This is a genomic window from Pseudomonas sp. OTU5201, assembly GCF_038440135.1.
GTDB lineage: Bacteria > Pseudomonadota > Gammaproteobacteria > Pseudomonadales > Pseudomonadaceae > Metapseudomonas > Metapseudomonas resinovorans.
In genome coordinates, this window is record NZ_JASATC010000039.1 from 1 (window position 1) to 55,042 (window position 55,042).

General features: G+C 64.6%; 56 protein-coding genes and 3 pseudogenes. 19 read left to right on the plus strand and 40 right to left on the minus strand.

The annotated features are described in order from the left end of the window. Positions 1-288 precede the first annotated feature (288 nt). Both AAHM40_RS21220 and AAHM40_RS21225 read left to right on the plus strand, forming a co-directional pair. Positions 289-885: pseudogene (locus tag AAHM40_RS21220) on the plus strand (spermidine dehydrogenase); the annotation flags it as partial. 89 nt (positions 886-974) lie between these two features. Then, positions 975-2,120, plus strand: a complete 1,146-nt coding sequence (locus AAHM40_RS21225; RefSeq protein WP_342246416.1) for a methyl-accepting chemotaxis protein — start codon at positions 975-977, stop codon at positions 2,118-2,120. A gap of 175 nt (positions 2,121-2,295) precedes the next feature. Here the strand turns inward: AAHM40_RS21225 and AAHM40_RS21230 are convergent, their stop codons facing one another. The 13 genes from AAHM40_RS21230 to AAHM40_RS21290 form a co-directional block, all read right to left on the minus strand. Then, positions 2,296-3,279, minus strand: a complete 984-nt coding sequence (locus AAHM40_RS21230) for a cysteine synthase A (RefSeq protein WP_342246417.1) — start codon at positions 3,277-3,279, stop codon at positions 2,296-2,298. A 52-nt stretch (positions 3,280-3,331) separates the two neighbouring features. Beyond that, complete coding sequence (locus AAHM40_RS21235) at positions 3,332-3,772, minus strand: ion channel (RefSeq protein WP_342246418.1); 441 nt, start codon at positions 3,770-3,772, stop codon at positions 3,332-3,334. Between the two features lie 12 nt (positions 3,773-3,784). Next, complete coding sequence (locus AAHM40_RS21240; protein WP_342246419.1) at positions 3,785-4,816, minus strand: DUF2955 domain-containing protein; 1,032 nt, start codon at positions 4,814-4,816, stop codon at positions 3,785-3,787. After that, positions 4,806-5,936, minus strand: a complete 1,131-nt coding sequence (locus AAHM40_RS21245; RefSeq protein ID WP_342246420.1) for an HlyD family secretion protein — start codon at positions 5,934-5,936, stop codon at positions 4,806-4,808. The genes AAHM40_RS21240 and AAHM40_RS21245 overlap by 11 nt, the downstream gene beginning before the upstream one ends. Next, positions 5,933-7,471, minus strand: a complete 1,539-nt coding sequence (locus tag AAHM40_RS21250) for a TolC family protein (protein WP_342246421.1) — start codon at positions 7,469-7,471, stop codon at positions 5,933-5,935. The genes AAHM40_RS21245 and AAHM40_RS21250 overlap by 4 nt, the downstream gene beginning before the upstream one ends. A 15-nt stretch (positions 7,472-7,486) precedes the next feature. After that, positions 7,487-8,593: an AI-2E family transporter gene (locus AAHM40_RS21255; RefSeq protein WP_342246422.1), complete on the minus strand. Its 1,107-nt coding sequence runs from the start codon at positions 8,591-8,593 to the stop codon at positions 7,487-7,489. A 336-nt stretch (positions 8,594-8,929) separates the two neighbouring features. Next, on the minus strand, positions 8,930-9,376 hold the full coding sequence (locus tag AAHM40_RS21260) for a nucleoside deaminase (RefSeq protein ID WP_342246423.1): 447 nt from the start codon (positions 9,374-9,376) through the stop codon (positions 8,930-8,932). A 36-nt stretch (positions 9,377-9,412) separates the two neighbouring features. Further along, entirely contained in the window at positions 9,413-11,119 is a 1,707-nt protein-coding gene (locus tag AAHM40_RS21265) for a SulP family inorganic anion transporter (protein ID WP_342246424.1), read from the minus strand. Positions 11,120-11,198: 79 nt separating this feature from the next. Then, positions 11,199-11,612 (minus strand): VOC family protein, encoded by a 414-nt coding sequence (locus AAHM40_RS21270; protein WP_342246425.1) that lies wholly within the window; start codon positions 11,610-11,612, stop codon positions 11,199-11,201. Between the two features lie 29 nt (positions 11,613-11,641). Then, positions 11,642-12,064, minus strand: a complete 423-nt coding sequence (locus AAHM40_RS21275) for a YciI family protein (protein WP_342246426.1) — start codon at positions 12,062-12,064, stop codon at positions 11,642-11,644. 400 nt (positions 12,065-12,464) lie between these two features. Beyond that, a complete protein-coding gene (gene recJ, locus AAHM40_RS21280) occupies positions 12,465-14,180 on the minus strand; it encodes a single-stranded-DNA-specific exonuclease RecJ (protein ID WP_342246427.1) in 1,716 nt (571 codons plus the stop codon). Between the two features lie 266 nt (positions 14,181-14,446). Then, positions 14,447-14,986 carry a YaeQ family protein gene (locus AAHM40_RS21285; protein ID WP_342246428.1) on the minus strand — a complete coding sequence of 180 codons (540 nt, stop codon included), beginning with the start codon at positions 14,984-14,986 and terminating at the stop codon, positions 14,447-14,449. Positions 14,987-15,058: 72 nt separating this feature from the next. After that, entirely contained in the window at positions 15,059-16,213 is a 1,155-nt protein-coding gene (locus AAHM40_RS21290) for a GGDEF domain-containing protein (RefSeq protein WP_342246429.1), read from the minus strand. Between the two features lie 200 nt (positions 16,214-16,413). On the opposite strand from AAHM40_RS21290, the gene AAHM40_RS21295 reads away from it, so the two are divergent. Beyond that, the gene (locus tag AAHM40_RS21295) at positions 16,414-17,613 is read left to right on the plus strand and encodes a CaiB/BaiF CoA transferase family protein (protein WP_342246430.1); all 1,200 of its coding nucleotides are present in this window, start codon (positions 16,414-16,416) and stop codon (positions 17,611-17,613) included. Positions 17,614-17,752: 139 nt separating this feature from the next. Here AAHM40_RS21295 and thrC read toward each other — a convergent pair whose 3' ends face one another. From thrC to xerD, 4 genes are all read right to left on the minus strand, one after another. Continuing rightward, positions 17,753-19,162 (minus strand): threonine synthase, encoded by a 1,410-nt coding sequence (thrC, locus tag AAHM40_RS21300; protein ID WP_342246431.1) that lies wholly within the window; start codon positions 19,160-19,162, stop codon positions 17,753-17,755. A gap of 88 nt (positions 19,163-19,250) precedes the next feature. Further along, positions 19,251-20,555 (minus strand): homoserine dehydrogenase, encoded by a 1,305-nt coding sequence (locus AAHM40_RS21305; RefSeq protein ID WP_028630304.1) that lies wholly within the window; start codon positions 20,553-20,555, stop codon positions 19,251-19,253. Between the two features lie 110 nt (positions 20,556-20,665). Beyond that, on the minus strand, positions 20,666-21,394 hold the full coding sequence (locus tag AAHM40_RS21310; protein WP_342246432.1) for a disulfide isomerase DsbC N-terminal domain-containing protein: 729 nt from the start codon (positions 21,392-21,394) through the stop codon (positions 20,666-20,668). A gap of 188 nt (positions 21,395-21,582) precedes the next feature. Next, positions 21,583-22,479 (minus strand): site-specific tyrosine recombinase XerD, encoded by an 897-nt coding sequence (xerD, locus tag AAHM40_RS21315; protein ID WP_342246433.1) that lies wholly within the window; start codon positions 22,477-22,479, stop codon positions 21,583-21,585. 76 nt (positions 22,480-22,555) lie between these two features. Here xerD and AAHM40_RS21320 point away from each other — a divergent pair. Next, positions 22,556-23,139: pseudogene (locus AAHM40_RS21320) on the plus strand (cation:proton antiporter domain-containing protein); the annotation flags it as partial. A gap of 239 nt (positions 23,140-23,378) precedes the next feature. Continuing rightward, entirely contained in the window at positions 23,379-24,059 is a 681-nt protein-coding gene (locus AAHM40_RS21325; protein WP_342246434.1) for a hypothetical protein, read from the plus strand. Between the two features lie 45 nt (positions 24,060-24,104). Here AAHM40_RS21325 and AAHM40_RS21330 read toward each other — a convergent pair whose 3' ends face one another. The 6 genes from AAHM40_RS21330 to ffh form a co-directional block, all read right to left on the minus strand. Beyond that, entirely contained in the window at positions 24,105-24,533 is a 429-nt protein-coding gene (locus tag AAHM40_RS21330; RefSeq protein ID WP_342246435.1) for an acyl-CoA thioesterase, read from the minus strand. 193 nt (positions 24,534-24,726) lie between these two features. Then, on the minus strand, positions 24,727-25,077 hold the full coding sequence (rplS, locus tag AAHM40_RS21335) for a 50S ribosomal protein L19 (RefSeq protein ID WP_028630298.1): 351 nt from the start codon (positions 25,075-25,077) through the stop codon (positions 24,727-24,729). A 44-nt stretch (positions 25,078-25,121) separates the two neighbouring features. Then, positions 25,122-25,874, minus strand: a complete 753-nt coding sequence (gene trmD / locus AAHM40_RS21340) for a tRNA (guanosine(37)-N1)-methyltransferase TrmD (protein ID WP_280282621.1) — start codon at positions 25,872-25,874, stop codon at positions 25,122-25,124. A gap of 10 nt (positions 25,875-25,884) precedes the next feature. Further along, positions 25,885-26,421, minus strand: coding sequence for a ribosome maturation factor RimM (gene rimM / locus AAHM40_RS21345; protein ID WP_342246436.1), 537 nt, complete (start codon positions 26,419-26,421; stop codon positions 25,885-25,887). Between the two features lie 8 nt (positions 26,422-26,429). Next, positions 26,430-26,681, minus strand: a complete 252-nt coding sequence (gene rpsP / locus AAHM40_RS21350; RefSeq protein WP_028630295.1) for a 30S ribosomal protein S16 — start codon at positions 26,679-26,681, stop codon at positions 26,430-26,432. A gap of 136 nt (positions 26,682-26,817) precedes the next feature. After that, the gene (gene ffh / locus AAHM40_RS21355; protein ID WP_342246437.1) at positions 26,818-28,191 is read right to left on the minus strand and encodes a signal recognition particle protein; all 1,374 of its coding nucleotides are present in this window, start codon (positions 28,189-28,191) and stop codon (positions 26,818-26,820) included. Between the two features lie 156 nt (positions 28,192-28,347). On the opposite strand from ffh, the gene AAHM40_RS21360 reads away from it, so the two are divergent. Both AAHM40_RS21360 and AAHM40_RS21365 read left to right on the plus strand, forming a co-directional pair. Beyond that, a complete protein-coding gene (locus AAHM40_RS21360) occupies positions 28,348-29,148 on the plus strand; it encodes a cytochrome C assembly family protein (RefSeq protein ID WP_342246438.1) in 801 nt (266 codons plus the stop codon). A 7-nt stretch (positions 29,149-29,155) separates the two neighbouring features. Continuing rightward, positions 29,156-29,980 carry a transporter associated domain-containing protein gene (locus AAHM40_RS21365; protein WP_446731600.1) on the plus strand — a complete coding sequence of 275 codons (825 nt, stop codon included), beginning with the start codon at positions 29,156-29,158 and terminating at the stop codon, positions 29,978-29,980. Here the strand turns inward: AAHM40_RS21365 and AAHM40_RS21370 are convergent. From AAHM40_RS21370 to AAHM40_RS21390, 5 genes are read right to left on the minus strand one after another with little or no spacing between them, the layout of a single operon-like run. After that, positions 29,964-30,758, minus strand: a complete 795-nt coding sequence (locus AAHM40_RS21370) for an SGNH/GDSL hydrolase family protein (protein WP_342246439.1) — start codon at positions 30,756-30,758, stop codon at positions 29,964-29,966. The genes AAHM40_RS21365 and AAHM40_RS21370 overlap by 17 nt on opposite strands. Next, positions 30,755-31,936: a formate-dependent phosphoribosylglycinamide formyltransferase gene (gene purT / locus AAHM40_RS21375; protein WP_342246440.1), complete on the minus strand. Its 1,182-nt coding sequence runs from the start codon at positions 31,934-31,936 to the stop codon at positions 30,755-30,757. Before purT ends, AAHM40_RS21370 begins: the two co-directional genes overlap by 4 nt. Before the next feature lie 17 nt (positions 31,937-31,953). Next, complete coding sequence (locus AAHM40_RS21380) at positions 31,954-32,163, minus strand: DUF1289 domain-containing protein (RefSeq protein ID WP_171016506.1); 210 nt, start codon at positions 32,161-32,163, stop codon at positions 31,954-31,956. Then, positions 32,163-32,687 (minus strand): gamma carbonic anhydrase family protein, encoded by a 525-nt coding sequence (locus AAHM40_RS21385; RefSeq protein WP_028630289.1) that lies wholly within the window; start codon positions 32,685-32,687, stop codon positions 32,163-32,165. The genes AAHM40_RS21380 and AAHM40_RS21385 overlap by 1 nt, the downstream gene beginning before the upstream one ends. Before the next feature lie 20 nt (positions 32,688-32,707). After that, positions 32,708-33,310 (minus strand): CoA pyrophosphatase, encoded by a 603-nt coding sequence (locus AAHM40_RS21390; RefSeq protein ID WP_342246441.1) that lies wholly within the window; start codon positions 33,308-33,310, stop codon positions 32,708-32,710. Positions 33,311-33,479: 169 nt separating this feature from the next. Here AAHM40_RS21390 and AAHM40_RS21395 point away from each other — a divergent pair, with 169 nt between their 5' ends. After that, positions 33,480-34,034: an NUDIX hydrolase gene (locus AAHM40_RS21395; protein ID WP_342246442.1), complete on the plus strand. Its 555-nt coding sequence runs from the start codon at positions 33,480-33,482 to the stop codon at positions 34,032-34,034. 42 nt (positions 34,035-34,076) lie between these two features. Continuing rightward, entirely contained in the window at positions 34,077-34,580 is a 504-nt protein-coding gene (locus tag AAHM40_RS21400) for a L,D-transpeptidase family protein (protein ID WP_342246443.1), read from the plus strand. Between the two features lie 155 nt (positions 34,581-34,735). Here the strand turns inward: AAHM40_RS21400 and AAHM40_RS21405 are convergent, their stop codons facing one another. Both AAHM40_RS21405 and AAHM40_RS21410 read right to left on the minus strand, forming a co-directional pair. Beyond that, positions 34,736-35,701 carry a PA2778 family cysteine peptidase gene (locus AAHM40_RS21405; protein WP_342246444.1) on the minus strand — a complete coding sequence of 322 codons (966 nt, stop codon included), beginning with the start codon at positions 35,699-35,701 and terminating at the stop codon, positions 34,736-34,738. Next, positions 35,701-36,108, minus strand: a complete 408-nt coding sequence (locus AAHM40_RS21410) for a PA2779 family protein (RefSeq protein ID WP_342246445.1) — start codon at positions 36,106-36,108, stop codon at positions 35,701-35,703. The genes AAHM40_RS21405 and AAHM40_RS21410 overlap by 1 nt, the downstream gene beginning before the upstream one ends. Before the next feature lie 166 nt (positions 36,109-36,274). On the opposite strand from AAHM40_RS21410, the gene AAHM40_RS21415 reads away from it, so the two are divergent. The 3 genes from AAHM40_RS21415 (at position 36,275) to AAHM40_RS21425 (ending at position 40,482) form a co-directional block, all read left to right on the plus strand. After that, positions 36,275-36,796 carry a sigma-70 family RNA polymerase sigma factor gene (locus tag AAHM40_RS21415; RefSeq protein WP_342246446.1) on the plus strand — a complete coding sequence of 174 codons (522 nt, stop codon included), beginning with the start codon at positions 36,275-36,277 and terminating at the stop codon, positions 36,794-36,796. A gap of 1 nt (position 36,797) precedes the next feature. Continuing rightward, a complete protein-coding gene (locus AAHM40_RS21420) occupies positions 36,798-37,760 on the plus strand; it encodes a FecR family protein (protein ID WP_342246447.1) in 963 nt (320 codons plus the stop codon). A 184-nt stretch (positions 37,761-37,944) separates the two neighbouring features. Then, a complete protein-coding gene (locus AAHM40_RS21425; RefSeq protein ID WP_342246448.1) occupies positions 37,945-40,482 on the plus strand; it encodes a TonB-dependent receptor in 2,538 nt (845 codons plus the stop codon). 437 nt (positions 40,483-40,919) lie between these two features. Here the strand turns inward: AAHM40_RS21425 and AAHM40_RS21430 are convergent, their stop codons facing one another. The 4 genes from AAHM40_RS21430 to AAHM40_RS21445 form a co-directional block, all read right to left on the minus strand. Further along, positions 40,920-41,429, minus strand: coding sequence for a DUF3016 domain-containing protein (locus tag AAHM40_RS21430; RefSeq protein WP_342246449.1), 510 nt, complete (start codon positions 41,427-41,429; stop codon positions 40,920-40,922). 87 nt (positions 41,430-41,516) lie between these two features. Next, on the minus strand, positions 41,517-41,840 hold the full coding sequence (locus AAHM40_RS21435; RefSeq protein WP_342246450.1) for a DUF3325 domain-containing protein: 324 nt from the start codon (positions 41,838-41,840) through the stop codon (positions 41,517-41,519). Further along, positions 41,840-43,363, minus strand: coding sequence for a PepSY-associated TM helix domain-containing protein (locus AAHM40_RS21440; RefSeq protein WP_342246451.1), 1,524 nt, complete (start codon positions 43,361-43,363; stop codon positions 41,840-41,842). Before AAHM40_RS21440 ends, AAHM40_RS21435 begins: the two co-directional genes overlap by 1 nt. Beyond that, complete coding sequence (locus tag AAHM40_RS21445) at positions 43,360-43,656, minus strand: DUF3649 domain-containing protein (RefSeq protein ID WP_342246452.1); 297 nt, start codon at positions 43,654-43,656, stop codon at positions 43,360-43,362. Before AAHM40_RS21445 ends, AAHM40_RS21440 begins: the two co-directional genes overlap by 4 nt. Positions 43,657-43,914: 258 nt before the next feature. Here AAHM40_RS21445 and AAHM40_RS21450 point away from each other — a divergent pair, with 258 nt between their 5' ends. Further along, a complete protein-coding gene (locus AAHM40_RS21450; RefSeq protein WP_342246453.1) occupies positions 43,915-44,226 on the plus strand; it encodes a DUF3509 domain-containing protein in 312 nt (103 codons plus the stop codon). Between the two features lie 22 nt (positions 44,227-44,248). Here the strand turns inward: AAHM40_RS21450 and AAHM40_RS21455 are convergent, their stop codons facing one another. Further along, positions 44,249-44,740: a phosphate-starvation-inducible protein PsiE gene (locus AAHM40_RS21455; protein ID WP_137821764.1), complete on the minus strand. Its 492-nt coding sequence runs from the start codon at positions 44,738-44,740 to the stop codon at positions 44,249-44,251. A gap of 294 nt (positions 44,741-45,034) precedes the next feature. Here AAHM40_RS21455 and AAHM40_RS21460 point away from each other — a divergent pair, with 294 nt between their 5' ends. Together AAHM40_RS21460 and AAHM40_RS21465 are read left to right on the plus strand one after the other, a co-directional pair. Continuing rightward, complete coding sequence (locus AAHM40_RS21460; protein WP_103103046.1) at positions 45,035-45,292, plus strand: YebG family protein; 258 nt, start codon at positions 45,035-45,037, stop codon at positions 45,290-45,292. Positions 45,293-45,661: 369 nt separating this feature from the next. Then, entirely contained in the window at positions 45,662-46,528 is an 867-nt protein-coding gene (locus AAHM40_RS21465; RefSeq protein WP_342246454.1) for a DMT family transporter, read from the plus strand. A 120-nt stretch (positions 46,529-46,648) separates the two neighbouring features. Here the strand turns inward: AAHM40_RS21465 and AAHM40_RS21470 are convergent, their stop codons facing one another. The 4 genes from AAHM40_RS21470 to AAHM40_RS21485 all read right to left on the minus strand — a co-directional run bounded on the left by AAHM40_RS21470 (position 46,649) and on the right by AAHM40_RS21485 (position 50,971). After that, positions 46,649-47,755, minus strand: coding sequence for a dihydrolipoamide acetyltransferase family protein (locus AAHM40_RS21470; RefSeq protein ID WP_342246455.1), 1,107 nt, complete (start codon positions 47,753-47,755; stop codon positions 46,649-46,651). 15 nt (positions 47,756-47,770) lie between these two features. Next, entirely contained in the window at positions 47,771-48,772 is a 1,002-nt protein-coding gene (locus AAHM40_RS21475; protein WP_342246456.1) for an alpha-ketoacid dehydrogenase subunit beta, read from the minus strand. After that, positions 48,765-49,859, minus strand: a complete 1,095-nt coding sequence (gene pdhA / locus AAHM40_RS21480; RefSeq protein ID WP_342246457.1) for a pyruvate dehydrogenase (acetyl-transferring) E1 component subunit alpha — start codon at positions 49,857-49,859, stop codon at positions 48,765-48,767. The genes AAHM40_RS21475 and pdhA overlap by 8 nt, the downstream gene beginning before the upstream one ends. A 92-nt stretch (positions 49,860-49,951) precedes the next feature. Next, a complete protein-coding gene (locus AAHM40_RS21485) occupies positions 49,952-50,971 on the minus strand; it encodes a Leu/Phe/Val dehydrogenase (RefSeq protein ID WP_342246458.1) in 1,020 nt (339 codons plus the stop codon). Between the two features lie 162 nt (positions 50,972-51,133). Between AAHM40_RS21485 and AAHM40_RS21490 the strand changes: the two genes are divergently transcribed. Further along, the gene (locus tag AAHM40_RS21490) at positions 51,134-51,937 is read left to right on the plus strand and encodes a SirB1 family protein (protein ID WP_342246459.1); all 804 of its coding nucleotides are present in this window, start codon (positions 51,134-51,136) and stop codon (positions 51,935-51,937) included. An 8-nt stretch (positions 51,938-51,945) separates the two neighbouring features. Here AAHM40_RS21490 and AAHM40_RS21495 read toward each other — a convergent pair. After that, positions 51,946-52,065, minus strand: a pseudogene (locus AAHM40_RS21495) (helix-turn-helix transcriptional regulator); the annotation flags it as partial. A gap of 128 nt (positions 52,066-52,193) precedes the next feature. On the opposite strand from AAHM40_RS21495, the gene AAHM40_RS21500 reads away from it, so the two are divergent. The 3 genes from AAHM40_RS21500 (at position 52,194) to AAHM40_RS21510 (ending at position 54,933) form a co-directional block, all read left to right on the plus strand. Then, positions 52,194-52,970 carry a helix-turn-helix domain-containing protein gene (locus tag AAHM40_RS21500; RefSeq protein WP_446731601.1) on the plus strand — a complete coding sequence of 259 codons (777 nt, stop codon included), beginning with the start codon at positions 52,194-52,196 and terminating at the stop codon, positions 52,968-52,970. A gap of 136 nt (positions 52,971-53,106) precedes the next feature. Continuing rightward, a complete protein-coding gene (locus AAHM40_RS21505) occupies positions 53,107-54,513 on the plus strand; it encodes an NAD(P)/FAD-dependent oxidoreductase (protein WP_342246461.1) in 1,407 nt (468 codons plus the stop codon). A gap of 75 nt (positions 54,514-54,588) precedes the next feature. After that, positions 54,589-54,933, plus strand: a complete 345-nt coding sequence (locus AAHM40_RS21510; RefSeq protein WP_342246462.1) for a cupin domain-containing protein — start codon at positions 54,589-54,591, stop codon at positions 54,931-54,933. Positions 54,934-55,042: the final 109 nt, after the last annotated feature.

Sequence of the window (55,042 nt, forward strand, 5' to 3'; positions counted from 1 at the left end):
CCTACCCCCCGGGTCGGCCCCCCGCGCGGCCCCCCCCGGGGCCCCCGCCCTTCCCCCGCTCGCCCCGCTCCACGAACGATAACAACTGCCGTGCAAGGATTCGCTATGACCATCACCCGCCGTGATTTCCTCAACGGTGTCGCCCTCACTATCGCCGCCGGCCTCACGCCCATGCAGCTGCTGCGCGCCGCCCCCGCCGGCCGCTACTACCCGCCGGCCCTCACTGGCCCGCGCGGCAGCCACCCTGGCGCCTTCGAGGTGGCGCACCAGATGGGTTGGGAGAAGAGGAAGTTCGACTACAGCAAGCTGGACGTCACCGGCAGACCGGTGCGCCTGCGCCTGAACAGCACGGCGGTGAGCGTGAAGAATCGTGAGGGCGGCGTAGACGTTGGCTACAGTCGTGGTGGCCAACTGGTGAAGGTGCGCAGCAAACACTGCGTGCTCGCTTGATACAACATGATGATCCCGTACCTGCTGCGCGACCTGTCCGCCGAACAGGCCCAGGCCCTGAGTCGGAACGTGAAGTTCCCGCTGGTGTACACCAAGGTGGTGATCCGCAATTGGGAGAGCTTCCAGAAGCTCGGCGTGCATGAAATCTATGCCACCACCCAGCCTTACAGCAGGATCAAGCTGGACTACCCGGTGGACCTCGGTGGCTACAACCACCAGAAGGACATCCTCGCCATCACCGTCAACCGCTGGTCCCACGGTTATGCCTACTTCGCCAACTCGCTGTTTGACGACGAGGAGGAAAGCGAAAAGACCATGCTGCTGGCGCGCAAGCCGGTGGGCAACGTCACCATCGCCAACTCCGATTCGGCCTGGAGCGCTTACGTCCACGCGGCCATAGACGAAGCCCACCGCGCGGTGGGCGAACTCGGCTGACAGACCTTCCGGGGCCCGGAGCATCGGGCCCCGGTTTCGCGCCGCCGCTTGCGGCGCTTTTCTGCCCCAACCCTTTTCGGTAACTCACCATGCAGAGCAGTCCCCGACAGAACCAGACGCCCACGCCGGAAGGCGGCGCCCAGGGCAACTCCACACTCGACCAAGTCAGGCTTCTGATTGATGGCCTGAACAACCGCTGGAATGAAATCAGCAAGGTTTCCGACGTGATCCGCCAGATCGCCAAGAACACCAACCTGGTAGCGCTCAACGCAGCCATCGAAGCCGCCCGAGCCGGCGAGATGGGGCGCGGTTTCGCCGTGGTCGCGGACGAGGTACGGCGCCTGGCCACCCAGTCTGCCAATGCCACCGCCGACATCGGCAGCGTGGTCGCCACTATCCGCCAGGAGAGCGAGAAGGCACTGGAGCAGGTGCAGCGGGCGGAGAACGCCTCCAAGGCAGAAAACGCGGAGATCCTACTGGCCCGCGAAGCGCAGCAGTTGCAGAGCCAGTTCGCGGTAATGGCTACCGCGCTGTACGGCCTCAAGCATTTCATCCTCGGCCTGCATGCCCAGGGCCTCGGCCCGCAGCGCGAGCAGATCGACGCCGTCATGCAGCAACTCCTGCTGCAGAACCCTGGCCTGCTGGCCTTTGCCTGCGCCGCCGAACCCAACGCACTGGATGGCCGCGATGCCGAGTTCGCCAACCGTACGGGTCACGACCACACCGGCCGCATCATGGCCTACTGGAACCGGGGCGCCGGCGCCATCCAGCGCGAGTGCCTGGTGGGCTATGACGGCCACTGGTACGAGCTGCCCCGACGCAAGGGGCGCGACCTGTTCATGGAGCCCTATGACTACACAGTGGCCGGCAGCACGGTGCTGATGACCTCCTTCATGACCCCGATGCTGGCCGGCGGGCGTTTCCTCGGCATCCTGGGGGCCGACTACAGCCTGCAGCAGCTTCAGGATCGCCTTAGCCCACTCAAACCCTTCGGCAATGGCCATTACGCGCTGCTGTCCAACGCGGCCCACTACGTGACCCACCCGGATGCAAAGCGGCTAGGCAGTGCGGCCAACGAGCTGCCAAGCGATGCACGCAACGCCATTCGCGATGGCAAGCCGCTGCAATTCAAGGGTGCAGGCAACTCGATCTGCCTGCTGCATCCGATCTTCGTCGGTAACTGCAATGCACCCTGGTCGTTGCTGCTGCAATTCGATCCGGGGCAGGTGGATTGAGTTTGCTGAAACGCCCCAGGTGAACGCCCAGCCCCCTCTCCCTGAGGGAGAGGGTCGGGGTGAGGGGGAAATGTTTCTGCCAAAGCTAATTCGTACATCGCATTCCGCAGCCCGGATGATATCCGGGACTCCCGACAGCTCCCGGATTGCATCCAGGCTACGACGCTGTACGGGCCTATACCCCCGCCGCCCCTGCCAAGCCCTTCTCCGCCAGCCACGCCGCGTTGAACAAGCGCCCCGCGTACAACCCGCCGCGATCACAAAGCAGGGTCACCACCCGGTGGCCCGGCCCCAGTTGGCGGGCCACCTGCACGGCGGCGGCGAGGTTAATGCCGGACGAGCCGCCTACGAACAGCCCCTCCTCCCGCAGCAGGTGATAGACCATGGCCACGCAGGCCGGGTCGTCCACTTGTACGGCGTCGTCGATGGGGGTGCCTTCGAGGTTGGCGGTGATGCGCGTGGTGCCAATACCTTCGGTGATGGAGCTGCCCTCGGCCACCAGCTCGCCGTGCTTCACCCAGTTGTAGAGCGCACTGCCCATCGGGTCGGCGAGCACGATGCGGACCTGTGGATCACGCGCCTTGAGGTAGCGCGCCACACCCGCCAGGGTGCCGCCGGTACCGGTGGCGCAGACGAAGGCATCCAGCCGGCCCTCGGTATCGGCCCAGATTTCCGGCCCGGTGGTCTCGAAGTGGGCCTGGCGATTGGCGGTGTTGTCGAACTGGTTGGCCCAGATGGCGCCGGGCAGTTCAGCAGCCAGGCGGCCGGCGATCTTCTGGTAGTTGTCCGGGTCCTTGTAGGGCTTGGGCGGCACCGGTCGCACTTCAGCCCCCAGGGTGCGCAACAGGTCGAGCTTTTCCGGGGACTGGTTGTCGGGAATCACGATGATGCAGCGGTAGCCCCGTGCCGCGCAGATATGCGCCAGGCCTATGCCGGTGTTGCCAGCGGTGCCTTCCACCACGGTACCGCCGGGGTACAGCAGGCCCTGGCGTTCGGCGTCGTCGATGATGAAGCGAGCCGCGCGATCCTTGACCGAGCCGCCGGGGTTGAGGAATTCAGCCTTGGCCAGGATGTCGCAGCCGGTCTCGGCGCAGAGGCTGTCCAGACGCAGAAGGGGCGTGTTGCCGACACTGCCGATGAAACCTTCGCGAATCGCCATGCTGCACCTCCCGCAGGCGCATGGGGACGAACAGTTTCAGTCTAGCTTCGCGCTAGTGGGGTTGGTTTCCGCCAAACTGGTGCCGGATGACGTCGGAGACGGTTGCCGTCATGACCGCCGTGGAAACCCCGAACATCAGGATGCCGTTGGCGGCTTCCAACGGGCCCAGCAGTCGCCACTGCTCGGTCATGACGATGTCGCCGTAGCCCAGCGTGGCGAAGTTCACCCCCGAGTGGTAAAGCGCCGTGGCGAAGTTGTCGAATTCCCCCAGCATCAGGAACAGCACCCCCCAGACCGCCATCTGAACGAAATTGCCCAGCAGCATCAGCAGCATCACTGCCGACAGCAGCAGCGTGATGCGCCAGACCGATGCGTGAACCCTTCCGCCTCGCACATAGCGGATGTACGGCTTCAGACTGAAGGCCACGAATACCGACTGCATGAACAGGCAGAGGACCATCACGGGAATTCCAACCAGCAGATTGATCAGCATCGAACAGTCCTCTCAAAGGGCGGCACGGCCTTGCCGGTGAAAACGCCGGCGGTCGATCAGGTAGACCGCCACACAGGCGTACAGGGTGACTGCGATGAACAGCCCCATACGTACCGCGAAGGCGGTGTAGACATCCTTGCCAGCCTCGCTGTCCTGCACCGACTGCCCCAGCAGGATGATCAGGGTCACCAGGGTGTTCACCCAGAATCCCGGAGTCTGTCGGGTCGCCACCAGCGCGTAGAGCCGGCGCGCCAACAGCAGCCCGAACAGAAGCATCCAGAGAAAGAACATCCACAGGTGCGGGAACAGGCTCAGGGCGGCCCAGAACAGCATCGCGAGCAGGCCACCGAGCAGGGTCGAGCCCAACAGTTCGCGGCCGGCATTGCGAGCGGAGGCACCGCAGACCTGCTGGCCAAGGCTGACCGCCTTCATGATCAGCGGCATGTAGCTGGAAGGGTCGATCAGCGCCAGCAGGAAAGCCGGCAGCACGACCAGCGCGGCACGTAGCGCAATCCAGGCAGATTCGCTGTCTCCCAGCACCGGGCGGCTCGGCGAGGCCGGGGCACTCGCCGGCTCCGGGAACAACCGGTGGCTGACCGCGGCGACCAGCACGGCGAGCACGATGCCCTTGGCCAGAGCCTCGATGACCATGACCGCCAAGCCGAAATCGAAGGTGCCGGCCGCGGAAATCATGGTCAGGCCTACCACCAGAAACTGTGTCACCAGGGGATTGCCTCCGCGCAGGCCGTAGCGGAAGCAAAGGAACAGGCACAGCCCCACCAGCAGGACACCACTGGGCGGCGCATGGCGCAGCAGCGGGATCAGCAGCAGACCGCTGCCGGTGGTCAGCATGATGAGCAGGGCCAGGGCCGGGGCCGCCTTCAGGGGCAGCGGGCGGTTGTTGGTGACCAGCAGCAGCAGGACGAAGATCGGCGGCAGGAAGGGTATCGGCAAGGCAAATCCGAAGCTGATCGCCAGGCACAGCGCAACACCGCTGGCCAGGCGCAGCGCCCGTCGACCGCGTGGATCGCCGTCAGTAGGCATAGGACAGCCAGCTCATCAGGTAGATGAACAGCCGGCCCAGGGGATTGAGCGGATTGCCCTCGCTCGGAAATGCCATGACCTCCGCCTGGCCACCGACGCGCAGGCCACGCAACTGCTCCAGTTCACCGGGGGCGAACTCCACGATCACCGGGAAGCGTTGCGCCGGGCGCAACCAGTCGCGGCTGTTATCCACCGTCGGCAGGGTGCCAGGGGCCGGGGCCTGCCCGACACTGACGCCATACCCGATGCTGCGAACCTTTCCTTCGAACAGCCGGCCCGGCAAGGCGTCGAGCACAATGACCACAGGCGTGCCGACCTCGACATGGCCCAGGTTGTTCTCGGTCATCTCGGCGCTCAGCCACAGGTCGTGGATGGCGATCTGGGTCATGACCGGGTTGCCAGCGCCGACGTACTGGCCGACATCGGTGCGCAGGTCGGTGATCAGGCCGGCGGAACGGGCCTTCACCCGGGTATTGGCCAAATCGAGTTCAGCCTTTTCCAACGCGGTGGCGGCACTGCGCAATTGCGCATTCTCCTCTTCGCTGCCGCCCTGCTGCTCGCGCGCCCGCTGCACTTCGGCGCGTGCCGCTGCCACCTGGCTGATGGCCTGCTCGAGGGTCGCCCGCGCCCCTTCCAGGCGACGCACGGAGATGGTGCCCGGATCATCCCGATACAGCCGCTCCAGGCGATCGTTGTCTTGCCGCGCCTTCAGTTCATTGGCCTGGGCGGCTCGCAGCGACGCCAGTGCCGAGTCGATGGCCGCAGTGCTGGCACCGATTTGTCGGCGAACGGTTTCGAGATCGGCCTGGGCGCGGTCGGCGGCGATCTGGTACTGCTCCGGGTCCACTTCGAAGAGCACCGCGCCCGCCTCGACGTCCTGGTTATTGCGCACATGCACCTTGGTGACCCGGCCGGCGACTTCGGCCGCTACCGGCACCACGAAGGCCTGCACCCGTGCCTGCTGGGTATAAGGGGTGAAACGATCCGCCAGGAGGTACCAGACCAGCGTCAGGACGATGACCAGCGCCACCCATTTCGTCCCCTTCGCGGCCGCATCGGGCGCTCCGGCTGGTTCGGGCTTTGCTGTTTCCTCGGCCGGAGCCTGCGGTTGCTCGCTCATTGTCGTTCACCTTGCTCGGTATCAGCGTCTGGCCCGGCCGCAGCCGGCGGCTCGTCCAGCAGGTCGTCCCAGTCGGTACGCCGTTGCATCTGCTCGCGGGTGGTGTCGTCGATCATGGGACCGTCCCGGTACCAACCACCCCCGAGGGCCTTGTACAAGCCGATCAGGTTGCTGACCGCATCACTGCGGCTGAGCAGGTAGCTTTCCTGCTGCTGGAACAGCTCGCGCTGGGCATCCAGCACCCGCTGGAAATCGGCGAAGCCTTCGATGTACTGGGCGTTGGCCAGGTCCAGCGAGCGCAGGGCAGACAGCGAGCTCTCGCGGCGGATGCGCTCGCTTTCCAGCGCCTTGGCCAGCCCGGTGGCGGCGTCGTCGGCCTCGCGCGCGGCTTGGCGCACCCGGTCACGGTAGGCCTCGATCAACTGCTGCAAGCGAGCGTCCTGCACGCGCACGTCGTTCTTGATCCGGCCGTGGTCGAACAGGTTCCAGGCCAGGCTGGGACCGCCGACCAGGTCCAGGGTGTCGGAGGCGCCATCAAGGGTCGAGGCACTCCAGGCGATGCTGCCCAGCAAGGCCACCGAGGGATAGAGATCGGCCTCGGAGAAACCGATCAACGCCGACTGGGCGGCGACCGCCAGTTCGGCTGAACGCACATCCGGCCGGCGCAGCAGCAGATTGGCCGGGACGTCCTGCAGCACCGCCGCATCGGGTAGCGGAATGAGCCCGGCCCGTTCGGCCAGCTCAGGCAAGGGGCCCGGTGGCCGACCGATCAGCACGGCGAGTGCGTTGCGCGTCCTGGCTACCTGGCTCTCCAGGTCGGGAACGGTCGCCAGGGTGCCCAGGTACTGGGTTTTCGCCTGCTGGAAGTCCAGTTCGGAACTGTCGCCACTGCGGAACAGCCGCTCGGTGATCTCGAAGCTGCGCTTCTGTCGTTCCGCGTTTTCCCGGGCGATGCGCAGGCGGGCCTCGAAAGTTCGCAGGACGAAGTAGGTATCCGCCACCTGGGCACGCAACAGCACCAGGGCGTCTTCGTAGTTGGCCCGGGCGGCGAAGTAGGCAGCGTCCGCGGATTCGATGGCGCGACTGAATCGCCCCCAGAAGTCCAGTTCCCAGGCAATGTCGAATGCGGCGCCATACTGCCAGGAATGGCTGTCCTGGGGGTTACGGCCACCGGACTGGTCACGGTCCAGGTAAAGGCTATCGGCGCTGGCCTGCTGGAACTGCGGGTAACGGCCACTCACTGCGATACCCAGTTGCGCACGGGCCTCCATCACCCGCAACCCGGCAATTTCGAGGCTTGAGTTGTAAGCGTCCGCTTCGGCGATCAGGGCATCCAGGGTCGGGTCCTCGAACACCCGCCACCACTGCAGGAAGTCGGGCTGCGGTCGATCGAGGCTCATCTGCTCCAGCGCGGGGCTGCTCCAGTGCTCCACCCAAGGCTCGCGGGGCGACTGGAAGTCCGGCCCCAGCCGCACACAGCCGCCGAGGCCAAGCACACCGAACAGGACCAGCCGGAAGGCGGCGGAGTGGACCATGGCACCGGGTCCGGCTCAGGTCGCTCGCCCCTCCTCTTCCGCGTCCAGCGCCGTGGGCTGGTCCTCCACCCAGTGCCAGAACAGCATGTAGCCGACGGCCAGCATGACCGGGCCAATGAACAGCCCAATGATGCCGCCGGTGACCATGCCGCCCAGGGCGCCGATCAACACCACGGGCATCGGCACATTGACGCCACGGCCCAGCAGCAGGGGTTTGAGGACGTTGTCCGACATCCCGGCAACGAAGGTGTAGATGGCGAAAATGATGGTGCCGGCGGTCGCTCCTTGGGTGGCGAACACGAAGATGATCACCGGAATGGTGATCAGCAATGCGGGCAGCTGCATGATGCCCAGCAGCAACACGCCGAGCGCCAGGAGGCCAGCGCCCGGGATCCCCATCAGCACGAAGGCGATGCCCACCAGCAGCATCTGGATGAAGGCAATGCCGACCACGCCCTGGGCCACAGCGCGAATGGTCGCCGTGCAAAGCTCGGCGATCTGCGGGCCACGGTCCGGCCCGGAGATGCGTGAAGCGATCTGTATGGCACTGCGGTGACCATTCTCGCCAAAGGCCATGAAGATGCCTGCCACGATCAACGCAGCGATGAACAGCAGAAAGCCAGCCCCTACGCCGGCCAGCTTGCCGAACATGCTCATGCCGAAGCCGCGCAGGTGGGGCAGCAGCTTCTTCATCAGGCTGGTCAGGTCGACCGACGCCTGCTGCCAGAAGTCGAACAGCGGTTGGCCGATCAGGGGCCAGCTGGCAACGGACGCGTTGGGTGATGGAATGTCCAGCTCACCGCCCTTGAACAGTTCGATGGCCCCCTGCACCGACTCGGCCATGGAAGACGCCAGCAAGTAAATCGGCACCATCAGCAGGATCAGGGAAACCACGACGATCAGCGTGGCCACATGGCCATCACGCATGCCCAGCTTGGCCTTCAGGCTCTGATGCAGGGGGTAGAACGTGACCCCCAGGATCAATGCCCAGAGCATCAGGTTAAGGAAGGGATGGAAAACCTGGTAGCAGGAAATGGCGAGGATCGCGACCAGGCCTGCTCGAATGAGCACGTCCATCAGACCGCGAGACAGGATCCTTTCCGAAACGGAACTTGGCAGCATTGAACTCTCCTTCTGCTGTAGCAATCAGGCAAAACCAGTCGGACATTCCTACTGCTTGGCAGCGATCCAACGGACGTACGGCGCGAGATCCTCAAGCCGCACTGGAGTCTGATCCAAGTCATTTCTGTTCAATGATCGTCATTTCTGCTGGCTTCCAGCCTAGGCCCCCCTATCGTGTCGGGCCTAAAGCGACGTCTGCGATCCGCTGCGGGATCGGCTGAATACCAGCATAGTCGCTGCGCGCCATTGGGTAGCCGCCCTTGCGAGAAGGGCTCTCGCAAGGGGTTCCCACTGGCGGGCGCCAGGGGGCTATGTGGATGTGGCGTCCGCTTGGGATCAGGCCACCGGCTCGCCGATATCCTCGTTCCACAACCCTGGCCGGGCTTCGATGAAATCTTCCATGAGCTTCACGCACTCGGCGTCTTGCAGGACCTCCAACTCCACGCCACGGGCGCGCAGCAGCTCTTCCTCGCCCATGAAAGTGCGGTTCTCGCCGATGATCACCTTGGGAATCCCATAGAGCAGGATGGCGCCGCTGCACATGGAGCACGGCGACAACGTGGTGTAGAGCACCGCCTCGCGGTAGACGCTGGCAGGTTGGCGGCCGGCGTTCTCGAAGGCGTCCATCTCGCCGTGCTTGATGGCGCTGCCCTCCTGGATACGGCGGTTATGACCCCGACCGATGATGCGGCCTTTGTGGACGATCACCGAGCCGATGGGAATCCCGCCCTCGGCCAGGCCCTGGCGGGCTTCTTCGATGGCGGCTTGCATGAAAGGGTCCATGGTCGATCCTTGTTTTCCGTGGGTAGATCCTGTGGTTTACGCGACCGGCTGCTTTTCCTGCAAGGCCTGCTTCGCCAACCAGATGCGGTAGGCATTGATGCCGGCACGGACCGAGCTGAATACCAGCGGCGGTTTCAGCTCGCCAAACTGCCCGGAGCGTTGCAGCAGCTCATGGGCCGGACCGAAGAGACGAGCAAAGCCGAGGAAAACGCCCCGGGCCGCGAGGGTTTCCTGCACCTCACGCAAGGTGGCCAGGCCCGTGACGTCCAGGTTGATCATGGTTTCGGCGTTGAGCAGCACCGCGCGCGGGTCTTCCGCCCGCTCCACCACAGCCAGCAGACGCTGCTTGAAGTAATCGGCATTGAAGAACAGCAGCGGTGCGTCGAATCGGTAGATGATCAGCCCCGGCAAGGTGGTGGCCTGTGGATAACGTCCAAGCTCCACCTGGCCATCCACGCCCTCCACCCAGCCAAGCTCGGCATCGCTGGGGCGATAGGTGAGATACAACAGGCGCAGCAGCGCCAGGGCAACGGCAACGAAGATGCCGGGCAGCACACCGACCCCCAGCACGCCCACCGTGGTCAGCAGGCAGAGACCGCACTCGAAGCGGCTGAGGCGCCAGAAGGCCTTCAGCGCGCGGAAATCGATCAGACCCCATCCGGCCAGCATCAGCACCGCGCCCAGGGCTGCGATCGGCACCCAGGCCAGCGGGCCGTGGAGGAACACCAGCACCGCGACTATCACCAGGGCCACCACCACGCTGACCATCTGCGTCTTGCCGCCCACCAGGTCATTCACCGCCGTGCGAGAGTCCGCGCCGCTGATGACGAAGGACTGCGACACCCCGGCGCCAACGTTGGCCAACCCCAGGGCGATGAATTCGCGGTTGGCATCGATGGCGTAGCCGTGGCGGGCGGCGAAGCTGCGGGCGGTGAGCATGGCACTGCAGAAGCTGACGATGGTGATGCCAGTGGCGTCGCGCAGCAGGCCGAGCAGCTCGTGGTAGTGGGTCTTCGGCCAGCTCAGCTCCGGCAGGCCGGCCGGGACGGCGCCCAGCAGCGCAATGCCGTGCCGGTCCAGTTGCAGCCAGGCGGCCGCCACCGACGCCAGCACGAGGGCGACCAGGGAGACCGGCAGCCGCGGCCAACGCCTGGGCAGGACGATCATCAGCAGCAGGGTGGCGGCCCCCAGCGCCAGGGTCGGCAAGTGGGTACTGGCGAGGTTGCGGATCATCGCCAACAGCCCGGCAATGAAACCGCTGGTCTCACTCTGGTAACCCAGAAGCTTGCCCAACTGCCCGGCAAGCAGGCTGAGGCCGATGCCATTGAGGTAGCCCACCAGAATGGGGCGAGAGAGGAAGCTGGCAATGAAACCGGCGCGAATGAATCCGGCAACGATGGACAACAGGCCGACCATCACGGCGACGATCATCGACAGGTGCACCAGGCGCTGCGGATCGCCGGCGGCGAGCGGTGTGATGGCTGCGGCGACCATCGCGGCGGTGGCGGCGTCGGGGCCGACCATCAGTTGGCGCGAACCCCCGACCAGGGCGTAGATCAGCATTGGCAGGATGCAGGCATAGAGGCCGACCTGCGCGGGAAAACCAATGATCTGCGCATAGGCAATGGCGGTGGGAATCTGCACGGCGGCCACCGACAAACCGGCGGCGATGTCGGTGCGCAGCCATTCGCGGCGGTAATGGAAGCGGCTGGCGTAGTCACGCAGCCAATGGGTCAGGCGCATGGGAGTCGTCCCCGATTCGACTCCAGAAGCTTAGGCCCATAACGCCGGAGTATCTTCGGCGTTATGGGCTTTCTGCGGATTACTGATCCTTCTCGCAGTTGATCATCCAGGGCACGCCGAAGCGGTCCACCAGCATGCCGAAGCGCGCGGCCCAGAAAGTCTGCGCCAGCGGCATCTGCACCTGGCCGCCCTCGGCCAGCGCATTGAACACCCGCTCGGCCTCGACTATGCGATCGACGTTGATCGAAACGCTGATGCCGTTGATGCCCTGGAAAGGCGCCTGGGGCGGGCAGTCCGAGCCCATGATCACCTGGTCCCCCACCGCCAGTCGGGCATGCATGATCTTGTCGCGGAAGTTCTCCGGGACGTCGTCGCAAGCCGGGCTTTCGGCAAAGCTCAGGAAGGCTTCCAGGGTGCCGTTGAGCACCTTGGCGTAGAACTGGAAGGCCGGACCGCACTGGCCATCGAACGTGAGGTAGGGATCGATTTTCATGGGGGTCTCCTGTCCGTGGTGGACGGCGGTCACTGCTGCCCGGCTTTCTCGAATACGCGCTGTTCCTGTTCGCGCAGTTCGGGGGTGAACGCCTCACCAAAATCCTCGGCCTCGAACACCTGGCGGATTTCGATCTCGGATTCGGACAGCATGGGGTTGGGGCAACGCTTGACCCATTCGATGCACTCTTCCAGGGAATTGACCTTGAACAGCCAGAAGCCGGCGATCAGCTCCTTGGTTTCCGCGAAGGGGCCGTCGATCACGGCGCGGTCCTTGCCCTTGAACACCACCCGCGCGCCCCTGGAGCTGGGGTGCAGGCCCTCACCGGCAAGCAGGATGCCGGCGCTCACCAGCTCCTCGTTGTACTGGCCCATGGCCGTGAGCAGTTCCGTGCTCGGCATGATGCCGGCTTCCGATTCCTTGGTTGCTTTGACAATCACCATGAAGCGCATTGTTGTTCTCCTGTTGGGTGGCATGAACTCCAGCCTGCGGCCCGTGCCTGCTGACTGTGCTTATTGGTCGATGGGGAAACGACCAGATCGACAACAGGACGAAATTTTTTTTCAGGGGCGCAGGACTGAATCAGCGTAGTCCCGGATCGGAGGTTTGCGCGGGTGGGGTGACGGATGAGCAAGTGGGCGCGATTTCAATCGCCAAGCAAGCCGAAGGCCTGCCTCGCGGGTCTGCGCTCGCTGTTGCGAGAGATTTACCATCGGGCCAAGAGCCTTGTAGGCGCTGCCTTGCCAGCGAAACGGGGGCATTCCCTGGCAAGCCAGCTCCTAGGGGCAATGCAGCTGCTTGCAACACTTAACGCAGACACAGCCAATGAACTCGCCCCTAGAACCATTCGCGTCAGCGCGGGGCAATGTGGGCGACCATCAGTTGCACGCTTTCCTGACCACGGTATTCGTTGACGTCCAGCTTGTAGGCCACCTCGGCCCAGCGCACGCTAGCGTTGGGCCATTGCTCCCGGTCGATATTGAATGCAATGCCGTCCAGTTGCACCGACCCGCATTCACTTTTCAGCACCAGCTTCAGGTGGCGCTCCCCGACCAGGCGCTGCTGGACGATCTGGAACACGCCATGGAACAGCGGTTCGGGGAAGTGCTGGCCCCAGGGGCCGGCCAGGCGCAGGGCGCGGGCCAGTTCCAGGTGGAACTCCTCGATACTCAGTTGGCCGTCTGAGAGCAGGCGGCCGGTAAGGTCATCTTCATCGAGCTGCCGACGGGTCTCGGCGTCGAAAGCGGCAGCGAAGGCGCCAAAGTTTTCCACAGGCAGGGACAGGCCGGCGGCCATGGCATGGCCACCGAACTTGCTGATCAGGCCCGGATGGCGCGCAGCAACGGCGTCCAGCGCATCGCGGATATGGAAGCCCGGCACCGAACGCGCCGAGCCCTTCAACAGACCGTCACCAGCATCGGCGAAGGCGATGGTCGGGCGGTGGTAGCGCTCCTTCAGCCGCGAGGCGAGGATGCCGATCACGCCCTGGTGCCAGTCCGGCTCGAATACGCAGAGGCCGAAAGGCATGTCTTCGATGGGCAGGTTCTTAAGTTGCGCCAGCGCCTCGCGCTGCATGCCCTGCTCGATGGCCTTGCGGTCCTGGTTGAGCTGATCCAGTTGCACCGCCATGTCACGGGCCAGCGCTTCGTCTTCACAAAGCAGGCACTCGATACCCAGGCTCATGTCGTCCAGACGGCCGGCGGCATTCAGGCGCGGCCCGAGAATAAAGCCGAGGTCGGTCGACGTGATGCGACCAGCCGGCCGGCCGGCGACGTCGAGAATCGCCTTGAGGCCTGCCCGCGCACGGCCGGCGCGGATGCGCGCCAGGCCCTGATGCACCAGGATGCGGTTGTTGGCATCCAGCGGGACCACGTCGGCCACGCTGCCCAGCGCCACCAGGTCGAGCAGGTCGCCCAGGTTGGGTTCCTTGAGGCCGGCACGATTGAACCAGTCCAGCTCGCGCAGGCGTGCCCGCAGGGCCATCAGCACGTAGAAGATGACGCCGACACCGGCCAGGGATTTGCTGGGGAAGTCGCAACCGGGCTGGTTGGGGTTGACGATGGCGTCGGCCGCCGGCAGCTCAGGGCCCGGCAGGTGATGGTCGGTCACCAGTACCTTCAGCCCCGCGGACTTGGCTGCGGCCACGCCTTCGACGCTGGAGATGCCGTTATCCACGGTCACCAGCAGGTCCGGTTTGCGCTCCAGGGCGACGGCGACGATTTCCGGGGTCAGGCCGTAGCCATACTCGAAACGGTTGGGCACCAGGTAATCGACATGGAAGGCGCCGAGCATGCGCAGGCCGAGCACACCGACGCTGCTGGCGGTGGCGCCATCGGCGTCGAAGTCGCCAACGTAGAGGATGCGCTGGTGCTTCTCCAGGGCCTCCACCAGCAGCGCCACGGCGGCGTCGATGCCTTTGAGCTGCTGGTAGGGGATCAACCGCGCCAGGCTCTTGTCCAGTTCCGTCGCGGATTGCACGCCCCGGGAGGCGTAGAGGCGGGTCAGCAGCGGTGGCAGGTCGCCCAGGTCAGGCAGGACATCGGGCAGGACGCGGTGTTCGATACGCATGAAAGGTCCAATCTTTGACTCGACTTTCCCTCTCCCTCCCGGGAAAGGGCCTTGGGGTGGTGGCGACGCAAAACCTGTTTACGATCTCGCGAGCTAGAGCCATGCAAGGCAAAAACAGGCGAGGAAGCGGAGTTTACGAGCTGTAAATGAGCATTACTCACTTCGTTCACCCTTCGGGCCGCGCTGAAGCGCGTTAGCCGCAAGCGGCTTTCCGAGCCTGTTTTTAACGCAGCAGGGCCGACGCGCAGCAGATCGTAAACAGGTTTTCAGCGTTCCCCGGCCAGCCACTCCAAGGGAATTTCGTGCTGGCCGCGCTCGTCGGTGATGAACAGGGAACCGTCGCTGATCATCACGCTCCAGCTGATCGAACGCGGCAGGTCGCGGGCCAGTTCTTCCAGCGCTTCCTGTTGCACGGCAACGACGTTGATGTTCTTCAGGCTGCGCACGCCGTCCAGCACCTTGGTCTGCCAGACCCGCAGGTTGCCGTAGGTCACCAGGCTGAAGCGCTCGGTACGGCGCGAGCACCAGGTTATGCGCTCGGCATCGGGCTGACCCACTTCGATCCAGTGCAACACACGGTCGTCCAGGCTCTTTTCCCACAGCGCGGGCTCGTCCACGTCCGACAGGCCACGACCGAAGGCCAACTGCTCGTGGTACCAGAGGATGTAGGCGATCAGGCGGACGGCCAGTCGCTCCTCGGTTTCCGACGGGTGCTTGGCGACGGTGAAACGCAGGTTCTCGTAGACGCTGCGGTCGAGGTCGGTGAGGTTGAGTTCGACTTTGTAGGGGGTCGCTTGGAGGGCCATGGCGGGCTTCTTGATGATTCTCGGAGGGCGGCAAGTCTACCCTGATTCCACCGTCGTGGCTGGGCCTTCCGGCTAATCGGCGGGGTAGCGCTGGATGCGGTTGCGGCCCTTGTCCTTGGCGTCGTAGAGGGCATCGTCGGCCAGGGAGAGCAGGCGAAACAGGTCGTAACCGGCCTCCTTTGAACTGACGATACCGATGCTGACGCTGAGCGCACCCGGCTCCTGGAACGGCAGTTCGGCGAACTCGCGGCGAATACGCTCGGCCACCTGAGCGCCGGCTTCGTCGTCGGCATCGGCCAGCAGGCAGGCGAACTCCTCGCCGCCGATGCGGCCGAACACGTCCTGCTTGCGCATGCTGCCGGCGGCAACGCGGGTGAAGGCCACCAGGGCTTCGTCACCGGTGGCGTGGCCATAGCTGTCGTTGAGACGCTTGAAATGGTCAAGGTCGCAGAGCAACAGAGCCACCGGTTCACCGCGGTGCTCGCAGCTTTCCACCAGGTACTCGCCCGTGGCCATGAAGGCCCGACGGTTGCCGACGCCGGTGAGCGGGTCGCAATAGGCGGCTGCGCGGAACTTCAGTTCGGCACGTTCCTTGACCATGGCCAGGGTGACGAAGGCGATACCGATGGCGTAGAGCAGGGTTTCGAACACCAGCAGGGAGAAGAAGCTGGTGCCTTGCCCGGAGCTCGCGACCGCCTGCTCGAAGGGCATGCCACGGTCGACCACGATGCGCACGCTGTAGAAGACCATGTGGAACAGAGTCAGTGCCAAAGCCGGCACGTAGGCCACTTCAAGGCTTGCGCGGCTGCGCCAGAGCTCGTAGGCACTGAGCCCGCAATAGCAGACTGTGATCAGCGAACTGACCGCCACCCTTACCGTGAGGGATTCATAGAAGGCCGGGTTGAGGCAGAGCACCGCCCAGGTCACGGCACCCGCGCAGATGCCCGGCAGGTGCGGCTGACGCCCGACGAACACCCGCATGGCGGTCCAGTTCATGGCCGCACAGACGTGCAGCACCACGTTGCCCAGCACCAGGGGTACGAAATCCATGCCCATGCCGCGCAAGCTGCCCAGCACGGTGCCCAGGGCGCCAAGCAACAGCATGGCGGCCAGGTAGCCGAGGGTCGGCTCGCGGCGGCCACGGCGCCAGGCGTGCAGCATGAGCAGCCCCACCAGGGCGAGGACGTAGATATCCACAAGCACCAGGGTGGGGACATTCAGCTGCATAAGCCCCCCTCCCGGCGCGAACCGGGCGACAAGTGGCAGGCAGTTGCGAAGCGTGTTGGCATGGCGGTCGGCGCGCGAGAATTTGGGTCCTGCAAGCACTTTAAGTCGGCCCGGAAAGGTGCGCCAGCGGCAAACCGGACTGTTCGCTATCGGCCCCACGGGGTAGAGTCGCCGCCATTGCCTGGCCCATGGAAAACCCGATGAACGCCCCCGCCAAACCCCTCGCCGGCCTCAAGGTGATTGAGCTCGGTACCCTGATCGCCGGCCCCTTCGCCTCCCGTCTGTGCGCCGAATTCGGTGCCGAAGTCATCAAGATCGAATCCCCCGACGGCGGTGACCCGTTGCGCAAGTGGCGCAAACTCTACGAGGGCACCTCGCTCTGGTGGTTCGTGCAGGCGCGCAACAAGAAGTCGCTGACGCTGAACCTCAAGCACCCCGACGGCCAGGAAATCCTCAAGCGGCTGCTGGCCGACGCGGACATCCTGATCGAGAACTTCCGCCCCGGTGTGCTGGAGAAGCTGGGCCTGGGCTGGGACGTGATCCATGCCCTGAACCCGAAGCTGGTGATGGTGCGGCTGTCCGGGTTCGGCCAGAGTGGTCCCTACAAGGACCAGCCAGGATTCGGTGCAGTCGGTGAGTCCATGGGCGGGCTGCGCTATATCACCGGCTTCGAGGATCGTCCGCCGGTGCGCACCGGGATTTCCATCGGCGACTCCATCGCCGCGCTCTGGGGCGTTATCGGCGCGCTCATGGCGCTGCGCCACCGCGAGGTGAACGGCGGACAGGGGCAAGTGGTGGATGTGGCGCTCTACGAAGCGGTGTTCGCCATGATGGAAAGCATGGTGCCGGAGTTCGACGTGTTCGGCTTCATCCGCGAACGCACCGGCAACATTATGCCCGGCATCACCCCCTCCTCCATCCACACCGCCGCCGATGGCCGTCATGTGCAGATCGGCGCCAACGGCGATGCCATCTTCAAGCGTTTCATGCTCGCCATCGGCCGCGAGGACCTCGCCAACGATCCGCAGCTGGCCAGCAACGACGGCCGTGACGCACGTCGGGATGAGCTCTACGGGGTAATCGACCGCTGGGTGGGCTCGCTGCCGCTGGAGGAGGTACTGGCGGTGCTCAATCGCGCCGAAGTGCCGGCCAGCCGTATCTTCTCCGCCGAGGACATGTTCGCCGACCCGCAATTCCTCGCGCGGGAGATGTTTCTCTCGGCGAAGCTGCCGGACGGCAAGCCGTTCAAGATGCCGGGGATCGTACCCAAGCTATCCGATACCCCCGGCTCGACCGAATGGATCGGCCCGGAGCTGGGGGAACACAACAGCGAAGTGCTGGCAGGGCTGGGGTACAGCGCCGAACAAGTGGCGGCGTTGAAGGGGGATGGAGCGATTTGAGGTCAAGCGGGGCAGACTCTCGGCCTGCTTGGCGAATGAATTGGCCCCTACAGGATTGAGACGCCCTCGCGAGGAACCGCAAGCATGAAAAAGGCCGGCCCCTTTCGGGAGCCGGCCTTTTCGTTTCAGGCGCTCTGGCTTACAGCGGCTTGCCGCGGTTGCCATGCTGGCTGACGAAGGCCTGGATCTGCTTCAGGTCGTTCGGCAGCACGGTGCAACGTTCCTCGCGCTGGAACAGATCGGCAAGGTGCGGCGGCAGTGCCGGGGCCTGGCCAACGCCGGCCTTTTCCACCGCTTCCGGGAATTTGACCGGATGGGCGGTGCCCAGGGTGACCATCGGGGTGGCCAGGCTGCGGCGGCATTCGCGGGCGGCGCGAACGCCAATCGCGGTGTGCGGGTCCAGCAGCTCGCCGCACTCCTTGAACACCTCGGCAATGGTTTCGCAGGTGGCTGCGTCATCCACGGCCAGCGAATCGAACAGCTTGCGCGCTTCGGTCCAGCGGTCTTCCTCGACGCTGAAGCCGCCACCCTGCTTGAAGGTGTCCATCAGGTTGGCGATGGCAGCACCGTTGCGACCGTGCAGGTCGAACAGCAGGCGCTCGAAGTTGGACGACACCATGATGTCCATGGACGGCGACAGGGTCGGATGCAGGGTGTCCTTGACGTACTGGTTGCCGCTCATGAAGCGGTGCAGGATGTCGTTGCGGTTGGTGGCGACGATCAGTTGGCTGATCGGCAAGCCCATGTTGCGCGCCAGGTAGCCGGCGAAGATGTCACCGAAGTTGCCGGTGGGCACGGAGAACGCCACGGAGCGCGCCGGACCGCCCAGCTGCAGGGCCGCGTGGAAGTAGTAGACGATCTGGGCCATGATCCGCGCCCAGTTGATGGAGTTGACCGCTACCAGACGGGTGCCCTTGAGGAAGCCCTGGTCGGCGAAGCTGGCCTTGACCATCTCCTGGCAGTCGTCGAAGTTGCCCTCGACCGCGATGTTGTGGATGTTGTCGCCGAGGATGGTGGTCATCTGGCGGCGCTGCACCTCGGACACGCGGTTGTGCGGGTGCATGATGAAGATATCGACGTGCTCGCAGGCCTTGCAGCCTTCGATGGCGGCCGAGCCGGTGTCACCGGAGGTGGCACCCATGATCACCACGCGCTCGCCGCGCTTGCTCAGCACGTGGTCGAGCAGGCGACCCAGCAGTTGCAGGGCGAAGTCCTTGAAGGCCAGGGTCGGACCGTGGAACAGCTCCAGCACCCACTCGTTGCCGTTCAACTGGCGCAGCGGCGCCACGGCATTGTGGGCGAAGACGCCGTAGGTTTCCTCGAGAATCTTCTTGAAGTCGGCATCGGCAATGCTGCCGGCCACGAAGGGGCGCATCACGCGGAAGGCCAGCTCGTGGTACGGCAGGCCGGCCCAGGAGGCGATTTCTTCCTGGGTGAAGCGCGGCAGGTTTTCCGGGACGTAGAGGCCGCCGTCGCTGGCCAGGCCAGCCAGCAGCACATCTTCGAAGTTCAGGGCCGGTGCCTGGCCGCGGGTACTGATATAGCGCATGTCTTAAAACCTTGGTTTCGAGCGGCCGGGACTGGCGCTCCGCTCCGGGGGATCGCCCCTCGCGACGGCACCGGGGCCCGGCGGCTGCTTAGTTCAGTTGCTCGACGCGGATGCGCACTACGCTGCCTACCACGTCTTCCAGAGCTTCCAGCGCGGCGATGGCGTCGTTGACGCGCGCCTCGACGACCCGGTGGGTAACCAGGATCATCGGCACCAGGCCGTCCTGCTCTTCGACTTCTTTTTGCATGATGGATTCGATGTTGATGCCACGCTCCGACAGGATGGACGCGACTTGTGCCAGTACACCCGGGTGGTCCTTGGCCTGGATGCGCAGGTAGTAGGCGCTCTCACAGGCTTCGATCGGCAGGATCGGGTGGTCGGACAGCGAGTCCGGCTGGAACGCCAGGTGCGGCACATGGTTCTCCGGGTCGGTGGTCAGCGCGCGAACCACGTCCACCACGTCGGCAACCACGGCGGAGGCGGTGGCCTCCATGCCGGCGCCAGCGCCGTAGTACAGGGTGCTGCCAGCAGCGTCACCGTTGACCATCACGGCGTTCATCACACCGTTGACATTGGCGATCAGACGGTCGGCCGGGATCAGGGTCGGGTGCACGCGCAGCTCGAAACCGCTGTCGGTGCGACGCGCCACGCCCAAGTGCTTGATGCGATAGCCCAGGGCTTCGGCGTAGTTCACGTCGGCACTGGTCAGCTTGGAGATGCCCTCGGTGTAGGCCTTGTCGAACTGCAGCGGGATACCGAAGGCAATGGAGGCGAGGATGGTCAGCTTGTGGGCGGCATCGATGCCTTCGACGTCGAAGGTCGGATCGGCTTCGGCGTAACCCAGTGCCTGGGCTTCTTTGAGCACGTCTTCGAAGGCACGGCCCTTCTCACGCATTTCGGTGAGGATGAAATTGCCGGTGCCGTTGATGATGCCGGCCAGCCAGTTGATGCGGTTGGCGGAGAGGCCTTCGCGGATCGCCTTGATCACCGGGATACCTCCGGCCACGGCGGCTTCGAAGGCAACCATGACGCCCTTCTCGCGGGCCTTGGCGAAGATTTCGTTGCCGTGCACGGCGATCAGCGCCTTGTTGGCGGTAACGACGTGCTTGCCGTTCTCGATGGCCTTCATGACCAGCTCGCGGGCCTGGGTGTAGCCACCGATCAGCTCGATGACGATGTCGATTTCCGGGTTGTTGACCACGTCGAAGATGTCGGCGGTGATGGGGGTAGCGCCGGTATCACACTTCGGGTTGGGACGACGAGCAGCAATCTGGGCAACTTCGATTCCACGCCCGGCACGGCGGGCAATCTCCTCGGCGTTGCGTTTGAGTACGTTGAAGGTGCCGCCACCGACGGTCCCAAGGCCACAGATGCCTACTTTTACCGGCTTCACGCTGAACTCCCCATCATCACTGCGAAAGCGGCCGGGAGTGTCCCGGCCGAGGAAAAGAGCCGCACTTTACGAAGCGGCTGAATATTGGTCAATCGAGGCAGGTGCCCGGATTACTTGGCCTCAAGGGCCAGCTTCGCGAGTTGCGGAGCCGGCTGATAGCCCGGAATCATCTGGCCATTGCCCAGCACGATGGCCGGGGTGCCGTTGACGCCGATCATCTGGCCCAGTTCGAACTGCTTGGCCACCGGGTTATCGCAGGTCGCGGCAGGAAGCTCCTCGCGGGACTTGGCCTTGTTCATGGCGGCCTGGCGGTCCTTGCTGCACCAGACGCTGACCAGGCTGTTGTAGCCGTGGCTGCCGATGCCCTGGCGCGGGAAGGCGACGTAACGCACTTCGATACCGCGGCGGTTCAGCTCCGGCACTTCGCTGTGCAGCTTCTGGCAGTAGCCGCAGTCGGTGTCGGTGAACACGGTGATATGGGCCTTGGCGGGCTCCTTGGGCGAGAACACCACCATCTCGCCGGCGGGGATGGCGTTGATTTCCTTGGCGATGGAGCGGCTCTCAGCCTGCTCGGTAAGGTTCACCGGCTTGCCGTTCTGCACCTGGTACAGGTAGCCCTGCATCAGGTATTGACCGTCGGCGCTGGTGTAGAGCATGCGGCCGCCCTTGAGCTGGACCTGGTAGATGCCGGCCATCGGGCTTTCACCGATGGATTCGATGGGCAAGCCGAGCTCCAGGGCGTCGAGGGTCTTGCGGATGGCCTGGTCCGGGTCGTCGGCGAGGCTGATGGTGCTGGCAAGGCCGAGGGCCAGACTGGCAATAAGACGGGTCACGCGCATGGGTACTCCTGTCGAGCAGCGGACGTACGGAAATCGCTCAAGCCTAACACAGAAGCCCTGGCGCACAGATGTCGGACGCCCGGCGGCCGTTGTCGGAGATCGGCCGGGGAATTCGTCGGACGGAAGCGACGCATGCGTGCGGTCCGGGACCTGTGCATGACATCCCTGTCGTGGCGCCTCTGCCTGGTTCAACCCCGTGGGTGGTGGCGTGCATGCAGCTCCTGCAGACGGGCCTGGGCGATGTGGGTGTAAATCTGCGTGGTGGACAAGTCGCTGTGGCCAAGCAGCATCTGCACCACGCGCAGATCGGCGCCGTGATTGAGCAGGTGGGTGGCAAAGGCGTGGCGCAGGGTGTGCGGTGACAGTGACTTGCTGATACCGGCGACCTGGGCCTGGTGCTTGATGCGGTGCCAGAAGGTCTGGCGGGTCATCTGCTCGCCACGCAGGCTGGGGAACAGCACGTCGCAGGGCTTGCCGTCGAGGAGGAAGGGCCGCGCCTCACGCTGGTAACGCTCGAGCCAGGCAATGGCCTCCTCGCCCAGGGGAACCAGGCGTTCCTTGCTGCCCTTGCCGAACACTTTCAGCACGCCCTGGCGCAGGTTGACCTGTTCCAGGGTCAGGCTCACCAGTTCGGTGACACGCAGGCCACAGGCGTAGAGGACTTCGAGCATGGCGCGGTCGCGCAGACCGATAGGATCATCCAGCTCCGGCGCTTCCAGCAGCGCCTCCACATCGGCCTCGGACAGCGACTTGGGCAAGGGACGCCCCAGTTGCGGCAGGTCGATCTGCAAGGTCGGGTCTTCGAGGATCAGGTTCTCCCGCAGGAGGAAGCGGTAGAAACCGCGCAGGCCAGAGAGGAAGCGCGCCGTGGAGCGCGCCTTGTAGCCCTGTTCCAGGCGCCAGGCGAGGTGGTCGAGGATCAGGTCGCGTCCGGCCTTGTCCAGCGCCAGCCCTCGTTCATCGAGCCAGCCGTTGAAATGTGCGAGATCGCTGCGATAAGCCGAACGCGTATGTTCGGACAGGCCTTTTTCCAGCCAAAGGGCGTCGAGGAAGCGGTCAATCAGAAGGTGATCCAGGGCGGGCATGGCGGACTGCTTGGCGTGTGAGACGCGCCAGTCTTCCACGGGCGTAAACCGATTTCACCCCCGACAAGGAGTCTTGATGAGCGAACACCCTATTCTGCTAGGCCTGGGTGGCATCGGCGCAGCAGCGCTGTTCTGCCAGTAGCTGGCGTGGCGCCTGCGACTACCGGCCATCCTCTTCCTGCTCCTGGCGGGCATTCTCGCGGGTCCGGCTACCGGCCTGCTGGACCCGCAGGCACTGTTCGGCCCGCTGCTATTCCCACTGATTTCCCTGTCGGTAGCGCTGATCCTCTTCGAAGGCAGCCTTACCCTGCACGTCTCCGAATGACGAGAAATCGGCACCGTCGTCCGGCGCATGGTCACAGTCGGCGCATTGATCACCTGGGCGGTGATCGCCGTTGCCACTCACTGGCTGCTGGGATTCTCCTGGGAGCTGTCACTGCTGTTCGGCACCCTGACGCGGGTCACCGGGCCCACCGTCATCGTCCCGATGCTGCGCGTGGTGCGGCCACGGTCCTCGATCGCCAACATCCTGCGCTGGGCGCGGCTGGTGGCTGGCTGTTCGGCCTGGTACTGCGACGCCACTGGCTGCCGGAATACCTGCAGAACCTCGCGGCACTGGCTGCAGCGCTGGGGGTATTCATCGGCGCCAACCTGCTGCTGGCCCGGGATCCGCGGGGCTGGACGCATCTGGCAGGGCAACCGCTGGACTTCACGCCGGAGAAGGACTGGCCCCTGGTGTCCCTGATCGAAACCGAAGCGCAACCCGGTGTTACCGCCGATCGCACACGGGTGCAAACACACTGACAGGCGGCAGAGCCAGCCTATCCTTAGTCTGGTGACAGGATCGGTCTGGCCGTGGATGATTTCATCTTGCTATCACCCATTGCCGGTACCGGAACATGGCCAACCAAATGAATTCCCGCCTGGGACAGATCCTCATCAACAAGGGTCTGATCACCTCCCAGGAGCTGGATGCCGCGATCAAGATGCAACTCACCAGCAAGATGCGGCTGGGTGAAGTACTGATAGCGCAAGGCCTGCTATCCCAGAAGCAACTGACCAAGGCCCTGAAGAAGCAGAGCAACCTGCGTTTGGCGGCTACCCTCGTGGCCGCGTTGATGAGCCCCTTCCAGATGGCCAGCGCCGACATCCAGCGCCTACAGCCGCCCGCCAGCATCAGCCGCCAGGAAACCCCGCAGGGCCTGCACCCGCTGACAGACCTGGAAATGAGCGACGTCAGCGCCCAGGGCCTGGACGATGTGTTGCAGGGCCTGTTCCTTCAGGCAGAAAGCGGCGACGGGCTGGGGGCGGTAAAGCACTTGGCGAAGCTGGTGATGCCGGTGCTGGATAGCCTGGATGCGGAAACCTCGATGAAAGACGTGGTTTACGACACCAGCACAATGACCTCGATGGTCAACCCGGACGGTTCTGTGAATGTGCGACTACCCAGCTCCATCGGCGAACTGCGCTTCGACAACATCCGCGTCGCAGGCGCGCCACAGGACCAGAGTTTCGGAAGCCTGACACTGAACAACATCGACCTGTCCCAGGCATCGCTGAAGATCAGCATGCGCCACTGAACCCGGCGGGATACGAAAAAGGCACCCTATGGGTGCCTTTTGCATTCATGCGGCGCTGGCGGCCTGGGGATGGTCTGGCAGAACCTGCACCGGGCGCTTCTCCGCGTCGATTGCGACGAAGCTGAACAGGCCGGTAATGGCCTTTTCACGGGAGGCGCTGTACATGTCCTCGACGAACACCTCGACCTCCACCTTGAGACTGGTGTTACCCACCTTCACCACGCGCCCCACCAGCTCGACGATGGAGCCCGCCGGGATCGGATGCTTGAAGTCGATGCGGTCACTGGAAACAGTCACTAGCGGCAAACGGCAGAAGCGCGTGGCGGTGATGAAGGACACTTCGTCCATCCAGGCCAGGGCAGTGCCGCCGAACAGGGTGTTGTGATGGTTGGTGCTGGGCGGGAATACCGCCTTGGTCACCCGGCTCTCGGACAGCTCGGTCCTGCGGGCGATTTCTTGCTCTCTCGGGGTCATGCCACTACCTACCTGAATCGAACCCATGTGGCTGCCACTCGTGCGGCGGCTCTTATCGATCTTCTGTGCGCTGCAGGATGGGCCGTTGCTCTCGACTGGCGGCACCAGCGGTGCGCGGGTTATCCCCTTCCCACGGCCAATAAAAAACCCGCCGAGGCGAACCTGGGCGGGTCTTTCGGGAGAGCTGGGGCGATTAGGCCAGCTTTTCCTTGATACGAGCTGCCTTGCCGGACAGGTCGCGGAGGTAGTACAGCTTGGCTTTGCGCACGTCACCGCGACGCTTGACGCTCAGGCTGTCGACCAGCGGAGAGTAGGTCTGGAAAGTACGCTCAACGCCTACGCCGTTGGAGATCTTGCGCACGGTGAACGCGCTGTTCAGGCCGCGGTTACGCTTGGCGATGACCACACCTTCGAAGGCCTGCAGACGGGAACGGTCGCCTTCCTTCACTTTAACTTGAACGATTACGGTGTCGCCCGGGGCGAAAGCCGGAATCTCTTTATTCATTTGTTCAGCTTCGAGTTGCTGAATGATCTTGTTGGTCATCGCTATGCTCCTAAGGCAGGCCTTCTGGGCGTGCCATCGATACGTTAACTATCGTCCCGCTGGCGGATGTATTCCTCCAGCAGCTTTTTCTCTTCTCCAGAAAGCGAGCGGCAATCCAGAAGATCAGCCCGGCGTTCCCAGGTGCGCCCAAGCGCCTGCTGCAAACGCCATCGCCGGATGTGTTCGTGGTTGCCGCTGAGCAGCACCTCAGGAACACGCTTGCCTGCATACAACTCCGGTCGAGTGTAATGCGGGCAATCGAGCAGGCCATCCGTAAAGGAGTCCTCCTCGGCGGAGTCCGCGTGGCCCAGCGCTCCGGGCAGCAACCGCGTCACCGCATCGATCAGCACCATGGCCGGCAGCTCACCGCCGGACAGGACGTAGTCTCCGATCGACCATTCCTCATCGACGTGCTCTTCAATGAAGCGTTCGTCAATGCCTTCGTAGCGCCCGGCGATGAGGATCAAAGCCTCCTCATTCACCAGCTCGCGCACGGCTGCCTGCTTCAGCTGGCGCCCTTGCGGCGAGAGGTAGATAACCTTCGCTCGATCCCCTGTCGCTGCCTTGGCTGCTGCCAGGGCTCGTTCCAGGGGTTGAATCTTCATCACCATGCCCGGGCCGCCACCGAAGGGCCGATCATCCACCGTCTGGTGGCGGTCCTCCGTGAAACTCCGTGGGTTCCAGCAGTTGAGCTTGAGCAGCCCCTGCTTCACCGCGCGGCTGGTAATGCCGTACTCGCTGATGGCGGCAAACATTTCGGGGAAGATACTGATAACTTCGACCTGCATGCTTTTCATGTCAGGCCCCTCAGAAATCAACGTCCCACTCCACCCGGATCTCGCCAGCGTCCAGATCGATCGACTGCACGCACTGCCCCGTATAGGGCAGCAGGCGCTCACGATCATCGAGGCTGCCAGCGCAGGGCTTGACCACCATCACATCGTTGGCACCGGTCTCCAGCAGGTGATCGATTCGACCGAGCAAGTGCCCGTCCTGGTTGATCACATTGAGACCTTCCAGCTGATGCCAGTAGAACTCGTCTTCGTCGAGCTCCGGCAGTTCGCTGCAAGGGACACAGATTTCGAATCCTGCGTAGGTACGAGCGACTTCGCGATCGTCCAACCCTTTCAGCCTTACCACCAGGACCTTGCCGTGTACGCGTCCGCTGACGACTTCGACCTGCTTTACCTCGTTGTCACGCTTGAGCGTCCAACGGCGGTAATCGAGCACGTTATCCAGCGGATCGGTGAAGGAGTAGACCTTCACCTCGCCACGTACGCCATGCACCGAGAAAATCTTGCCGAGAACGATCAGTTCATCGGCGGGAGCCGGCGTCGTGCTCATAAAGATGCTTAGGCAGCAGCCTTGGCAGCTTCCTTCAGCAGCTGAGCAACACGCTCAGACGGCTGGGCGCCCTGGCTCAGCCAGTAGCTGACGCGCTCCTGGTTTACGGAGAGCTTCACTTCTGCACCGGTGGCGACCGGGTTGAAGAAGCCGATACGCTCTACGAAGCGACCATCGCGCGCATTGCGGCTGTTGGTCACGGTCAGGTGGTAGAAGGGGCGCTTCTTGGAGCCGCCACGGGCAAGACGGATGGTTACCATTGAACTTCGTTCCTATAGTCGGTGCTTTTCAAGCAATGCACACACATGGGCCATGGGCCCGAAAGGCCGCATATTCTAAGGATTATGCGGCCGATTGCAAATCTCTTTTTGCTGGCCGCCGGTCGGCGGCCGGGGCTCACATCTTCGGCATGCCACCGGGGAACATGCTGCCCATACCGCGCATCATCTTGGCCATGCCGCCCTTGGCGGTGACCTTCTTCATCATTTTCTGCATCTGTTTGTGCTGCTTGATGAGACGCCCCACGTCCTGCACCTGGGTGCCGGAGCCCAGCGCGATGCGGCGTTTGCGCGAACCGCTGATCACTTCCGGGTCGCGACGCTCGGCAGGCGTCATGGAGTTGATGATCGCCTCCATCTGCTTGAACTGCTTCTCCGCGGCGCTCTGTGCGTTGCCCATCTGAGACAGGTTGACGCCGCCGAGCATCGGCAGCTTGTCCATCAGGCCGCCGAGACCGCCCATGTTCTTCATCTGTTGCAGCTGATCGCGGAAGTCCTCGAGGTCGAAACCCTTGCCCTTCTTGATCTTCTTCGCGAGCTTCTCGGCCTTCTCGCGATCCATGGTCTGCTCGGCCTGCTCGATCAGGCTAAGCACATCGCCCATGCCGAGGATGCGGGAGGCCACGCGGTCCGGGTGGAAGGGGTCGAGCGCTTCGGTCTTCTCGCCCATGCCGAGGAACTTGATCGGCTTGCCGGTAATGGCGCGTACCGAGAGCGCGGCACCACCACGGGCGTCACCATCGACCTTGGTCAGCACCACGCCGGTCAGCGGCAGGGCGTCGTTGAAGGCCTTGGCGGTGTTGGCGGCGTCCTGACCGGTCATGGCATCGACCACGAACAGGGTTTCCACCGGTTTGATCGCGGCGTGGACCTGCTTGATCTCATCCATCATCTCGGTGTCGACGTGCAGGCGGCCTGCGGTGTCGACGATGACGACGTCAATGAACTTCAGCTTGGCTTCGCGAATCGCCGCCTCAGCGATATCCACCGGCTTCTGGCTGGTATCGGAAGGGAAGAAGGTGACGCCAATGTCATTGGCCAGGGTTTCCAGCTGTTTAATAGCCGCCGGACGGTAGACGTCCGCGGAAACCACCAGCACGGACTTCTTCTTGCGCTCTTTAAGGAAGCGCGACAGCTTGCCCACGGTGGTGGTCTTGCCCGCACCCTGCAGACCGGCCATCAGGATCACCGCCGGTGGAGCGGCATTCAGCGCCAGGTCCTCGTTGGCAGCGCCCATCAGCTCGACCAGTTCGGCCTGGACAATCTTCACGAAGGCCTGACCAGGGGTCAGGCTCTTGGAAACCTCGGTACCGACCGCACGGTCCTTGATCTTGGCAACGAAGTCCTTCACCACCGGAAGGGCGACGTCGGCCTCGAGCAGAGCCATGCGCACCTCGCGCAGGGTGTCCTTGATGTTGTCCTCGGTCAGTTTGGCCTTGCCGGTGACATGGCGCAGCGTCTGTGAGAGGCGGTCGGTAAGGTTTTCAAACATGCGCGTTCCTTTCGGGCTCTCGTGAGCCCCGGCTGAGCTTGCGGCAGGCGGCGGAGTATAACGAAGACTCGGCGTTGCCGACACCGCCAGCGGTCTTTCACCGGCAGGCCTTGTATGCCACACTCACTGCCTTTCGGGCTTGCCTTACAAGGACTTATGCACCCTCTGCTGCCCAGCCTCCTGGCTGCATTCCTCTATGCGGGCACTACTGGTTACCAGGGCTTTCGCCTTAGCCAGCGCACCACGCCGGACAAGCGCCTGCTTATCATCGGTGGCGGCGTGGCCCTGCTCGCCCATTGCGCCGCGCTCTTCCTCCAGTTGCTGACGCCGGCCGGGCTCTACCTGGACTTTTTCAACGCAGCCAGCCTGATCGCCGCAGCGGTGATCCTGCTGACCATCGTGGCCATCGCGCGGATTCCGATCGAAAACCTGCTGCTCCTGCTGTTGCCGCTCGGCGCCCTGACGGTGCTGGCGGCGGCGCTGGTGCCAGGCGGCACGTCCCAGGCCATCAATGAAGAACCCGGCATTCTCGCCCACATCCTGCTGTCGATCCTGGCCTATGGCCTGCTGACCATGGCGGTGTTCCAGGCGCTGCTGCTGCTGTTGCAGGACCACCAGCTCAAGCACAAGCACCCGTCCGGGCTGATCAAGAATTTCCCGGCCCTGCAGACGATGGAAAGCCTGTTGTTCGGCTTCCTCTGGGCCGGCTGGTGCCTGCTGTCGCTGTCGCTGATCTCCGGCTGGGTATTCGTCGAGAACCTGTTCGCCCAGCACCTGGCACACAAGACCATCCTTTCCTGCATCGCCTGGGTCGTGTTCGGCGTCCTGCTGTGGGGCCGCCACCAGCTTGGCTGGCGCGGGCACAAGGCTATCCGCTGGACCCTGGCAGGTTTCTGCCTGCTGATGCTGGCGTACTTCGGCAGCAAGCTGGTCCGCGAATTCATCCTCCACGTCTGACCATCCCATGCACGGACTGCTCGCCGGCCTTCTCCTCGGAATCACGCTCTCCCTGGTAGCCGGCGCGCTGGTCGCCTGGCTGGCGACGCGACGCCGCCATGGCGTGGAGATCCAGCCACAATCCCGCCTGCCCGTGGCGGTGGCCGATGCGCTGCAACGGGTTACCGTCAGCTCCATCATGATTCCCCGCAGTGAAATCCAGGGCATCGACCTGGACGCAACGCCGGACGAACTCCTGGTGCAGTTGCAGAACGCCACCCACACCCGCCTGCCGCTCTATCGCGAAGACATCAACCAGATCGAAGGCATTCTCCACCTGCGCCAACTGCCACGCCTGTTGACCGAAGGCCCAACCAGTGCCGAGCAACTGATGGCCGTGAGCCGTGAAACCTATTTCGTACCGGAAAGCACGCCGCTGCTGACCCAACTGGTGAACTTCCAGAAGCAGAAGCGCCGTCTTGGCATCGTGGTCGACGAGTACGGTGACGTGGTGGGGCTGGTCAGCCTGGAGGACATTTTTCAGGAGCTGGTCGGCGAATTTGGCAGCCTGGAAGACTTCGCCCCCAACCCCGGCATCCAGACCCGTGACGATGGCCGCTACGAGCTGGACGGCGCGTTGCACCTGCGCGAGCTGAACCGTGTGCTCGGCTGGCACCTGCCGTGCGACGGCCCCAAGACCCTCAACGGCCTGATCACCGAAGCACTCGAGCAGATTCCCGACTGCAGCGTGTGCCTGAAGGTCGGACCCTACCGCCTGGAAATCCTCCAATCCAGCGAAAACCGGGTACAGCGCGTACTCGCCTGGCGCGCCGGGCTTACGCCAAAGGCCTAGCAGCCACCTGCCCCAGCCTCCACGGCTGACCGGGGATTCCCCCGCCCTCCCCGACCCTGCCGACCATCCAGTCCGCCAGCGACTCACCCCAGACGCGATAGCCCAGCGGCGATGGATGATAGCCATCCAGCGCCAGGTAATCCGGGCGCATCTCCAAACGGGTAGCACAGCACGCCAGCCCTTCGCGCACCGCGAGCGCTCGCAACTGCCGGTCAAGCAAACGCGCCCGCCAACCCAGCAAATGACGCAGCAGCCAGGGCAAGGCACTGAAATGCTGCAAGGGCGGCACGCCGGCAAACGCAACCTGCGCGCCTCGCTCCACGAAATGTCGAGCCAGCGCCTGCTGGGATGCCTGCCAACTGCGGCTGGAACTGAAATGCGTGGTGTCGTTGACGCCGAAGACCAGCAGCACCAGGTCGACAGGCTCCTCCGCCACCTGCGGCAACAGCCGCTCCCGGGCTTCGCCGGCGGTGATGCCATTCTCGCCACAAGCCCGCCAGGCCACGGGACGGCCCAGACGCGACGCCAGCGCAGCGGCCAGTTGCCCGGGCAGGGCGAAGTCCAGGCAGGAGGCGCCGACACCCGCGACGGTGGACTCACCAATCAAAAGCAAACGCAGGGGCGCGCCCTCGAGCCCGCCCCCGGCAAGACCGCTCTCAGGCCCTGCGGCTGGCGCCAGGCGCAGGGCGGTACGGCGGGTATGCACAGCCATGGGCAGCGCCAGGGGCAGCAGCGGCAGCGCCGCTACCCACCAGCACAACCCGGCCAGGCGAATCACAGCTGGACGTCTACCGCCTGGGCCGAACGGGTCGCCTTGGCCCGCGCCAAGTCAGTGGATTCGTCCCGCGCCAGGGCCACTCCCATACGGCGCTGGCCGTCTACTTCCGGCTTGCCGAACAGGCGAAGGGCAGTATCCGGCTCGCTGAGGGCAGCGCCCAGGTTGCCGAAGCTGACCTGGCTGGACGTGCCTTCGACCAGGATCACCGCCGAAGCGGACGGCCCCACCTGGCGGATTGCCGGGATCGGCAGACCGAGGATGGCGCGCGCGTGCAGGGCGAATTCGGACAGGTCCTGGGAGATCAGGGTCACCAGTCCGGTGTCATGCGGACGTGGAGAAACCTCGCTGAACCACACCTGATCGCCCTTGATGAACAATTCGACACCAAAGAGACCGCGACCACCCAGGGCCTCGGTCACTGCCTGGGCAATGCGCTCCGACTCGGCGAGGGCCTTCGGGCTCATGGCCTGGGGTTGCCAGGACTCGTGGTAGTCACCCTTCACCTGGCGGTGGCCGATGGGCGCACAGAAGCTGGTACCGCCGACGTGGCGCACGGTGAGCAGGGTGATTTCGTAGTCGAAATCGATGAAGCCCTCGACGATCACCCGCCCCTTGCCGGCGCGACCACCTTCCTGGGCATAGTCCCAGGCCGTCTGGAGGTCAGCGTCGGACTTCAGCACCGACTGGCCCTTGCCGGAGGAACTCATGATCGGTTTGACCACGCAGGGGTAGCCAACGCTGGCCACGGCGGCGCGGTAGTCATCGAAGCTGTCGGCGAAGTGATAGGGCGAGGTGGGTACGCCCAGCTCCTCAGCCGCGAGACGGCGGATGCCTTCGCGGTTCATGGTCAACTGGGCAGCGCGAGCAGTGGGCACCACGGTGAAGCCTTCAGCTTCCAGCTCCACCAGGGTCGCAGTGGCGATGGCTTCGATCTCCGGCACGATGTAGTGCGGTTTTTCCAGCTCGATCACCGCACGCAGGGCGGCTCCATCCAGCATGCTGATCACATGGCTGCGATGAGCCACTTGCATGGCGGGGGCATCAGCATAGCGGTCAACGGCAATCACTTCGCAGCCGAGACGCTGCAGTTCGATCACCACCTCCTTGCCAAGCTCGCCGGAGCCGCACAGCAGTACACGGGTCGCGCTGGGCGACAAGGGGGTTCCAATACGGGGCATGTCGTTTCCTCGGGGAGTCAAGAAGCCTGGGTCGGGGACGTCATGAACAAGCCACTGGCCTTGGCGCGCTCGAAACAGCGCGCCAGGACCTCGCGGCGTTCGGCATTGTCCATGCGGCCCCAGCGGGTGATTTCATCGGCGGTACGCTGGCAGCCGCTGCAGATGTCATGGTCATCCAGCACGCAGACCTGCACGCAGGGCGAGCGGACGGGGCGCTCGGCGTCCATCAATCGTCCTGCTCCGCCAGGTCGCGCGCATAGCGCTGGGCGTTGTGTACATAGTGAGCGGCACTGGCTTCGAGCATCTTCTTCTGTTGCTCGGTCAGCTCGCGCACTACCTTGCCGGGAGAGCCCATGACCAGTGAGCCGTCGGGGATTTCCTTGCCTTCGGGAATCAGCGCATTGGCGCCGATGATGCAGTACTTGCCGATCTTCGCGCCGTTAAGGACCACGGCGTTGATGCCGATCAGGCTGAAGTCTCCCACCGAGCAACCGTGCAGCATGGCGTTGTGACCGATGGTGACGGAGCGGCCAATGTTCAGCGGATAGCCCATGTCGGTGTGCATCACAGTGCCATCCTGGACGTTGCTGTTCTCACCGATGTGGATCAGTTCGTTGTCGCCGCGAAGCACGGCGCCGAACCAGACGCTGGCACCGGCATCAAGGCGAACCTTGCCGACCAGGGTGGCATTGGGGGCGGCCCAACTGTCGGGGTGGGCTTCGACCTGGGCGGTTCCAAGGCGGTATTTCATCAGGCGCTCCTCGGAAGGGCTTATTTGAGTTTTATGAAGCTTTCGGGCGCACGGGTCATGTCGATCCGGACGTCGTACACCAGGTTGACCAGTTCGACGACCATGATCGCGGTCAGGCCCCAGATCTTGTATTCGCCATACTGGTAGCTGGGCACGTACCAGCTGCAGCCGAGGTAATCGATGCGGTGGGTCACCTGCCGGGGGTCGTCACGGAAGAATTCCAGCGGCACGCTGAAGACCGAGTCGATCTCACCGTCGTTGGCCTTGTACTGGACGAAGTCCGGAACCAGCCCCACAAAAGGCGTGACCTTGATGCCATGACGAGAGACCAGTGTGCTGAGCGGGCCGATGACCTCCACCAACCCCGGAGGCAGGCCCACCTCTTCTTCCGCTTCACGCAGGGCGGTGCGGATCAGGTCGGGGTCTTCGGGATCGCGACGGCCACCGGGAAAGGCGACTTCACCGCCGTGAGTGGACAGCCCACTGGCGCGCAGGGTCAGGACGAGTTCGGGCTCGTCGCTACGCGTGATAGGCACCAGCACCGCAGCTTCGGGGAGGTCGTGATCGGTCTCCAAGGTTCTCGGGGAGTAGCTCTGCACACGACGGAGCAGGTCATCCAGCATGGACTTTCTCATTGTTCTCGACTGCCGGGCATCATGGCACGAACCTTGGGGACGCCCAAGCCCCGCGCCGACCGGACGCACCATTCACCATCTTTGGTTTGCCCTGTACGCCGCTTGCCGTGCGGCACCATGCCGCGCCAAGATGAGCGCCTGAGCCAGAGGAACCCCGATGAAATTCTGCAGCCAGTGCGGCGGCCTGGTCGACCAGCGCATTCCCGAAGGCGATAACCGCCTGCGCTATGTATGCGAAAGCTGCCACACCATCCATTACCAGAATCCGCGCATCGTCGCCGGCTGCCTGCCAGTGTGGGAGCAGCAGGTGCTGCTCTGCCGTCGGGCCATCGACCCGCGCAAGGGGTACTGGACGCTACCCGCCGGCTTCATGGAGAACGGCGAGACCATGGAACAGGCCGCCACCCGCGAAACCCTCGAAGAAGCCTGCGCGCGGGTGCGCAACCTGAGCCTCTATACCTTGTTCGATCTGCCGCACATCAGCCAGGTGTACACCTTCTTCCGCGCCGAACTGGTAGACCTGAACTTCGCAGCCGGTGACGAAAGCCTGGAAGTGCGCCTTTTCCACGAACGGGATATTCCCTGGTCGGAGCTGGCTTTTCCCACCGTGGGCCGTACCTTAGAATGCTACTTCGCTGACCGCACCGGGCAGGTCTTCCCGGTGCGCAACGAGCCCTTGGCACCGTTGCTGGCCTACTACAAAAAAGCCTGACCGCTAATCTGCTTACTTGAACACTGTGGGGATGTCGTGCCGATGCGCTGGTTGCTAGTCGTACTAATCATGGGCCTTTCGGCTCTCGCCCAGGCGAGCACCACGCCGACGCTGGGTGGCAAAGCCATCGACAAGGTCATGGTGGTGAAATCGGAGCGCAAGCTGCTGCTGATGAATCGCGGTGACATTCTCAAGTCCTACCGCATCTCGCTCGGCAAGCAACCGCTCGGCGCCAAGCTGCGCGAAGGCGACCAGCGCACTCCGGAAGGCTTCTACTGGATCGACTGGCGCAAGACCAGCGACAGGTTCAATCTTTCCATGCACATCTCCTACCCCAATGCCCGCGATGCCGCCAAGGCCCGGGAAAAGGGCGTATCGCCGGGCGGCATGATCATGATCCACGGCACCCCGCTGGATGAGGAGTACCCGGAGTGGTACTTCCATACGCTGGACTGGACCGAAGGCTGCATCGCCATGAGGAACTCGGACATGCGCGAAATCTGGAGCCTGGTGAAGGACGGCACCCTGATCGAGATTCGCCCCTGAGTGCATCAGCCACAAAAAGGCGCCATCTGGCGCCTTTTTTGTGGGCTTCTCCCTGGATCAGGCTGAACGACGCGAAGCCCGGCAAGTGGCCGGTTCGAAGGATGGATTGTGCCTGCGCTCTGCAATTGCCCCCCGCTACACGATGAGGGGCGAGTTCATTCGCGAATCGCGGCCCCTTCCCCACACGCCGGCAACGCCCCGCACTGCCCCTTGATAGTGATCCCGGCGGCCAGCGGCGCCGCCAGGCGCGGATCTTGGGGCGCCAGTTGGCGAGCGCAGGCCCGCGCCTGACTCGCCTGGGCCGTACAACCTTTCTCGTTGAGCACCTCGGAGAGATTGAACCAGCCCAGCGCATAGTCCGGCTTGCGCTTCAGGCTTTCACGCAAGGCACGCTCGGCACCGTCGCGATCGCCATCTGCATAGCGCGCGTTTGCCAGGGCGAAGAGCGGCAACGGCTCCTTCGGCCAGTGTTCGGCAGCGGTGCGGTAGGCACGCTCGGCCACTGGGCGCTGGGCGGTTTCCTCTAGGTCACTGGCGGCCTTGAGCCAGGGCTCCAGCTGCGCCTCTGCCGGTAGCTGGTCCGCAGGGACCGTCACTACGGCCCAGCGCTCGGCGCGCTGCCAGGTGCGGTCGAAACTGCGCAGGTCGGTGACCCAGCGTTTTTCGGTGCCGGAACGCAGCACCAGTTCATCCTTGCTGCGATCGAAACCCACCGCTACTGCGAAGTGCCAACGCGGCAGCCAGTCCAGGCCAAGGTTTTGCATTACCAGCACCGGATTACCGGCCGCCACTTGTGCCAACAGCGCATCCAGACTTGGTTGCAGCGGGTAGACCAGCATGCCGTGCTGGCGCGCGGCGGCCACCAGTTCCAGCTTCAGGCTGCCCTGCCTGGCGGGGAGATAGACCTTCGGCGTAAGCGCCTCAGGCGAGGTCTGCACCCCGCGATGCACCAGCACCGTCGCCAGGGCCGCCGGGCCGCACTGATAGATCTCCTGCGGGTAGAACGGCGTCTGGGTCAGTTCCACCCGTTGCGGCAGTCGATCGCTCTGCGGTGACAGCATGGGTTGCTGTCCGGCACAGCCCGCAAGTGCCAGCGTCAGCAAGGCAAGCCAGAGCCGCATCAGTTGATGCACTTGATGAAGCTGAAGATGTCCGTGGCGCAGAGCATGTCGGTGATGATGAAGATCACCAGGAACAGCACGATGATGCCCACCCAGCCACCGGCCGGTTCCTGCTCCAGGCGCTGGTTGAACTGCTGCAGTTCGGCCGGGGTCAGGCTGGCGATTCGCGCTTCCACCTGTTCACGCGGTACGCCAAGGGATTCGAGCTTCTGCTGCACCTGCTTGTCGTCGAGCATGGCGCGCAGTTGTGCCTGGTCCACCGGTTGCTGCTGCGGCAACTGCTGCTCCTGCAGGGCCTGGGGGGTGCCGATCATGGCGGCCTGGGCCAGGGGCACCTGGGCGAGGAAGAGGAACTGACTGGCAATCAGGCAGGACGCGAGACGACGGTTGCAAGGACGCGAGAGCATGGTGGTTTCTCCAGATATTGTGGCCAATTGACCACGGAACGTGTTTTCCGGTTCCAGCTTTCCTAAAACAAACGCGGAAAATTCACCCTGACATTCAGATTATTGCTGAACTTCGGCCGGCAGCTATAGAATGCGAAACATTCCCATTTGCTTCCGAGTCCAGCTCTTGAATCACGGTGCCGACGCCCTTCCGCCTCCGCCGGCCGAATCCCTGCACAAGCTCTACAGTGACCACCATGGTTGGCTGACGGGCTGGCTGCGCCGTCGCCTGGGCTGCCCACAGAATGCCGCCGACCTCGCCCAGGACACCTTCCTGCGCGTGCTGCTGGCACGGGAAAAACCGGTGATCCTGGAGCCACGCGCCTTCCTCACCACAGTGGCCAAGCGCGTACTGGCCAACCACTACCGCCGCCAGGACATCGAGCGGGCCTACCTCGAAGCCCTCGCCGCGCAACCCGAAGCCCTGGCTCCGAGCGAAGAGGAACGCGCCATCATCCTGGAAACCCTGGTGGAGCTGGACCGCCTGCTGGACGGCCTGCCAGCCGTGGCGAAAAAGGTCTTCCTGCTGGCCCAGGTTGACGGCATGACCTACGCCGAAATCGCCGACCAGCTCGACATTTCCCTCTCCACCGTCAAGCGCCAGATGGTCAAGGCTGCCCAGCGCTGCTACTTCGCGGAGAGCTTCTGAGATGAACCTCTCTGCCGTGGACCGCAGCCGAATCGCCCCGGCCGTCGCCGAGCAGGCGGTCGAATGGCTGGTGGAGCTGCAGGGTGGCGATTTCAGCGACCAGCGTCGGCAGGCATGGCAGGACTGGCGCGCCGCCGACGCCGAACATGAACGCGCCTGGCAGCGTATCGAGGCGATCAACCTTGGCCTGCGCAGTCTGGACGCGCCGCTGACCCTGGCAGCCTTGGGCGCCCCCGCCCATCGCAGCCGCCGCGAGGCCCTGAAACTGCTGGCGCTCTGCGCACTGGTGGGCGGCGGTGCGATCAACCTGCGCGACGGCGCACCCCTGCTGGCCCTGCGCAGTGACGAGGCCACCGGTATTGGCGAACGCCGAGCGCTCAATCTGGCCGATGGCTCGCGCCTGGAGCTGAACACCGCCAGCGCTGTGGATATCCGCTTCGATGCCGGGCAACGACTGATCGAGATGCGCCAGGGGGAAATCCTCGTCGAAGCCGTCAGCGACTCACGTCCGCTGCGCATCCACACGCCTCAGGGGCTGATCGAAAGCCGTGGCGGCCGCCTCAACGTGCGCATCCTCGAACGCAGCAGTCGGGTCAGCCTGTTCGATGGCAGCGCCGATCTGCTGGCCGACGGTCAGAGCCAGTCGCTGCTGCCCGGCCAGCAGGCCAACCTCTCGCCGACGCGCATCGGTCCACCGAGAAGCGCCAGCGAAGACAACGTGGCCTGGACCCAGGGCATGCTGGTTGCCAGCCATATGCGCCTGGACGACTTCCTCGCCGAACTGGGCCGCTACCGTCGCGGCCACCTCGGCTGCGACCCAAAGGTGGCCGGGCTGCTGATCTCCGGCAGTTACCCGCTGGACAACACCGAACGCATTCTCGCCATGCTGCCCAAGGCGCTGCCGGTGGAGGTGCACAGCCTGACCCGTTACTGGGTCAAGGTGCACCCGCGCGCCACGAGCTGATGACGGAGTACCGAATCGATGGGTATCGCTGCGCTCCACGCCATCCTTCGACTCGCCCCCTGTGCAGGAGGGCGTTGAGCCCAAGACGACACCCATAACGTTTTTTGCGAAAGCTGAGCCTTTTTTTCGATCTCGCGTGACAAGGCAGGCAGAGACGCTTCCTTTTTACCGACGAGACGCCGCCATGCAGTCCCCGCAACGCCTTCGTACCCTCCCCCGCACACCCCTTGCCCGCGCCCTGATGCTGGGCCTGGGCCTGGCAGCCGTCCTGCCCGCGCCGACCATTGCCGCCAGCCTGGAAATCAGTGCCGAAAGCCAGCGCCAAGCCTTCGACATTCCCGCAGGCCCGCTGGAGTCGGCGCTCAATCAATTCGGTCGCGAGGCCGGCGTGCTGCTGTCCTTCAGCCCCGAGCTGACCGCGGGCCGCCAGACCCAGGGCATGCACGGTCAGTACGGAGTCGACGAGGGCCTGCGCCAGCTGCTGGCCGGTAGCGGCCTGCATGCCGTGGCGCAGGATGGCGGCTACAGCCTGCAGTCCAGCGGCGCGGCCATCGAAGTGGACCGCCAGGTCGTGATCGGCTCCCGCGCACCTACCAGTATCAGCGAGCTGCCTGGCACCGTCTGGATCATCGACGCCCCTCAGCTGCAGGAGCAGACCAAAGGTGGCGTACCCTTCAAGGAAGCCCTGGGCCAGTTGATCCCCGGCCTCGACATCGGCCCACAGGGTCGCACCAACTACGGCCAGAACATGCGTGGCCGCAGCGCCCTGGTGATGATCGACGGCGTCTCCCTGAACAGCTCCCGCGGCATCAGCCGCCAGTTCGACTCCATCGACCCGTTCAACGTCGAACGCATCGAAGTGCTCTCCGGCGCCAGCGCGGTCTACGGCGGTGGCGCCACCGGCGGCATCATCAACATCGTCACCAAAAAGGGCGAGTCAGGCCCGGCACGCTTCAACAGTGAAGTGGGCCTGCGCAGCGGCTTCGAGACCAGCCAGGACCACGACTGGCGCGTCGCCCAATCCGTCAGCGGTGGCAGTGAGCAGATCAAGGGCCGCGCCTCGGTCGCCTACCAGAAGAACGGCGCCGCCTACGATGGCAGCGGCGACCAGGTGATGCTCGACATCACCCAGACCGACCTGCAGTACAACCAGTCGGTGGATGTCATGGGCAGCCTCGACTTCGCCTTCGCCAACGGCCACAGCCTGAGCCTGGGCGCCCAGTGGTACGACTCCGGTTACGACGGTGACAAGGGCGTCGACCTAGGCCGCAACTTCCGTGGCCTGCGCGGCCTGGAGCCTTTCGAGATCGAAGGTGGCGCCAGCTTCGACCGCGAACCGCGCACCGAGCGCCAGCAGTTCAACGCCACCTACCACGCCCCCGAAACGCTCGGCCACGACCTCTACCTTCAGGCCTACTACCGCAGCGAGGAAATGGCCTTCCAGCCCTACCCGAGCATCGCATTCACCGGCACCGGCGCGATCAACCCTGCCCGCGCCTATTACTCCGCCTCGCAGCAGGACACCGACTACTACGGGTTGAAAGCCGTTCTGGTGAAGGAATGGGAGCGCTTCACCCTGACCTACGGCGCCGACATCGAGCGCGAAAGCTTCGACTCCGACCAGGCGCTGTTCGACCTGAACACCGCCGCTCAGACCGGTGGCCTGGTGGCCGACGAATACGCCAAGGTCGGCCGCTACCCCGGCATCGACACCGACAGCAACTCGCTGTTCACCCAGGGCAGCTGGCGCGCCACCGACGCCCTGACCCTGTCGGGTGGCGTGCGTCGCCAGCGCACCAACAACGACGTTGGCGACTTCGTCGCGGCGGCCCAGCAGATCCAGATCAGCAAGGGCAACGGCACCAGCGCCGACGCCATTTCCGGCGGGGAAAAGGACTACCAGGTCGACCTCTACAACTTCGGTGCCGTCTACAAGCTGAACAAGGCCCAGCAAGTCTGGGCCAACTACTCCGAGGGCTTCGAGCTACCCGACCCGGCCAAGTACTACGGCCAGGGCACCTACTCCGCCGCGCCGATCAACGGCCGCTGGGTGCTGCAGAAGGGCGTGAACGTGAAGGACTCCGCCCTCGACGGCATCAAGACCAAGCAGGTGGAACTCGGCTGGCGCCACTACGACGGCAGCCTCGATGCCCAGTTGGCAGCCTTCTATGCCTGGTCCGACAAGAGCATCACCTACAACCGCACTACCCTGCTGGTGGAGCAGTTGGACAACAAAAAGCGCAACTACGGTCTGGAAGGTCAGGCCAACTATTGGCTGACCGAGAACTGGCAGGTGGGCACCAGCGCGCTGGCAATCCGCTCGCAGCAGAAGATCGACGACCGCTGGCAGAAGCAGGACGTGACCGCCGCCAGCCCCTCCAAGCTGACCGCCTTCATCGGCTGGCGTGACGACGACACCAGCCTGCGCCTGCAAGGCGTGCGCACCTTCAATCTCTCAGACGACGGAAATGTCCTCGCCAACGGCCAGTTCGACGGCAACGACCACAAGATCGACGGCTACACGACCTTCGACTTGCTGGGCAGCCAGGTCCTGCCGGTGGGCACCCTAAACTTCGGCATCCAGAACCTGCTGGACAAGGACTACACCACCGTCTGGGGTCAGCGCGCTCAGGTGTTCTACAGCGCCAACATCCCCGCCGACCTGTTCGATTACCACGGCCGTGGCCGTACCTACAGCCTGAGCTACAGCGTGGAGTTCTGACCGCCCTCTCCCCCTCCCCTCCCCCGGAGGGAGAGGGGTGACTCGCGCCTGACAGGGAGTAGCCCCCTGATGCCCACGCGTTGCCTGAGTCTCTGCAGAAGCGGTGGGGCAATGGCTGCGCCCCGTCAGTAGGCCGAGCGGAATCGTTGCGTAGGGGGATGAGCGGCATGGATGCCGCGAGAGGCGTGTGGGGCCATGGATGGCCCCTCACGCCGTGCCCCCGGAGCAATGATGGAGCAAGGGAACCCGGCGAAGCCGGGCCGGATGCAGGGGCAAGACCTTTGCTTCCTTTGGGGCGTTTGCCAAAGGGAGTCGTCCGGGGGGACGAAACCAAAAACATCCTCGGAACTCGGTAATTAGCTTGGCTCAGCGCGTTCTAGCAACACTTAACGCAGACATAGCCAATTCATTCGCCAAGCGGGCCGCAGGTCCGCCCCTCAATAGGAAACCGTCTTGTCCTTCGGTCCGATGTTCCAGCGGAACCAGTCGTCCAGCATGGTTTTCTCGTAACGCAGGCGGTCGTTGCTGAAGTAGTAGTTGCCGTGTTGCAGGTAGGACTGGTCGATCACCGTGGCATCGCGGCTGACCAGGGTCTTGCCGTCCTGCTCCAGGCTGTAGTGCAGCTTGATCCTGGGCCAGGTCACCTCACGCATGAAGCGCACATCCTGGAAGTTCACCCGCCAGGGTTCGTACTGGCCGGCGAGGTCGATGTCGAGGATATCGACCTTGAGGGTCTGTCCGGGCTGCAGGTAGCGCTTGCCGAGTTTCTCGATATGCGCCTTGAGGTCCTTCAGTACGAAGTCATCCGCGCCCCGGCCGTAATCGCGGTACAGACGCGCGTCGCTGTACTTCTCCGGGTGGGTGAAGCTGACCTCGGTGGTGGATGCCAACGCACTCGGGGAAAGGATCAACAGGGCCAGCACGATGAGGGGCAACGTGGGTCGCATGGAACACCTCCTGACGGTGATGCGGGGCACCGCCAGGCTCAGTGTACGCCCGTCAATGCGAACGCGAAGCGGCTCCAGTCGGACGGTTCAGACCAGCGCCAGCACGCCGCCCCCCAACGGCAACAGGCCAACCAGCGGCAGCACCCAGCGGGTCTGCCAGGCCAGCAGCGCCACTAGCAGCAGGCCGGCCAGCATCAACTGGCAAAGCCAGATCACACTGCCGATCTCGCCGCCCAATTGGGCGATGCTCAGGGCCAGGGCAAGCAGCATGGCGAACACCGCCCCCACCCGCAGCAAACGGACGCGCGACTCACTCGGGGCACCGCTGAAAAACAGTTTGTGCTGGCGCGACATGGCCAGCGCCAGGCCGGTCATGGCCAGGTAGCAGAAGGCAAAACTGAGGACCAGCATTAAGCGCTCTCCTCCACCAGGCGACGGCGCACGCGGGGCGCCTTCGCCACCTGCGGTTGCGAGCGTCGCCAGGCCAGCAAGCCGCAAAGAGCGCCAGATGCCAGCAGCACCAGATCGATACCGGCCATATCCCAATCGCCGCGCACCAGGGTGGCCAGCAGGCTGCCTTCGGGCGTGACCAGAGCATTGAGCAGCGGCAGGCCCAGGGCCAGGACAGTCACGACGGCGAGCACGTCGCGGGCGACCTTGCCACTGTTGCGGCGCAGCACCGCCCAGACCGCCACCAGCACCCAGACACCCACGAAAACCCAGGTTTCCGCGCTGGCGCGCTCGGCCATGCCGGCCGGGAGCAGGCGATTGCCGTAGAGCAGGCCCAGGCTGGCGACCGGCAGACCGCCAACCACCGCGCCGTTGAGCGCACGGACCAGGCCGATGCCATAGCCGCCGCGCGCTTCGCGCTTGCGCAGCCAGACCTGCAAGCCGGCCACCAGCATGGCGCAGCCCATCAGGCCGAGCAGCAGGTAGAGCGCACGGACGATCTGCCCGCCGAACTGTGCCATATGCAGGTTGGCCAGCCAGGCGTAGCTCTTGTAGCCGGGGCTGTAGGGCTTCTGTTCATGGAGCAGCTCACCGCTGGCGGCGTCGTAGGACAAGGTCCACTGGAAGTCGACGATGCCGGAACGGTCGTAGCGGCGGATGTCCACCACCGCTGCGGCGTCACCCGGATGGTGCACGCTGATCCAGCCGGTTTCGTTACCGCCCCAGCGTCGATGGGCATCGGCCACCAGGCCATCCAGGGAGGTCGCCGGCGGTGCGGGGCGCTTCACCTCCTCGCGGTGGTAGGCGCCCATGGTGTCGTTGAAGAACGCTTCCGCGTTGCCCTTGTAGGCCAGCTGGATGCCGGCGGGCATGTAGAAGACGACGAAGATCGCCAGGCCCGTGTAGGCGATGAGCAGGTGGAACGGCAGCCCCACCACCCCGAACAGGTTGTGGGCGTCCAGCCAGGCGCGCTGGCCGTTGGCGTCCGGGCGCAGGGTGAAGAAGTCCTTGAAGATGCGGCGATGGATGATGATGCCGCTGATCAGCGCCACCAGCATGAACATCGCGGCGATGGCCACGATGTACATGCCGATCATGCCGGCGTTGAGGTCGTAGTGCAGGGTGAAGAAGAACAACCCACCCACGGTTTCCGGCATCGCTTCGCCGGTCGCCGGGTCGAGGGCGAAGCGCACGAACTCGCTTTCGTCGGCCGGCTCGTAACCGGCCCAGTAGAAAGGTTCGCGCTCGCTCGGCGGGCGGATCCAGATGGCATGGGCGTCCGGTGCCTTGGCCAGCATGGCCTCGCGCACCTGGTCGACGGTCATGCTGTGGCTGGACGGCTCGTGCAGCGCCGGGCGCATCCAGCGCTCCAGCTCCTTGTCGAAGCAGGCGATGCTGCCGGCGAAGAAGATGACGAAGAGCAGCCAGGATGGCAGAAGCCCGCCCCAGGTGTGCAGTCCCACCATGGATTGGCGCAGGCTCATGGTCGTACTCCGAAATCGCTGGGCAGGCAGGCCGCCAGGGCCATCAGTGCCGTCACCCCGGCCAGCACCAGCCAGGCGCGCAAGGCCGAACGCACCGCGAAGGCATAGATGATGGCGAAGGTGTAGACGGCGAAGCAGGACAGGCTGGCGAACACCACCCGGTCACTGCGCACCAGCGGCAGATAGACGGACAGGAACGCCGTGGCGGCATAGGCCGCGGCATAACCGCCGAGGATTGCCGCCAGCACCCGCGCGGTCACGTTCCAGCGCGTGGAGATCTTGGCTTTGCTCACGTTGCTTCCTTGGTCGAGGGCCCCTGACAAGGAGTATTCCGACAGGATGGAAGGAGTTTTCAGAAACACATTGAGAATTATTTACACCCAGCAGCTAAATGCAACCGAGAATTTGTATCGATACAGGCACAACGACCCCAATCCGACTATCCACGACATCTGGTCGGAGCGCGCATCGGCCGTCGGTCATTGCGGTTCGAACTTTGCACATCTCCTGGCGTCCATCGACTCATCGCTCCATCAACCAGGTGACAGGCCATGTACAACCCATTCCAGATCCTCACCGACGCTTTCCAGGCCGAATACCGGGTCAACCTCAGTCTCGTAAGCCCGGACGGCAGCATCATGCTGACCCTGACCAACGAACGCGGCGTGGTGGCGCGGCGGATGATCAGCGCGGCTCAGCGCAATGACCCGGTACGCCTGCAGCGGGTAATCGAAAGCGTCCGCTTGGGCATCGCCATCGAGAGTGGTCACAAGGTGGGGGAACTGCTCACCAGCATGACCGGCGGCCATGTGGCGCCGGTGCGCACGGGGCGGGTCAACGCCGCACAGATAGCGCGCATCTGATGCACGCTATCCGTGCACGGGGTCAGGCCTCGCCTTCGGCCTCGACCTGACGACGCAGGCGCTGCCGACGCGGCGGGGCATCGATCTGCACCGAAGGGAAGCGCGAAGACGCGAACCGCACCACAAGGATCGCCAGGGCCAGTAGCAGAATGGCTCCAGACACATACACCACGCCCAGATCCGGCCGGTGGTGATGCGAGACATCGGAAATCAGCAGGCGGGTCAGCGCAGTGATCGCCACATAGATCAGGAAGCGCACCGGCATGTGGTTGGTCTTGAAGTAGATGCCGACCATGGCGCCCAGCTCGAGGTAGATGAACAGCAGCAGGATGTCATCGACCGTGATGTGCCCCTTCTCCACCATCCCCAGAAACGCCACAACCGCGGCCCAGGCGGTGATCCCGCCGATGGCGAACAGCGCCAGATAGTGGAAGCTCTCCACGAGGAGATTGCCCAGCGATTCGGCCAGGCCATGCACGTTTTCGCGCAACTCTTCAGCCCAGTTGATCTTCACGATACAGCTCCTTGGTACGACGGGCCCGATGGTGCCGGGCGAAAGTGACAGGGGAGTTATGCAGGATGAGGGCCGCAACGGGCCTTGCGCCACGAGGCAGGTTGTCGCAGCCCTTGCGTGGCCCGGGCAGCTACTATGCTTGGGCTCCAGTGGAATCCAGGCCGATCCGCAGCGCGGGCTGGCGTCGATGGGCAAGTGGAAATTTCCTACGGACTATTTCCATTTGCCATCATTCCGAATACTGTACGCGCATCCAGTATCTTTAACCCAATTATCAAAGGTGAGGGGTGATGAATGGCCGTCGAAGTGGTGTACCGCAGCAGCCGCGATCCGGAGCGCCTGTTCATGGATAAGGCCGAAGCCGATCGATACGACAAGATGCTCGAGCTGGCCGAGTCCCTGGCCGAAGTCCTGCAAAAGGCGGTGCCCTCGCTGAGCGAACAGCAGGTGGAAGACATCGGCATTTTCATGGCCAAGCACCGCGATACCTTCGCCCGCGCCTTCAAGAATCAGCCGGATGCACTGGCTGAGCTGGAGCTGCCGAGCGAGTAGTCCCGTCCCTGCCCTCCTCCGTTCGAGAGGAGGGTGCTGTTTCCCCAATTGACGCCAAATCGAAGAAGGTCTAGTTTCGCCAGGTCCCTTTCCGGGGCCTCATTACCTTCGGCGATCCCCAGATGCCCAACGCAAGCGCCCATACCGCGATGACCACCGATCCTGTCGGTGCCCGCGTGCGCGCCCGCCTGTCGCCGATGTCCCCACCTGTCGCACCGCCGCCTGCCGTGCGGGCCGGCTTTCCGCCGCCGCCCCCGTACGTGCTGCTCGGCTGATCACCAGCCACTGATACCGCTCCGGCCCTGACCACTTTCGGTCGGTGTTCGCGCACGCCGGAGCCTGTTGCTGCTCACTGACAGGTGAACATTCATGACGTTGGACAAATCCGTCTGGGGCGCGACTGCCTCGACCTCGTTATTCGTGCTGCTGTGGAGCAGTGGCGCGATCTTCGCCCGGCTGGGCCTGGACCACGCCTCGCCCTTCGCCTTCCTCACCCTGCGCTTCGCCCTGGCCTTCGCCACCCTGTTGCTGCTGTGCAACTGGCGCGGCCAGGGGCTACCGGAACGCGGCAGCTGCTTGAAAGTGGCGGGCATCGGCCTGCTGCTGATCGGCGGCTACACCATCTGCTACCTGCTGGCGCTGGATAACGGCATCACCCCCGGCGTGCTCGCCGCACTGCTCGGGGTGCAGCCGATCCTCACGCTGGTGGTGCTGGAACGACGCTTTCCCCTGGCGCGCCTGTTGGGCCTGGGCATCGCCCTTGGTGGGCTGGTGTTGCTGGTGTGGCAGAGCATCGGCAAGGCGCAGGTGACCACCCTTGGGCTGATCTACGCCCTAGCCTCGCTGGGCAGCATGACCTTCGGCGCCATCCTGCAGAAAGGCTTGCAGCAATCGCCTATGCAACTGTTGCCCATTCAATACGGCGCCAGCCTGCTGGCCTGCCTGCTCCTGGTGCCTTACAAGCCCTTCCACTTCGAGGCGACCCTGGACTTTGCCATTCCCTTGCTGTGGCTGGCGCTGGTGATCTCGGTGGTGGCACAGCTGCTGCTCTATCGGCTGATGCAGGCGGGTAATCTGGTGAACGTCACCAGCCTGTTCTACCTGGTGCCCGTAGTAACGGCGGGGATGGACTACCTCTTCCTCGGCAACACGCTGGCGCCCCTCGGCCTGGCCGGGATGGGCGGGATACTGGCGGGACTGGTGCTGGTGTTCGGCGTGGGCAGCCGGAGCGGCTGAGGCCCGCTCTCCAGCCCCTCTCCCGGAAACGGGAGAGGGGACTCTAAGCCGATCGTTGGCACAGCCCTGTAGGGGTGAATTCATTCGCCATGCAGGCCTCAGGCCTGCCCGTCTCTTGCCCTACGGCAGCTCCAATGCCTGCACCAACGCCTTGAGAAACCGCGCCGCCTCACCACCGGTTACCGCCCGGTGGTCGAAGGTCAGTGAGAGCGGCAGCACCGGGTGGATCTCCACCTTGCCCTGCCAGGCCACCACTTCATCGCGAATACCGCCGGCTCCGATGATCGCCACCTGGGGCGGCACCACCACCGGGTTGGCGTAGCGGCCGAACAGGGTGCCGAAGTTGGACAGCGTAATGGTGGCGCCCATCATTTCCTGGGGCGGGATGGAACGTGCCTTCACGTCTGCCCGCAGCCGCGCCATGCCTTCCTTCAGGTCGTCCGCACTGCGCCCGCCAACGTTACGCAGCACCGGCACGAAGAGGCCATCCGGCGTGTCGACGGCGATGCCGAGGTCGAGTTTGTCGTGCTGGCGGATGGACAGCGCGCGGCCGTCGAACCAGCTATTGAGGATGGGCTCCACCTCGCAGGCGGCGGCGATGGCCTTGCCCAGGCGGATCAGCGGATCGCGGGCTTCCGGCCAGCGGTGCAGGTCGGCATCGCCGAAGATGGTCACCGGCACCACTTCGGCGTGGGAACGCGCCATGTTGATCGCCATGCTGCGACGCACGCCGCGCAACCGTTCGCCACCGAAGCTGTCACGGGCCGTTTGCGCGGCCTGCTCCACATCGGCGCGGGTGACCAGGCCATCAGGGCCTGAGCCGGCCAGGACTGCCAGCTCCACACCCACCTGCCGGGCCAGTTGGCGCACCGCCGGGGTGGCGCGCGGCGCCAGGTGTTCGCGGGTGGAGGGCGCGGCGCCGACGAAGAAGCGGTCGGCCTGGGCATTGCCGCCGCCTTCCAGGCGACCCACTACGGTGCCGGCGTCAGCGTCCTCGCCTTCATAGCCGAGCAGTGGTTCGCCGACGTGGAGGATGTCGCCCTCCTTGCCAAAGGTCTTCGCCACAACACCATCGTGGGGCGCCGGAATGTCCACCAGGGCCTTGGCGGTTTCCACCGAGACGAGCAGTTGGTCGGCCTTGACGTTGTCCCCCGCCTTCACGTGCCACTGGACGATTTCCGCTTCCTGCAGGCCTTCGCCCAGGTCGGGCAGTTTGAAGTATTTCATCGTGCGCTCCTCGTCTCAGGCGTAGTTCAGCACCAGGTCGCAGGCCGCGAGGATGTCCTCGGGGCTGGGAAAATAGAGCTGTTCCAGGCGATACAGCGGCGGCGGGATGTCCGGCGCGGTGACCCGCTGGATCGGCGCCTGCAGGTCGAGCAGCGCGCGCTCGTAGAGACTGGCGGCGATCTCCGCGCCCACCCCGCAGCTGCGCGGCGCCTCATGGACGATCACGCAGCGACCGGTCTTGCGCACCGAGGCTTCCAGGGTGTCGAGGTCCAGCGGCTTGATGCAGGCGACGTCTATCACTTCGGCCGACACGCCCTGTTCTTCCAGACGTGCGGCTGCCTGCAGGGTTTCATGAACGCTGGCGCCCCAACTGATCAGGGTGATGTCCGAGCCCTCGCGCAGGGTGAAGCAGCTGTCCAGGGGCAGGCGCTTGCCATCGTCGATGATCGGTTGCGGGTTCATCCGATAGAGCCGGGTAGGTTCGAGGAAGATCACCGGATCCGGGTCATCGATGGCCGCCAGCAGCAGGCCATAGGCTCGCGCCGGCGAAGACGGGATGACCACGCGCAGGCCGGGGATGTGGGCGAACAGCGCCTCGGTGCTTTCGCTGTGGTGCTCCGGCGCGCGGATGCCCGCGCCCATGGGGCTGCGCAGCACCATCGGGCAGGTCAGCCGGCCACGGGTGCGGCAACGGATGCGGCTGGCGTGGGACACCAGGTGTTCCATGGCGGCGTAGATGAAGCCGAGGAACTGGATTTCCATCACCGGTTTCAGGCCCTGGGCGGCCATGCCCACCGCCAGGCCGGCGATCATGGCTTCCGCCAGCGGGGTGTCGATCACCCGCTTGAAGCCGAAGCGGTCGCGCAGGCCGAGGGTGGCGCGGAATACGCCGCCGTTGATGCCCACATCCTCGCCGAGGATGATGACGTTCTCGTCTTCCTGCATGGCGCGGTGCAGAGCCATGTTCACGGCTTCCAGCAGGGCGCGCTTTTCGGTGGTGGCGTTGAGGTTACTCATGGCGACCTCCTTCTTCGCGACGGGCGACCCGTTCCATCAGCATTTCCCGCTGATCGCCCAGTGCAGCTGGCCAGCGGGCGTAGACGTGGTCGAGTACCGAGTCCACCGGCTGGGTGCCAATCGTCTCGAAGTTATCCACAGCCGACTGCACCTGGCGCTGGCAGTCGGCGATCAGCGCCTGCTCGCGGCCTTCGTCCCAGACCCGGTGGCCGGCCAGGAAGGCCTGCAGACGCTTGATCGGCTCTTCCTGCCAGGCTGCCTTGACCTCTTCGGCGCTGCGGTAGCGGGTGGCATCGTCGGCGGTGGTGTGATCCCCCAGGCGGTAGCTGATGCACTCCAGCAAGACCGGCCCCTTGCCGTGGCGAGCACGGTCGAGCGCCCATTGCACGCGGTCGTAGACGGCCAGCACGTCGTTGCCGTCCACCTGTTCGCCATGGAAGCCGGCGCCGATGGCCTTCTGCGCCAGGGTCGGCGCGCCGCTCTGGATACGCCGGGGCACCGAGATAGCCCACTGGTTGTTGTTCACCACGAAAAGCACCGGCAGTTGCCAGGCACCGGCCACGTTGAGGGCTTCGAGGAAATCACCCTTGCTGGTGGCGCCATCCCCACAGGTGGTCACCACCGCGCGGTGCTGGCCACGAATCTTGATCGCCGTGGCTACGCCGCAGGCATGCAGGGCCTGGGTGGCGATGGGCACGCAGATGGGGAAGTCTTCTTTCGAGCGCGGGTCCTGGAAGTCGCTGCCGCGTTCGTCTCCGCCCCAGTAGAGGAGGATTTCTTCCATGCGCACGCCGCGCATCAGTTGCACGGCGGTGTCGCGGTAGTAGGGCACCAGCACGTCTTCGCCACGCATCAGGCTGCCGATGGCGACGCCGATGGCTTCCTGACCCAGGGTCGGGGCATAGGTGCCAATGCGGCCAGTGCGTTGCAGGGCCACCGCCTTCTGGTCGAAGAGGCGGGTCAGCACCATGCGACGGTAGAGGTCGGTGAGCAGGTTGAAGTCGTCGGCCCAGGCCGGCAGTTCGCCGACCAGCCGTCCCTCGGGGTCGAGGACGCGCGTGTAGGGCAGTACGATCCGGTTGGACATGGCAACTCTCCTTACACCTTTTGGGTGTCTGCGCAGGGCCCGGGGCTTGTGACTCCGGGAGCTAACGGGCCGGGCCGCTGGTTGGCGGCCGTTCAGCCGAACAGCAGGCGCTCGGCCAGGGCGTCGGCGACCCGTGCGGGGGATCGCTTGTCGGCCTGGGCGTGCGCGTAGATCTCAGTGAGGCGCTGGCTGATCCGCGACAGGTGCGCGGTAATCGCCGGCAAACCGGCGCCCTTGTGCTTGAGGGCGACGTAGATGAGCCCGCCGGAATTGATCACGTAATCCGGCGCATAAAGGATGCCGCGCGCTTCCATCTCGTCGGCGATTTCAGAGCTGGCGAGCTGGTTATTGGCTGCCCCAGCCACCGCCGCGCAACGCAACTGGCCCACGGTCTGGGCATTGAGAATGCCGCCGAGGCCGCACGGCGCGAGGATGTCACACGGCGTAGTGAGGAAGGAGTCGGCCGCCACCGGTTGGGCGCCCAGTTGCTCTATTGCCAGTTGCACGCGACCGGTGTCGAGGTCGCTGACCAGCAGTTCGGCGCCCACTGCATGGAGCTGTTCAGCCAGGGCATAGCCCACGTGGCCGAGGCCCTGCACGGCAACGCGCAGGCCTTCCAGGTCATCGCTGCCGAGGCGCGCGTGGGCGGTGGCGCGGATACCGGCGAAGACCCCGAGCGCGGTGTGCGGCGAGGGGTCGCCAGCGGCGGTGGTGCTGGTGACATGGCCAGTCTGCTGGGCGATGCAGTCCATGTCGGCACTGGACGTGCCGCTGTCCACGGCGGTGATGTAGCGGCCGCCCAGGGACTCGATCATGCGCCCGAAGGCTTCGAACAGTGCAGCACGGTCATTCACGTGGGCCGACCGGATGATCACCGCCTTGCCACCTCCCTGGTCGAGACCGGCCAGGGCGGCCTTGTAGCTCATGCCCTGGGCGAGGCGGATGGCGTCGCGGATAGCACTTTCATCATCCGGATAGGCAAGGTATCGGCAACCGCCGAGAGCCGGACCGAGGCGCGTGTTGTGGATGGCGATGATGGCCTTGAGTCCGGTGACAGGATCGTTGGCGAGGTGCAGCGCCTCCAGCCGGGCGTTTTCCATCATGGCGAACATGGCGGGCTCCCTTCCTGACGTTAGGGCCAGTATAGGCCGAGCTTCGCCGTCCGCCCTCTCGTATCCGGGCATAAGCCGAGGTGCCGAGATAACCGCGGCGGGGCCACTACTGGACGAAAATCAACCAGTTGGCTACAAGGAATCAACCCTTCGGAGATGTCCATGGATCCGCGCCAACGCTGTCTAGCCTGCCTCGAACGCGACCCTCCGGCGATGCTGGAGTCAGCCCTGTGGATTGCCGCCGAGCATGACCCTCGCCTCGACCCGGAGAGGGTGCTGCGGGATTTCGGCAGTCTGCTCCAGCTGGTGGCCGCCGGCCTGCCGAACCTGGCGCCAGCGGAGCTGGCCCAGCCCCTGCTGCGGCGCATGAATGAGCTGGACTTCCATGAGGACGACGACACGCCCCTGCGCCCGCACACGGCGCTGCTGCCCCAGGTGCTGGCACGGCGACGCGGACAACCGTTATCCCTGGCGCTGATCGCCTTGGAGCTTGCCGCCCGACTGGGTATTCCGCTGGCCGGCGTCAGTTTCCCCGGCCACTTCCTGCTGCGTGTGCCGGGCGCCGACCACCTGCTCGACCCGTGCAGTGGCCGCCGCCTCTACGCCCGTGACTGCCGTGACCTGCTGGTGCGAGTGCAGGGTCCCCAGGCCGAACTCCACGCCGCGCACCTGCAAACCGCCAGCGCAAAGGAAATGATCCAGCGCCTGTCGCGCAACCTGCGCATGCTGCATCTGGAGGCGGGCGAGACCCTGGCTGCACTGAAGGACGCCGAGCGCGCGCTGTTGCTCGGCCCGCCAAGCATGCACGACCACCTGGCGCGTGCCGACATCTACCTGCGCCTGGATTGTCCCCAGGCGGAACGCTATGACCTGGAGCGCGCCCTGCTGCTCTGCGACAACCCCGCCCAACACCTGCAACTGGCCCAGCGCCTGCGCCGGCTCGGGCACGTCCAACCACTGCACTGAGTCCGGATTTACATCAGCCCCAATGACTTGGCGTGCGCCACCGCCTGGGTCCGCCGCTTCACCCCCAGCTTGCCGTTGATACGTCGGGCGTAGGTCTTCACGGTGTGCAGCGAGATGAACAGGCGCTGACGCCCCCTGATGGACGCCCCGCATACCGCATCATCCCGTGCTTGGATGGAACTTCGGCCGCTCACTACCTCAGGGCCGCTGACTGAGGCATCCTGAGCGGGTCCCGCCACCCTGACCGACCATGACCATGCAAGACGCCCGCCCCGACCCGCAGACCGCCGCCACCCGTGATGTGGTGACGCGTTACCACCTGAGCTGGAAAGCCCGTGACATCGAGGCCGTATTGGCGCTCTACCACCCCGAGGTGGAATACAACGACTTCTTCCAGAACCGCTGCATGCGCCGCGACGACCTGCGGGATTACCTCCAGGCCACCATGCCCACTGGCCCGGACGACTTCCTCGAACACAACGACCGCATCCGCATCGACGGCGACACCGCCTTCATCCAGTACGCCATCAGCGTCGCCGGCGGCGGCACCTTCCGCGCCAGCGAAGCCATCACCGTGCGCGACGGCTTGATCTGGCGGATCAACGAGTACGCCCTGCTGGTGCAGCCCGCCTCGCAGACCAGCAAGCACCCGTCGCAGCGACCAGCAACCAGCCGCCTGGGTCTTTCGGCGCGGCAACTGGGCATGCTGGCGCGGGATATCGAGGAATACTTCCAGCACTCCAAGCCCTACCTCGATCCCGCGCTGGACTTGCACCAGGTCGCCGGCGCCACCGGTTACACCCGCAACCAGATTTCCTACCTGCTGAACCAGATGCTCGGGCAAAGCTTCTACCAATACGTCAACCAGGCGCGACTGGAGCACCTGCTCAAGTTGCTGGAAACCGCCGTGCCGCCCGTGCGCATCGACGAACTGGCCTTCAGCGCTGGCTTCAACTCGCTCTCGGCCTTCTACCGCTGCTTTCGCCAGCACACCGGCCTGTCGCCCAAGGCCTACCTCAAGCAGCTACTGTAGGGGCGGATTCATTCGCCCCTACGACCGTCATCCAGACCAACGCGCCCCACATTCCCAGCGTGCCCGCGCACACGACAAGCGCACCGCCACCCTCTAGCCTTGCCCGTCATGACAACCTTTTACCGGGGACCTGCCTATGCAGAACTGGCGCCAAATCAGCCTGTGGATGGACACGCTCGATGAAGACCTCAAGCCACGACCGTCGCTGTCCGGCTCGCTGGAGGTGGATGTGGCGATCATCGGCGCCGGCTACACCGGGCTGTGGACGGCCTACTACCTGAAGCGCCAGGCTCCCGAGCTGAGGATCGCCATGGTCGAGGCGCAGTTCGCCGGCTTCGGTGCCAGTGGCCGCAACGGTGGCTGGCTGATGGGCAACCTGCTGGGCGAGGACCGCGCCCTGGCATCGCTGCCCGTCGAGGTGCGCAAGGCCTCCTTCGACCTGCTCCATGGCATTCCCGATGAAGTGGCCGAGGTGCTCGAGCGTGAGGGGATCGACTGCCACTACCGCAAGGCCGGCATCCTCTACTGCGCCGCCCGCTACCCGGAGCAGGAGAAGCGCCTGCGCGAGCAGTTGGCGGACCTGCATGCCGAGGGCCTGAGCGAAGCCGACTACCGCTGGCTGAGCCCCGAGGAACTGAACGGCCAGTTGCGTGTGGCCAATCCCTACGGCGGCATCCATACCCCGCACTGCGCCACCATCCAGCCGGCGCGCCTGGTGCGCGGCCTGGCAGAAGCGGTGGAACGCATGGGTGTGCAGCTGTTCGAGCAGAGCCCCGCCACCCATTGGCAGCCGGGTCTGGTACGCACCCCCCAGGGCGAGATCAAGGCCCATTGGGTGGTGCCCGCCATCGAAGGCTATGCCGCCAGCCTGCCGCCGCTTGGCAAGTACCAGTTACCGGTGCAGAGCCTGTTGATCGCCACCGAACCGCTGAGCGACGCCCAGTGGGCGGAAATCGGCCTGGAGCATGGCCAGGCGTTCAGCGAGAGCAGCCGCCAGGTCACGTATGCACAACGCACCGCCGACAACCGCCTGGCCTTTGGCGCGCGCGGCGGCTACCGCTTCGGCGGTCGGCTACGGGAGGACTTCCAGCTCAGCGTTGACGAGGTCGACCTGCGCCGCTACCTGCTTGGCGAGCTCTTCCCGCAGCTGCGCAACGTGCGCATCACCCACAGCTGGGGCGGCAACCTGGGCATGGCGCGGCGCTTCCATCCGCACATGCTGGTGGACCGCAACAACGGCATCGCCCTCTCCGGCGGTTACGGCGGCGAAGGTGTTGGCGCCAGCAACCTGGGCGGGCGCACCCTGGCCGACCTGATTCTCGGCAAGGAAACCCTGCTCACCCGTCAGCCCTGGGTGCTGGGCGATGGTCCGCTGGACCGCTTGAGCGCCTGGGAGCCCGAGCCCTGCCGCTGGCTCGGCTACAACGCGATCATCCGCAGCTTCGTCCACGAAGACCGGGTGCTGGCCAATCCCCACAGTGCGCCCTGGCGCCGCGCCATGGCGCAGAAGCTGGCCAACCTGATGGAAGGCCTGATGCGCTGAGCCGCGCGAAATCCGATTGCACCCATTCGCGAGCAGAGCTCGCTCCTATACCCAGGCATTTGCGGAGCCAACAACATGAAAGCCACTTTGCTGAAGAACACCCACGACTTGCCCCTGTCCGAACCAAGCCCGGTAGCCGTGCCCGTCGGCGAGCCGGTGCCGCATACCCGTGTGCACTCGGTGGAGCGCACCGACGGCGTGGAAACCGGCGTCTGGGAATGCAGCCCCGGCCGCTTCCGCCGGCAGATTGTCGAGCAGGAGTTCTGCCACTTCACCCATGGCCGTTGCACCTTCACCCCCGATGGCGGCGAGCCCATCGAGATCAACGCCGGCGACGCCCTGCTGCTGCCGGCCAACAGCCTCGGCATCTGGGATGTGAAGGAGACCCTGCGCAAGACGTACGTGATCATTTCGCGCTGACGGAATTCCGCCCCTTCACGCGCAGTAGGGGCGAATTCAATGGCTATGTCTGCGTTAGCTGTTGCGAGAGATTTCCCATCCGGCCAAGAGCCTTGTAGGAGCTGGCTTG

Excerpts from the sequence above, each read along its gene's own strand:
- AAHM40_RS21225 (WP_342246416.1), top strand. The coding sequence starts at position 975 with ATGCAGAGCAGTCCCCGACAGAACCAGACGCCCACGCCGGAAGGCGGC.
- AAHM40_RS21230 (WP_342246417.1), bottom strand. The coding sequence starts at position 3,279 with ATGGCGATTCGCGAAGGTTTCATCGGCAGTGTCGGCAACACGCCCCTT.
- AAHM40_RS21235 (WP_342246418.1), bottom strand. The coding sequence starts at position 3,772 with ATGCTGATCAATCTGCTGGTTGGAATTCCCGTGATGGTCCTCTGCCTG.
- AAHM40_RS21240 (WP_342246419.1), bottom strand. The coding sequence starts at position 4,816 with ATGCCTACTGACGGCGATCCACGCGGTCGACGGGCGCTGCGCCTGGCC.
- AAHM40_RS21245 (WP_342246420.1), bottom strand. The coding sequence starts at position 5,936 with ATGAGCGAGCAACCGCAGGCTCCGGCCGAGGAAACAGCAAAGCCCGAA.
- AAHM40_RS21250 (WP_342246421.1), bottom strand. The coding sequence starts at position 7,471 with ATGGTCCACTCCGCCGCCTTCCGGCTGGTCCTGTTCGGTGTGCTTGGC.
- AAHM40_RS21255 (WP_342246422.1), bottom strand. The coding sequence starts at position 8,593 with ATGCTGCCAAGTTCCGTTTCGGAAAGGATCCTGTCTCGCGGTCTGATG.
- AAHM40_RS21260 (WP_342246423.1), bottom strand. The coding sequence starts at position 9,376 with ATGGACCCTTTCATGCAAGCCGCCATCGAAGAAGCCCGCCAGGGCCTG.
- AAHM40_RS21265 (WP_342246424.1), bottom strand. The coding sequence starts at position 11,119 with ATGCGCCTGACCCATTGGCTGCGTGACTACGCCAGCCGCTTCCATTAC.
- AAHM40_RS21270 (WP_342246425.1), bottom strand. The coding sequence starts at position 11,612 with ATGAAAATCGATCCCTACCTCACGTTCGATGGCCAGTGCGGTCCGGCC.
- AAHM40_RS21275 (WP_342246426.1), bottom strand. The coding sequence starts at position 12,064 with ATGCGCTTCATGGTGATTGTCAAAGCAACCAAGGAATCGGAAGCCGGC.
- recJ (WP_342246427.1), bottom strand. The coding sequence starts at position 14,180 with ATGCGTATCGAACACCGCGTCCTGCCCGATGTCCTGCCTGACCTGGGC.
- AAHM40_RS21285 (WP_342246428.1), bottom strand. The coding sequence starts at position 14,986 with ATGGCCCTCCAAGCGACCCCCTACAAAGTCGAACTCAACCTCACCGAC.
- AAHM40_RS21290 (WP_342246429.1), bottom strand. The coding sequence starts at position 16,213 with ATGCAGCTGAATGTCCCCACCCTGGTGCTTGTGGATATCTACGTCCTC.
- AAHM40_RS21295 (WP_342246430.1), top strand. The coding sequence starts at position 16,414 with ATGAACGCCCCCGCCAAACCCCTCGCCGGCCTCAAGGTGATTGAGCTC.
- thrC (WP_342246431.1), bottom strand. The coding sequence starts at position 19,162 with ATGCGCTATATCAGTACCCGCGGCCAGGCACCGGCCCTGAACTTCGAA.
- AAHM40_RS21310 (WP_342246432.1), bottom strand. The coding sequence starts at position 21,394 with ATGCGCGTGACCCGTCTTATTGCCAGTCTGGCCCTCGGCCTTGCCAGC.
- xerD (WP_342246433.1), bottom strand. The coding sequence starts at position 22,479 with ATGCCCGCCCTGGATCACCTTCTGATTGACCGCTTCCTCGACGCCCTT.
- AAHM40_RS21325 (WP_342246434.1), top strand. The coding sequence starts at position 23,379 with ATGGCCAACCAAATGAATTCCCGCCTGGGACAGATCCTCATCAACAAG.
- AAHM40_RS21330 (WP_342246435.1), bottom strand. The coding sequence starts at position 24,533 with ATGACCCCGAGAGAGCAAGAAATCGCCCGCAGGACCGAGCTGTCCGAG.
- rplS (WP_028630298.1), bottom strand. The coding sequence starts at position 25,077 with ATGACCAACAAGATCATTCAGCAACTCGAAGCTGAACAAATGAATAAA.
- trmD (WP_280282621.1), bottom strand. The coding sequence starts at position 25,874 with ATGAAAAGCATGCAGGTCGAAGTTATCAGTATCTTCCCCGAAATGTTT.
- rimM (WP_342246436.1), bottom strand. The coding sequence starts at position 26,421 with ATGAGCACGACGCCGGCTCCCGCCGATGAACTGATCGTTCTCGGCAAG.
- rpsP (WP_028630295.1), bottom strand. The coding sequence starts at position 26,681 with ATGGTAACCATCCGTCTTGCCCGTGGCGGCTCCAAGAAGCGCCCCTTC.
- ffh (WP_342246437.1), bottom strand. The coding sequence starts at position 28,191 with ATGTTTGAAAACCTTACCGACCGCCTCTCACAGACGCTGCGCCATGTC.
- AAHM40_RS21360 (WP_342246438.1), top strand. The coding sequence starts at position 28,348 with ATGCACCCTCTGCTGCCCAGCCTCCTGGCTGCATTCCTCTATGCGGGC.
- AAHM40_RS21365 (WP_446731600.1), top strand. The coding sequence starts at position 29,156 with ATGCACGGACTGCTCGCCGGCCTTCTCCTCGGAATCACGCTCTCCCTG.
- purT (WP_342246440.1), bottom strand. The coding sequence starts at position 31,936 with ATGCCCCGTATTGGAACCCCCTTGTCGCCCAGCGCGACCCGTGTACTG.
- AAHM40_RS21380 (WP_171016506.1), bottom strand. The coding sequence starts at position 32,163 with ATGGACGCCGAGCGCCCCGTCCGCTCGCCCTGCGTGCAGGTCTGCGTG.
- AAHM40_RS21385 (WP_028630289.1), bottom strand. The coding sequence starts at position 32,687 with ATGAAATACCGCCTTGGAACCGCCCAGGTCGAAGCCCACCCCGACAGT.
- AAHM40_RS21390 (WP_342246441.1), bottom strand. The coding sequence starts at position 33,310 with ATGCTGGATGACCTGCTCCGTCGTGTGCAGAGCTACTCCCCGAGAACC.
- AAHM40_RS21395 (WP_342246442.1), top strand. The coding sequence starts at position 33,480 with ATGAAATTCTGCAGCCAGTGCGGCGGCCTGGTCGACCAGCGCATTCCC.
- AAHM40_RS21400 (WP_342246443.1), top strand. The coding sequence starts at position 34,077 with ATGCGCTGGTTGCTAGTCGTACTAATCATGGGCCTTTCGGCTCTCGCC.
- AAHM40_RS21405 (WP_342246444.1), bottom strand. The coding sequence starts at position 35,701 with ATGCGGCTCTGGCTTGCCTTGCTGACGCTGGCACTTGCGGGCTGTGCC.
- AAHM40_RS21410 (WP_342246445.1), bottom strand. The coding sequence starts at position 36,108 with ATGCTCTCGCGTCCTTGCAACCGTCGTCTCGCGTCCTGCCTGATTGCC.
- AAHM40_RS21420 (WP_342246447.1), top strand. The coding sequence starts at position 36,798 with ATGAACCTCTCTGCCGTGGACCGCAGCCGAATCGCCCCGGCCGTCGCC.
- AAHM40_RS21425 (WP_342246448.1), top strand. The coding sequence starts at position 37,945 with ATGCAGTCCCCGCAACGCCTTCGTACCCTCCCCCGCACACCCCTTGCC.
- AAHM40_RS21430 (WP_342246449.1), bottom strand. The coding sequence starts at position 41,429 with ATGCGACCCACGTTGCCCCTCATCGTGCTGGCCCTGTTGATCCTTTCC.
- AAHM40_RS21435 (WP_342246450.1), bottom strand. The coding sequence starts at position 41,840 with ATGCTGGTCCTCAGTTTTGCCTTCTGCTACCTGGCCATGACCGGCCTG.
- AAHM40_RS21440 (WP_342246451.1), bottom strand. The coding sequence starts at position 43,363 with ATGAGCCTGCGCCAATCCATGGTGGGACTGCACACCTGGGGCGGGCTT.
- AAHM40_RS21450 (WP_342246453.1), top strand. The coding sequence starts at position 43,915 with ATGTACAACCCATTCCAGATCCTCACCGACGCTTTCCAGGCCGAATAC.
- AAHM40_RS21460 (WP_103103046.1), top strand. The coding sequence starts at position 45,035 with ATGGCCGTCGAAGTGGTGTACCGCAGCAGCCGCGATCCGGAGCGCCTG.
- AAHM40_RS21465 (WP_342246454.1), top strand. The coding sequence starts at position 45,662 with ATGACGTTGGACAAATCCGTCTGGGGCGCGACTGCCTCGACCTCGTTA.
- AAHM40_RS21470 (WP_342246455.1), bottom strand. The coding sequence starts at position 47,755 with ATGAAATACTTCAAACTGCCCGACCTGGGCGAAGGCCTGCAGGAAGCG.
- AAHM40_RS21475 (WP_342246456.1), bottom strand. The coding sequence starts at position 48,772 with ATGAGTAACCTCAACGCCACCACCGAAAAGCGCGCCCTGCTGGAAGCC.
- pdhA (WP_342246457.1), bottom strand. The coding sequence starts at position 49,859 with ATGTCCAACCGGATCGTACTGCCCTACACGCGCGTCCTCGACCCCGAG.
- AAHM40_RS21485 (WP_342246458.1), bottom strand. The coding sequence starts at position 50,971 with ATGTTCGCCATGATGGAAAACGCCCGGCTGGAGGCGCTGCACCTCGCC.
- AAHM40_RS21490 (WP_342246459.1), top strand. The coding sequence starts at position 51,134 with ATGGATCCGCGCCAACGCTGTCTAGCCTGCCTCGAACGCGACCCTCCG.
- AAHM40_RS21500 (WP_446731601.1), top strand. The coding sequence starts at position 52,194 with ATGCAAGACGCCCGCCCCGACCCGCAGACCGCCGCCACCCGTGATGTG.
- AAHM40_RS21505 (WP_342246461.1), top strand. The coding sequence starts at position 53,107 with ATGCAGAACTGGCGCCAAATCAGCCTGTGGATGGACACGCTCGATGAA.
- AAHM40_RS21510 (WP_342246462.1), top strand. The coding sequence starts at position 54,589 with ATGAAAGCCACTTTGCTGAAGAACACCCACGACTTGCCCCTGTCCGAA.